Origin of the sequence: Microbacterium sp. KHB019, from assembly GCF_037285405.1 — a bacterium.
Lineage (GTDB): Bacteria > Actinomycetota > Actinomycetes > Actinomycetales > Microbacteriaceae > Microbacterium.
Map to the genome: position 1 here is coordinate 279,367 of NZ_JBBDHF010000004.1, position 55,857 is coordinate 335,223.

Annotated in this window: 56 protein-coding genes and 1 riboswitch (2 of these 57 cut by a window edge); of the genes, 15 read left to right on the plus strand and 41 right to left on the minus strand. The window is 68.6% G+C overall.

Annotation, left to right across the window (positions count from 1 at the left end; genetic code table 11):
- Together KHB019_RS14545 and KHB019_RS14550 are read left to right on the plus strand one after the other, a co-directional pair.
- Positions 1-260, plus strand: partial view of a bifunctional 4-hydroxy-2-oxoglutarate aldolase/2-dehydro-3-deoxy-phosphogluconate aldolase gene (locus KHB019_RS14545; RefSeq protein WP_337459295.1) — the 3' portion only. The gene continues 379 nt to the left of window position 1, outside the view; the window shows 260 of its 639 coding nt (coding positions 380-639); its start codon lies beyond the left edge, outside the window; its stop codon occupies positions 258-260.
- A 2-nt stretch (positions 261-262) separates the two neighbouring features.
- A complete protein-coding gene (locus tag KHB019_RS14550) occupies positions 263-1,009 on the plus strand; it encodes a sulfite exporter TauE/SafE family protein (protein WP_337459296.1) in 747 nt (248 codons plus the stop codon).
- Positions 1,010-1,146: 137 nt separating this feature from the next.
- Here KHB019_RS14550 and KHB019_RS14555 read toward each other — a convergent pair whose 3' ends face one another.
- Together KHB019_RS14555 and KHB019_RS14560 are read right to left on the minus strand one after the other, a co-directional pair.
- Positions 1,147-1,980: an SDR family oxidoreductase gene (locus KHB019_RS14555; protein WP_337459297.1), complete on the minus strand. Its 834-nt coding sequence runs from the start codon at positions 1,978-1,980 to the stop codon at positions 1,147-1,149.
- Between the two features lie 25 nt (positions 1,981-2,005).
- Positions 2,006-2,767: an SDR family NAD(P)-dependent oxidoreductase gene (locus KHB019_RS14560; RefSeq protein ID WP_337459298.1), complete on the minus strand. Its 762-nt coding sequence runs from the start codon at positions 2,765-2,767 to the stop codon at positions 2,006-2,008.
- A 96-nt stretch (positions 2,768-2,863) separates the two neighbouring features.
- On the opposite strand from KHB019_RS14560, the gene KHB019_RS14565 reads away from it, so the two are divergent.
- From KHB019_RS14565 to KHB019_RS14575, 3 genes are all read left to right on the plus strand, one after another.
- Positions 2,864-3,223, plus strand: coding sequence for a DUF488 domain-containing protein (locus KHB019_RS14565; protein WP_230102665.1), 360 nt, complete (start codon positions 2,864-2,866; stop codon positions 3,221-3,223).
- A 115-nt stretch (positions 3,224-3,338) separates the two neighbouring features.
- On the plus strand, positions 3,339-4,091 hold the full coding sequence (locus KHB019_RS14570; RefSeq protein ID WP_230102664.1) for an aminoglycoside 3'-phosphotransferase: 753 nt from the start codon (positions 3,339-3,341) through the stop codon (positions 4,089-4,091).
- Position 4,092: 1 nt separating this feature from the next.
- Positions 4,093-4,485: an MmcQ/YjbR family DNA-binding protein gene (locus tag KHB019_RS14575; RefSeq protein ID WP_230102663.1), complete on the plus strand. Its 393-nt coding sequence runs from the start codon at positions 4,093-4,095 to the stop codon at positions 4,483-4,485.
- 80 nt (positions 4,486-4,565) lie between these two features.
- Here the strand turns inward: KHB019_RS14575 and KHB019_RS14580 are convergent, their stop codons facing one another.
- The 3 genes from KHB019_RS14580 to KHB019_RS14590 all read right to left on the minus strand — a co-directional run bounded on the left by KHB019_RS14580 (position 4,566) and on the right by KHB019_RS14590 (position 7,482).
- Positions 4,566-5,348, minus strand: a complete 783-nt coding sequence (locus KHB019_RS14580) for an energy-coupling factor transporter transmembrane component T family protein (protein ID WP_337459299.1) — start codon at positions 5,346-5,348, stop codon at positions 4,566-4,568.
- Positions 5,345-6,835 carry an ABC transporter ATP-binding protein gene (locus tag KHB019_RS14585; protein ID WP_337459300.1) on the minus strand — a complete coding sequence of 497 codons (1,491 nt, stop codon included), beginning with the start codon at positions 6,833-6,835 and terminating at the stop codon, positions 5,345-5,347. Before KHB019_RS14585 ends, KHB019_RS14580 begins: the two co-directional genes overlap by 4 nt.
- Positions 6,836-6,843: 8 nt before the next feature.
- Positions 6,844-7,482 carry an ECF transporter S component gene (locus KHB019_RS14590; RefSeq protein ID WP_337459301.1) on the minus strand — a complete coding sequence of 213 codons (639 nt, stop codon included), beginning with the start codon at positions 7,480-7,482 and terminating at the stop codon, positions 6,844-6,846.
- Positions 7,475-7,585: riboswitch (TPP riboswitch) on the minus strand. It overlaps the preceding gene by 8 nt.
- Positions 7,586-7,652: 67 nt before the next feature.
- Between KHB019_RS14590 and KHB019_RS14595 the strand changes: the two genes are divergently transcribed.
- On the plus strand, positions 7,653-9,203 hold the full coding sequence (locus KHB019_RS14595) for a D-alanyl-D-alanine carboxypeptidase family protein (RefSeq protein ID WP_337459302.1): 1,551 nt from the start codon (positions 7,653-7,655) through the stop codon (positions 9,201-9,203).
- 66 nt (positions 9,204-9,269) lie between these two features.
- Here the strand turns inward: KHB019_RS14595 and KHB019_RS14600 are convergent, their stop codons facing one another.
- The 3 genes from KHB019_RS14600 to KHB019_RS14610 form a co-directional block, all read right to left on the minus strand.
- Positions 9,270-11,426: an ABC transporter ATP-binding protein gene (locus KHB019_RS14600; protein WP_337459303.1), complete on the minus strand. Its 2,157-nt coding sequence runs from the start codon at positions 11,424-11,426 to the stop codon at positions 9,270-9,272.
- The gene (locus KHB019_RS14605) at positions 11,423-13,150 is read right to left on the minus strand and encodes an ABC transporter ATP-binding protein (protein ID WP_337459304.1); all 1,728 of its coding nucleotides are present in this window, start codon (positions 13,148-13,150) and stop codon (positions 11,423-11,425) included. The genes KHB019_RS14600 and KHB019_RS14605 overlap by 4 nt, the downstream gene beginning before the upstream one ends.
- Before the next feature lie 162 nt (positions 13,151-13,312).
- Positions 13,313-14,374 carry an enoyl-CoA hydratase/isomerase family protein gene (locus KHB019_RS14610; protein ID WP_337459305.1) on the minus strand — a complete coding sequence of 354 codons (1,062 nt, stop codon included), beginning with the start codon at positions 14,372-14,374 and terminating at the stop codon, positions 13,313-13,315.
- Between the two features lie 121 nt (positions 14,375-14,495).
- Between KHB019_RS14610 and KHB019_RS14615 the strand changes: the two genes are divergently transcribed.
- Positions 14,496-15,998: an ABC transporter ATP-binding protein gene (locus tag KHB019_RS14615; protein ID WP_337459306.1), complete on the plus strand. Its 1,503-nt coding sequence runs from the start codon at positions 14,496-14,498 to the stop codon at positions 15,996-15,998.
- Positions 15,999-16,000: 2 nt separating this feature from the next.
- Here the strand turns inward: KHB019_RS14615 and KHB019_RS14620 are convergent, their stop codons facing one another.
- From KHB019_RS14620 to hemE, 11 genes are all read right to left on the minus strand, one after another.
- Positions 16,001-16,450: a hypothetical protein gene (locus KHB019_RS14620; protein ID WP_230102654.1), complete on the minus strand. Its 450-nt coding sequence runs from the start codon at positions 16,448-16,450 to the stop codon at positions 16,001-16,003.
- 82 nt (positions 16,451-16,532) lie between these two features.
- The gene (locus KHB019_RS14625) at positions 16,533-17,855 is read right to left on the minus strand and encodes a glutamate-1-semialdehyde 2,1-aminomutase (protein ID WP_230102653.1); all 1,323 of its coding nucleotides are present in this window, start codon (positions 17,853-17,855) and stop codon (positions 16,533-16,535) included.
- Between the two features lie 96 nt (positions 17,856-17,951).
- A complete protein-coding gene (hemB, locus tag KHB019_RS14630; protein ID WP_337459307.1) occupies positions 17,952-18,947 on the minus strand; it encodes a porphobilinogen synthase in 996 nt (331 codons plus the stop codon).
- Positions 18,944-19,744 (minus strand): uroporphyrinogen-III synthase, encoded by an 801-nt coding sequence (locus tag KHB019_RS14635; protein WP_230102651.1) that lies wholly within the window; start codon positions 19,742-19,744, stop codon positions 18,944-18,946. The genes hemB and KHB019_RS14635 overlap by 4 nt, the downstream gene beginning before the upstream one ends.
- A complete protein-coding gene (hemC, locus tag KHB019_RS14640; RefSeq protein WP_325472097.1) occupies positions 19,744-20,751 on the minus strand; it encodes a hydroxymethylbilane synthase in 1,008 nt (335 codons plus the stop codon). Before hemC ends, KHB019_RS14635 begins: the two co-directional genes overlap by 1 nt.
- Positions 20,752-20,754: 3 nt before the next feature.
- Entirely contained in the window at positions 20,755-21,432 is a 678-nt protein-coding gene (gene hemQ / locus KHB019_RS14645; protein ID WP_230102649.1) for a hydrogen peroxide-dependent heme synthase, read from the minus strand.
- Positions 21,433-21,480: 48 nt separating this feature from the next.
- Positions 21,481-21,756 carry a hypothetical protein gene (locus KHB019_RS14650; RefSeq protein WP_337459308.1) on the minus strand — a complete coding sequence of 92 codons (276 nt, stop codon included), beginning with the start codon at positions 21,754-21,756 and terminating at the stop codon, positions 21,481-21,483.
- Positions 21,743-22,150, minus strand: coding sequence for a phage holin family protein (locus KHB019_RS14655; RefSeq protein ID WP_230102647.1), 408 nt, complete (start codon positions 22,148-22,150; stop codon positions 21,743-21,745). The genes KHB019_RS14650 and KHB019_RS14655 overlap by 14 nt, the downstream gene beginning before the upstream one ends.
- A 1-nt stretch (position 22,151) precedes the next feature.
- Positions 22,152-22,577 carry a hypothetical protein gene (locus KHB019_RS14660; protein ID WP_337459309.1) on the minus strand — a complete coding sequence of 142 codons (426 nt, stop codon included), beginning with the start codon at positions 22,575-22,577 and terminating at the stop codon, positions 22,152-22,154.
- A gap of 96 nt (positions 22,578-22,673) precedes the next feature.
- Positions 22,674-24,173 (minus strand): protoporphyrinogen/coproporphyrinogen oxidase, encoded by a 1,500-nt coding sequence (locus KHB019_RS14665; protein ID WP_337459310.1) that lies wholly within the window; start codon positions 24,171-24,173, stop codon positions 22,674-22,676.
- Positions 24,170-25,189, minus strand: a complete 1,020-nt coding sequence (gene hemE / locus KHB019_RS14670; RefSeq protein ID WP_337459311.1) for a uroporphyrinogen decarboxylase — start codon at positions 25,187-25,189, stop codon at positions 24,170-24,172. Before hemE ends, KHB019_RS14665 begins: the two co-directional genes overlap by 4 nt.
- Before the next feature lie 75 nt (positions 25,190-25,264).
- Between hemE and KHB019_RS14675 the strand changes: the two genes are divergently transcribed.
- Positions 25,265-26,590, plus strand: a complete 1,326-nt coding sequence (locus KHB019_RS14675) for a glutamyl-tRNA reductase (protein ID WP_337459312.1) — start codon at positions 25,265-25,267, stop codon at positions 26,588-26,590.
- Between the two features lie 25 nt (positions 26,591-26,615).
- Here KHB019_RS14675 and KHB019_RS14680 read toward each other — a convergent pair whose 3' ends face one another.
- The 3 genes from KHB019_RS14680 to KHB019_RS14690 all read right to left on the minus strand — a co-directional run bounded on the left by KHB019_RS14680 (position 26,616) and on the right by KHB019_RS14690 (position 30,151).
- Positions 26,616-27,119: a S26 family signal peptidase gene (locus KHB019_RS14680; RefSeq protein ID WP_337459313.1), complete on the minus strand. Its 504-nt coding sequence runs from the start codon at positions 27,117-27,119 to the stop codon at positions 26,616-26,618.
- 183 nt (positions 27,120-27,302) lie between these two features.
- Positions 27,303-29,507, minus strand: a complete 2,205-nt coding sequence (locus KHB019_RS14685; RefSeq protein ID WP_337459314.1) for a sensor histidine kinase — start codon at positions 29,505-29,507, stop codon at positions 27,303-27,305.
- The gene (locus KHB019_RS14690) at positions 29,504-30,151 is read right to left on the minus strand and encodes a response regulator transcription factor (RefSeq protein ID WP_337459315.1); all 648 of its coding nucleotides are present in this window, start codon (positions 30,149-30,151) and stop codon (positions 29,504-29,506) included. Before KHB019_RS14690 ends, KHB019_RS14685 begins: the two co-directional genes overlap by 4 nt.
- A gap of 66 nt (positions 30,152-30,217) precedes the next feature.
- On the opposite strand from KHB019_RS14690, the gene KHB019_RS14695 reads away from it, so the two are divergent.
- Together KHB019_RS14695 and KHB019_RS14700 are read left to right on the plus strand one after the other, a co-directional pair.
- Positions 30,218-30,793: an HhH-GPD-type base excision DNA repair protein gene (locus tag KHB019_RS14695; RefSeq protein ID WP_337459316.1), complete on the plus strand. Its 576-nt coding sequence runs from the start codon at positions 30,218-30,220 to the stop codon at positions 30,791-30,793.
- Complete coding sequence (locus KHB019_RS14700; protein WP_337459317.1) at positions 30,790-31,212, plus strand: DUF1801 domain-containing protein; 423 nt, start codon at positions 30,790-30,792, stop codon at positions 31,210-31,212. The genes KHB019_RS14695 and KHB019_RS14700 overlap by 4 nt, the downstream gene beginning before the upstream one ends.
- Positions 31,213-31,419: 207 nt before the next feature.
- On the opposite strand, the gene KHB019_RS14705 is transcribed toward KHB019_RS14700, so the two are convergent.
- The 6 genes from KHB019_RS14705 to KHB019_RS14730 all read right to left on the minus strand — a co-directional run bounded on the left by KHB019_RS14705 (position 31,420) and on the right by KHB019_RS14730 (position 35,935).
- Positions 31,420-32,238 (minus strand): serine hydrolase domain-containing protein, encoded by an 819-nt coding sequence (locus KHB019_RS14705; protein ID WP_337459318.1) that lies wholly within the window; start codon positions 32,236-32,238, stop codon positions 31,420-31,422.
- 150 nt (positions 32,239-32,388) lie between these two features.
- Complete coding sequence (locus tag KHB019_RS14710; RefSeq protein WP_230102636.1) at positions 32,389-33,774, minus strand: glycine--tRNA ligase; 1,386 nt, start codon at positions 33,772-33,774, stop codon at positions 32,389-32,391.
- A gap of 101 nt (positions 33,775-33,875) precedes the next feature.
- Positions 33,876-34,286, minus strand: coding sequence for a type II toxin-antitoxin system VapC family toxin (locus tag KHB019_RS14715; RefSeq protein ID WP_230102635.1), 411 nt, complete (start codon positions 34,284-34,286; stop codon positions 33,876-33,878).
- A 1-nt stretch (position 34,287) separates the two neighbouring features.
- Positions 34,288-34,545, minus strand: coding sequence for a ribbon-helix-helix protein, CopG family (locus KHB019_RS14720; protein ID WP_230102634.1), 258 nt, complete (start codon positions 34,543-34,545; stop codon positions 34,288-34,290).
- 89 nt (positions 34,546-34,634) lie between these two features.
- On the minus strand, positions 34,635-35,240 hold the full coding sequence (locus tag KHB019_RS14725; protein ID WP_230102633.1) for a hypothetical protein: 606 nt from the start codon (positions 35,238-35,240) through the stop codon (positions 34,635-34,637).
- 5 nt (positions 35,241-35,245) lie between these two features.
- Positions 35,246-35,935: a GNAT family N-acetyltransferase gene (locus KHB019_RS14730; RefSeq protein WP_230102632.1), complete on the minus strand. Its 690-nt coding sequence runs from the start codon at positions 35,933-35,935 to the stop codon at positions 35,246-35,248.
- Positions 35,936-35,991: 56 nt separating this feature from the next.
- On the opposite strand from KHB019_RS14730, the gene KHB019_RS14735 reads away from it, so the two are divergent.
- Positions 35,992-37,434: an MFS transporter gene (locus tag KHB019_RS14735; protein WP_443193218.1), complete on the plus strand. Its 1,443-nt coding sequence runs from the start codon at positions 35,992-35,994 to the stop codon at positions 37,432-37,434.
- Between the two features lie 10 nt (positions 37,435-37,444).
- On the opposite strand, the gene KHB019_RS14740 is transcribed toward KHB019_RS14735, so the two are convergent.
- Together KHB019_RS14740 and KHB019_RS14745 are read right to left on the minus strand one after the other, a co-directional pair.
- Positions 37,445-37,834, minus strand: a complete 390-nt coding sequence (locus KHB019_RS14740) for a hypothetical protein (protein WP_337459319.1) — start codon at positions 37,832-37,834, stop codon at positions 37,445-37,447.
- A gap of 27 nt (positions 37,835-37,861) precedes the next feature.
- On the minus strand, positions 37,862-38,485 hold the full coding sequence (locus KHB019_RS14745; RefSeq protein ID WP_230102629.1) for an NADPH-dependent F420 reductase: 624 nt from the start codon (positions 38,483-38,485) through the stop codon (positions 37,862-37,864).
- 109 nt (positions 38,486-38,594) lie between these two features.
- Here KHB019_RS14745 and KHB019_RS14750 point away from each other — a divergent pair, with 109 nt between their 5' ends.
- Positions 38,595-39,074 carry a MarR family winged helix-turn-helix transcriptional regulator gene (locus KHB019_RS14750; RefSeq protein WP_337459320.1) on the plus strand — a complete coding sequence of 160 codons (480 nt, stop codon included), beginning with the start codon at positions 38,595-38,597 and terminating at the stop codon, positions 39,072-39,074.
- Between the two features lie 13 nt (positions 39,075-39,087).
- Here KHB019_RS14750 and KHB019_RS14755 read toward each other — a convergent pair whose 3' ends face one another.
- Entirely contained in the window at positions 39,088-40,167 is a 1,080-nt protein-coding gene (locus KHB019_RS14755) for a PucR family transcriptional regulator ligand-binding domain-containing protein (protein ID WP_337459321.1), read from the minus strand.
- Positions 40,168-40,339: 172 nt separating this feature from the next.
- On the opposite strand from KHB019_RS14755, the gene KHB019_RS14760 reads away from it, so the two are divergent.
- Both KHB019_RS14760 and KHB019_RS14765 read left to right on the plus strand, forming a co-directional pair.
- On the plus strand, positions 40,340-41,716 hold the full coding sequence (locus KHB019_RS14760) for a cytosine permease (protein WP_230102626.1): 1,377 nt from the start codon (positions 40,340-40,342) through the stop codon (positions 41,714-41,716).
- On the plus strand, positions 41,713-43,254 hold the full coding sequence (locus KHB019_RS14765; protein WP_230102625.1) for an amidohydrolase family protein: 1,542 nt from the start codon (positions 41,713-41,715) through the stop codon (positions 43,252-43,254). Before KHB019_RS14760 ends, KHB019_RS14765 begins: the two co-directional genes overlap by 4 nt.
- 39 nt (positions 43,255-43,293) lie before the next feature.
- Here KHB019_RS14765 and KHB019_RS14770 read toward each other — a convergent pair whose 3' ends face one another.
- Entirely contained in the window at positions 43,294-44,202 is a 909-nt protein-coding gene (locus KHB019_RS14770; RefSeq protein ID WP_443193219.1) for a serine hydrolase, read from the minus strand.
- Positions 44,203-44,318: 116 nt separating this feature from the next.
- A complete protein-coding gene (locus KHB019_RS14775) occupies positions 44,319-46,283 on the minus strand; it encodes a M13 family metallopeptidase (RefSeq protein ID WP_337459322.1) in 1,965 nt (654 codons plus the stop codon).
- Positions 46,284-46,415: 132 nt separating this feature from the next.
- Here KHB019_RS14775 and KHB019_RS14780 point away from each other — a divergent pair, with 132 nt between their 5' ends.
- The gene (locus tag KHB019_RS14780) at positions 46,416-48,083 is read left to right on the plus strand and encodes a GspE/PulE family protein (protein WP_443193220.1); all 1,668 of its coding nucleotides are present in this window, start codon (positions 46,416-46,418) and stop codon (positions 48,081-48,083) included.
- Between the two features lie 12 nt (positions 48,084-48,095).
- On the opposite strand, the gene KHB019_RS14785 is transcribed toward KHB019_RS14780, so the two are convergent.
- The 8 genes in view from KHB019_RS14785 to KHB019_RS14820 are tightly spaced (at most 39 nt apart) and all read right to left on the minus strand, a layout consistent with a single transcriptional unit that may run on beyond the window.
- Positions 48,096-49,346 carry a type II secretion system F family protein gene (locus KHB019_RS14785; protein ID WP_337459324.1) on the minus strand — a complete coding sequence of 417 codons (1,251 nt, stop codon included), beginning with the start codon at positions 49,344-49,346 and terminating at the stop codon, positions 48,096-48,098.
- Complete coding sequence (locus tag KHB019_RS14790; RefSeq protein WP_290368251.1) at positions 49,334-50,470, minus strand: type IV pilus twitching motility protein PilT; 1,137 nt, start codon at positions 50,468-50,470, stop codon at positions 49,334-49,336. Before KHB019_RS14790 ends, KHB019_RS14785 begins: the two co-directional genes overlap by 13 nt.
- 1 nt (position 50,471) lies before the next feature.
- On the minus strand, positions 50,472-51,188 hold the full coding sequence (locus KHB019_RS14795; protein ID WP_230102621.1) for a hypothetical protein: 717 nt from the start codon (positions 51,186-51,188) through the stop codon (positions 50,472-50,474).
- The gene (locus tag KHB019_RS14800; RefSeq protein WP_337459325.1) at positions 51,188-51,853 is read right to left on the minus strand and encodes a PilN domain-containing protein; all 666 of its coding nucleotides are present in this window, start codon (positions 51,851-51,853) and stop codon (positions 51,188-51,190) included. The genes KHB019_RS14795 and KHB019_RS14800 overlap by 1 nt, the downstream gene beginning before the upstream one ends.
- Positions 51,853-52,917: a type IV pilus biogenesis protein PilM gene (gene pilM, locus KHB019_RS14805; RefSeq protein WP_337459326.1), complete on the minus strand. Its 1,065-nt coding sequence runs from the start codon at positions 52,915-52,917 to the stop codon at positions 51,853-51,855. The genes KHB019_RS14800 and pilM overlap by 1 nt, the downstream gene beginning before the upstream one ends.
- A gap of 39 nt (positions 52,918-52,956) precedes the next feature.
- Entirely contained in the window at positions 52,957-53,808 is an 852-nt protein-coding gene (locus tag KHB019_RS14810; protein ID WP_337459351.1) for a prepilin peptidase, read from the minus strand.
- A gap of 2 nt (positions 53,809-53,810) precedes the next feature.
- The gene (locus KHB019_RS14815) at positions 53,811-55,457 is read right to left on the minus strand and encodes a hypothetical protein (RefSeq protein WP_337459327.1); all 1,647 of its coding nucleotides are present in this window, start codon (positions 55,455-55,457) and stop codon (positions 53,811-53,813) included.
- On the minus strand, positions 55,448-55,857 hold the 3' portion of the coding sequence (locus KHB019_RS14820) for a PilW family protein (protein ID WP_337459328.1). 88 nt of this gene lie beyond the right edge of the window; 410 of the gene's 498 nt are visible here — the last part of the coding sequence; the start codon falls outside the window, past its right edge; the stop codon is at positions 55,448-55,450. Before KHB019_RS14820 ends, KHB019_RS14815 begins: the two co-directional genes overlap by 10 nt.

Genomic DNA, 55,857 nt, shown 5'->3' on the forward strand with positions numbered 1-55,857 from the left:
ACGTGGTGAAGATCTTCCCGGCATCCCTGGGCGGCCCCTCGTACCTGGGCGCGCTGCGCGGACCGTTCCCCGATGCCCCGCTCATGCCGACCGGTGGTGTGAAGCCGGACAACCTCGCGGACTGGTTCGCGGCGGGCTCCGTGGCCGTCGGCGCCGGGGGCGACCTCGCGAACTCCGCCTCGATCGCGGCTCACGACTGGGACGACATCACTCAGCGCGCGGCACGCTTCGCCGCAGCGCTCTCCGCCGTTCGCGGTTGAGCGTGCTCGGCCTTCCCTTCTGGGCATGGGCGCTCCTCGGCGTCGCTGCGGTCGCCGTCGGGCTGGCGAAGACGGCGATCCCCGGTGGCGGCATCCTGCCCGTCGCGCTGTTCGCAACCGCACTGCCGGCGCGCACGTCCACGGCGGCACTGCTGCTCCTGCTGATCGTCGGCGACGCGTTCGCGCTGATCGCCTATCGGCGGCACGCGAACTGGCCGACGCTGCTGCGGCTCGCGCCTGCGGTCGTGATCGGGCTGCTGGCGGGCTTCGCATTCCTCGCGATCGGGAACGACGACATCGTGCGGCGCGCGATCGGCGTCATCCTGCTCGCGATGATCGCGGTGACGCTCTGGCGTCGATCACGGCAGGGCAGAGCGGATGCCGCGCCGCCGGCGCGCGGCGTCGTCGCGGCATCCTCGTATGGAGCACTCGCCGGCTTCACGACCATGGTCGCGAATGCGGCAGGGCCGGTGATGTCGATGTACTTCCTCGCGATGCGGACGCCCGTGCAGGTGTTCCTCGGGACCTCGGCGTGGTTCTTCGCGATCGTGAACCTGTTCAAGCTGCCGTTCCTCGCCCGGATCGGCCTGTTCGACACACAGGTGCTGCTGACGGATGCCGCCCTCGTGCCGCTCGTGATCCTCGGCGCCTTCGTCGGGCTGTGGCTGGCACGGCGGATGAAGCAGCAGGTCTTCGACCGCATCGTCATCGGCCTCACGGTCATCGGCGCCGTGTACCTGCTGTTCTGAGGCGCCCGCAGTCCGCACGGGGAAAACCCAGACGAACCGTCCCAGACCCCAGACGATCAGCCGCGCGAGCGGCGTGTCGGCCGTGCGGCGCGCCGTGCGGCCGCCGAATCGTCTGGGATCCGGCCCGGGAACCCTGCTCAGTCGAGGAAGATGTCGGGGAACAGAGCGGCGTCGGGGGTGCCGGACACGGCGGCATAGCCGGAGAAGTCCGTGACACCGTCGGCCTCGAGCACGTCCTCGACGATCAGACTCTGGCCGGTGTACGACGCAGCGGGCTTCGTGAGCACAGAGTACGCGGCATCCGCGTAGATGTCGGCGGTGCGGCTGGCGGCCATGACCTGATCCCCGCCGAGCAGGTTCTGCACTGCGGCCGTCGCGATGGTGGTGCGCGGCCACAGGGTGTTCGCCGCGATGCCGTCGCTCGCGAACTCGGCGGCGAGGCCGAGCGTGACCATGGTCATGCCGAACTTCGCGAGCGAGTAGCCGGTGTGCGCGCCGAGCCACTTCGGGGTCGGGTTCAACGGCGGCGAGAGCGACAGGATGTGCGGGTTGGCCGAACCGCGCAGCACCGGTACGGCGGCGCGGGAAAGCATGAACGTGCCGCGGACGTTGACGTCCTGCATCAGGTCGTACTTCTTCGCGTTGAGGTCGAGTGAGCGCGAGAGATCGATGACGCTGGCGTTGTTGATGACGATGTCGATGCCGCCGAACTCGCCCTGCGTCTTCATGACCGCTTCGGTGATGTCGTCGTCGTCGCGCACGTCGCCCACGATCGGCAGCGCCTTGCCGCCGGCATCCCGGATCTGCTCCGCAGCCGTGTGAACCGTTCCCTCGAGCTTGGGATGCGGGGTGTCGGTCTTCGCGAGCATCGCGATGTTCGCGCCGTCGCGCGCGGCTCGCAGCGCGATGGCGAGGCCGATGCCGCGGCTGCCGCCCGACATCAGGATGGTCTTTCCGGCGAGAGTGGTCATTGGCTGCTCCTCGGTTGGGGTCGGGTCACTCGGGCGCCATGCGGATGGCGCCGTCGAGGCGGATCGTCTCGCCGTTCAGGTAGCCGTTGGTGACGATGTGCAGGGCGAGCGCGGCGTACTCGGCGGGCGTGCCGAGGCGGGCGGGGTACGGCACCTGCTGCCCGAGCGACGCTTGCGCCGCCTCCGGGAGCCCCGCGAGCATCGGCGTCTCCATGATTCCGGGGGCGATCGTGCAGACGCGGATGCCGTAGCGGGCGAGTTCGCGCGCGATCGGCAGCGTCATGGCGTGCACGCCGCCCTTCGACGCGGAGTAGGCCGGCTGCCCGATCTGGCCGTCGAACGCCGCGACGGATGCCGTGTTCACGATGACCCCGCGGTCGCCGCTGTCCGTGGCGTCGTTCTTCGCGATGACGGCAGAGGCCTGGGAGGTCACGTTGAAGGTGCCGACGAGATTGATGCGGACGACGCGCTCGAAGTCGGCGAGAACGGCCGGGTTGCCTTCCCGGTCGAGGACCTTCGCCGGCGGGGCGATGCCGGCGCAGTTGACGACGATGCGCAGCGGCGCGTTCTCGTTGGCCGCCGCGACCGCGGATGCGGCATCCTCGGGACTCGTGACGTCGCCGGCGGCGAACGTGCCACCGAGTTCTGCGGCCATTTCGGCTCCCGCGGAGGACGGCAGGTCGAGAAGCGTGACATGTGCGCCGGCAGCGGCGAGCACGCGAGCGGTCGCGAGGCCGAGGCCGGAGGCGCCTCCGGTGATCAGTGCGCCGGATCCCTGGATCTGCATGGTTCTCCTTCGAACGAATCTGCAACTCAGTCTCAGCATACGCGGTTCTCAGTACCAACTCTGGCGTGCGGTGGCGGAGAGGTGTTGGCTGGAGCCATGGAACTGCGTCGCAAGCGAGCCTACGACACCGCCGAATCCTCGGACGGGTTCCGCGTGCTGGTCGATCGGCTGTGGCCGCGCGGGGTCTCGAAGGCGCGTGCCGCGATCGATCTGTGGGCGAAGGATGCCGCTCCCACCCCGGGACTCCGGAAGGAGTGGCACGCGGCATCCGATGGGGATTGGGGCGCGTATGCCGACCGCTATCGTGCCGAACTGGACGGCGAGTCGGCGTCCGCGCTGGAGGAGCTGGCCGACGAACTGCGGGGGCACGAAGTCGTCACCCTCGTGTACGCCGCACACGATGAGGAGCACAACCACGCCGTCGTGCTCGTCGAGGCGCTGCGCGAGCTGCTGTGAGCATCACCGCGCCCGCACAACTCCGGATCTTTTCGGCAGATCCGCGTGGTTACGGCATCGTCGACGAGGTTTTGAGCAGTTTCTCCGGAGTCATGCGGTCGACGAGGTCGGAACTGTGACGATTCCGGCGGACGAGATGGCCGTCCCGGACCAGGTGTGCGAGCTCGCGCGCGGCGCAGATCTCACGCCCGTGTGGCTCAACGACTACGGTGGCGTCACGTTCCGCGCGACCGGCGCGACCGGCTCGACGAACGCGACCGATCCCTTCTACATCAAGTGGGGCCCGCGAAACCTCGAGTTCTCGCTGCGCGATGAAGTGGAGCGGATGCGGTGGGCTGGGCGCTGGATTCGCGTGCCGCGCGTTCTCGACCACGGCGAGGATGCCACGCACGAGTGGCTGATCACGGCGGCCATCGACGGGCGAAGCGCTGTCGACCCGCGCTGGGTCGCCGAGCCCGCGGCTGCGGTGCGGGCGGTCGGCGAAGGGCTCCGCGCGATGCACGATGCGCTTCCCGTCGCGGAATGCCCGTGGGAGTGGAGCGTGCCAGGGCGCATCGCGAACGCCGAGGGTCGCGGCATCCGCGTGCCTGACGCCCTGCGCGACGCGCCGCCGATCGACCGCCTCGTCGTCAGCCACGGCGACGCCTGCTGCCCGAACACCCTGGTCGCCGAGGACGGGCGCTGGCTCGCCCATGTCGACCTCGCGCTGATGGGCACGGCCGACCGCTGGGCCGACATCGCCGTCGCATCCATGAGTACGGAGTGGAACTACGGGCCCGGCTGGGAGGACGCGCTCATCGAGGCGTACGGAGTCACCCCTGATCGCGACCGCCTCGCGTACTACCGCGACCTCTGGAACGCGAGCTGACATGGCACATCCGCTGATGTTCTCCCCCGACGACCCGCTGCTGGCCAGGGTGCGGGCGATCGCCCTGACTTTTCCCGAGGCTGCGGAGAAGGTCAGCCACGGGCGCCCGGCGTTCTTCACGCAGAAGGTCTTCTGCTACTTCGGCGGCTCGGTGCGGATCGACGGGGACTGGGTCGCGCATGACGCCGGGATCATGGTGCGCCCCGACGCCGAGGACGATCCGGCGCTGCGACAGGACCCGCGATTCTGGGTGCCCGCCTACCTCGGGCCATCCGGATGGCTCGGCATCGACCTGGACGATGACACGGACTGGCAGGAGATCGCCGAGCTCATCGACGCGTCCTACCGCGTGACAGCTCCTCGTCGCTTCGTGGCTGACCTCGACGCGCGCTGACGCGGCATCCCCACCCCGAGAAACCACTTTCCGCTCGAGACACCACCGGTGACGTGGTGTCTCGAGCGGAAAGTGGTTTCTCAGCTCCAGACGAAGCGGAACGTGCCGGCCAGCACGGCGGCGGCGAGCGACAGGGACATGATGACAGCGGCGCCCAGGAGGGCGATCCCATCCCGGCCGTGCAGCCGCGACGGCCTCGACCAGGTCCGCGGGATGCCGGAGCCGAACCCGCGGGCCTCCATCGCCAGGGCGAGCCGCGTTCCGCGACGCACGGCGAAGACGAGCAGCACGAACGCCATCGAGAAGAAGCGCCGGATCGCTCCGCTGTCGCCCACTCCACGGGCTCGCCGCGCCAGGCTCATCGTGCGCCAGTCGTCGAGGAACAGCCCGAGCATGCGGGTGCCTGCCAGGATGCCGAGCACGAACCGGCTGGGGAGCTTCGCGACCTGTGCGAGCCCGTCGGCGAGCTCGGTCGGATCCGTGTTTCCGAACAGGAGGATCGTCGGCAGTCCGAGCGCGACGACGCGCAGGCTCACCGCGACCGCGAGCGAGATCGAGTCGTCGCTGATCGTCGCGAAGCCGAAGCTCCAGTAGACGTGTCCGGCGGGTTCGGCGTACAGCAGCATGCTGAGCCCTGCGATCGGCGCGAACACGACGATGGGGAGGATGCGCCGAAGGACCGTCGACAGCCGCAGACCGGTCAGCGGCAGGCACAGCAGCTGCAGCCCGATGGCGACGAGACCGCTGACGACGTCGATCGAGGCGAACAGCGGCACCGACAGCAGCAGCGCGAGGAGGAGCTTCGTGACCGGGTTCACGCCGTCGAGCCAGGCGCGCGGTGGCGCTGCGATGACAGAGGTCATGCGCGCACCTCCTGCGGCGCGAGCGCGATCCGGTGGCCGCCCAGGTGCCGGATCACACCGTCGTCGTGCGTCACGGCGACGACCGAGGTCCCGGCGGCGATCTGCTCCTGCAGCAGAGCAACCAGCTCGATCCAGCCGCGGCGATCCTGTCCGAACGTCGGCTCGTCGAGGACGATCACCTCGGGGGATGCCGCGAGCACCGTCGCAACCGACAGCCGTCGCTTCTGTCCACCGGACAGCGTGAACGGGTTGGCCAGAGCGAGAGGGGCGAGGTGCAGCCGCTCGAGCAGGTCGTCGACGACGGCCGTGGTGCGGGATGCCGTCCAGCCGAGCGCCGCAGGTCCGACGGCGAGCTCGTCGCGCAGGGTCTGCTTCAGGAACTGATGCTCCGGCTCCTGGAACACCGTGCCGATGCGGGTGAGCAGTTCGCGGGAGGTCCACCGGAACGGCCGCCGTCCGCGCTTGCCCGCGAGCGGCTCCGCCGCTTCGACTGTGCCGGCCTGCTCGGGGATGAGACCGGCGAGGGTGAGCGCGAGCGTGGACTTTCCCACGCCGTTCGGCCCCGTGATGACGGTCGCGTGACCGCGCGGCACCTGAACCTCGAGTCCTGCCTGCACTGGGATGTTCGAGGCAGCGGTCCGCGGGTCTCGGGCGATGGCGAGCCCGGATGCCGAGAGAACCGGCGCCGCATCCGGAAGGACAGTCGCCAGCTGCGGCAGGTCGACCTCGAGCCCCGGCACCCAGACCCCGGCATCCGCCAGCGCCTGGCCGTGCGCGGCGAAGACATGCGAGGGCGCCCCGTCGGCGAGCAGCCCGCCGTTGGCGCCGAGCACGATCACCCTGGTCATCAGATCGACCCAGACCGGTGTGCGGTGCTCGACGACCACGAGCGTCGCACCGCTCGCCTCGACGACGTGTTCGACGCTCGCGCGCACCTCGGCGACACCCTCAGGGTCGAGGTTCGCGGTCGGCTCGTCGAGCAGCAGCAGCCCGGGCCGCATCGCGAGGACGCCGGCCAGCACGAGGCGCTGCTTCTGCCCACCGGACAACGCCTTGGTCGGGCGCTGCAGCGGCACCTCGAGTCCGACCGCATCCAGCGCCCCAGACACCCGCGACGGGATCTCGGATGCCGGAACGCCGAGGTTCTCACATCCGAAGGCGACATCATCGCCCACTTTGGACAGCACGATCCCGGCATCCGGATCCTGCATCACGAGCCCGGTCTGACCCCGCCGCGACTCCGGGGCTGCCCCATCGATCGTCAGCGTGCCGGTGCGCTCCCCCTCGTCGGCGTCGCCGAGGACGCCGGCGAGCCCGGCGAGCAGGGTCGACTTGCCGGCGCCTGATGCGCCGAGCAGCAGCACCCGTTCGCCGGGCTCGATCGTGAAGCTGACGTCGCTGACCGCCGGGCGCTTGCGCCCCGCGTAGCGCCAGCCCCAGCCCGCCGCCTGCACGCGAGCCGGGGGCGCCCCGTTCTCAACAGGCAATTGACGCCTCAGATCTCGCGGGCGAGCTCTCGGCCTGCGGCGAAGCGGCTCAGTGCTCCGGTGGCGGCGAGGGCTCGTACGAGCAGCCAGCCCACGATTCCGGCGAGCACGATGCCTGAGACGGCGACGCTGACGAGGTAGATCGTGTTGAACTCGAGCGACTTCAGGATGTTCGGGGAGCTGCCGTAGAACAGCTCGAAGATCCACGCGGCGACACCGGCACCGGCGCCGGCGAGGGCGGCGACCACGATGCCGAAGCGGCGGTAGAGGAACAGCGCGAAGATCAGTTCGGCGCCGAGACCCTGCACCATGCCGGAGAGCACGGTGGAGACGCCCCAGACGTTGCCGATCAGCATCGAGACGATGGCGGCGACGACCTCGACGACGAACGCGGCGCCGGGCTTGCGGATGACGAGGCCGCCGACGACGCCGCCGATCAGCCAGATGCCGACCGCGATGCCGCCGAGGCCGGGGGTGAGGGCATCCGCGGCGCCGAACCAGGCGCCGCCGACGACGTTCCACCCCCAGAACAGCAGACCGATCGCGACACCCAGGACGGCGGCGACGACGATGTCGACGACGCGCCAGCGCCAACGATTCGGGGTGACCGTCTGTGCGGTCTGGGGCGTGCGTGTAGACGTACTCATCTGAGCTCCTCCCTGCGCCGGCATGATCCGGATCAGGTTCGACGGTCGAAGCGCGGATCGCTTCCTCTCAGCCCGGCATGCCCGGACTCCCGTGGTTGTGAACTCGATCTTACCCGCCTCGAACCCGCAGGGTTACTCGATCCGTGCACGCGATTGGGTACCGTAAGCAGGTGACCATCGAAGACGCGACGCCCGTGACCACCGGGATGACCCGTCGCGCCCTGCGTGCTCGCGAGGAGATGCGCGGCTCGCAGACGCCCGCGATCCCGATGCCCGACCTGCCCGACGGCGAAGAGCCGGACGTCGACGCGCCCCTGGAAGAACTGACCGGCGAGACCCCAGAGGCGGCCGCGCCACCGGTCGCCTGGGCCGACGCCGAGCGCACGGCGACGGCGCTCGCGTGGCTCGAGACCGGTGACGTCGTCGACACCACGCTCCCCCCTGATCTGGATGCCACGGCGAGCCGCCCCGGCGGCGAGGACGTCCTGGCGGACGCGAAGCTCCGCCCCGCTCTGCTGCGTACACGGTGGCTGGTGCCGCTGGGCACCCTCGTGCTCTGCGGTGCGGCCTATGCCGCGACGACGCTCATGTGGCCCCTGCACGCTGTGCCACCCGTCGTTCAGGCACTCGAGTTCGCGACGACGCCCGCTGCCGCAGCGGAGATCACCTGGCCCACCGGTGGTAGCTCGAGCGTCGGCGTCGCCGGCGTCTCGTCCACCGCGTCGACCCCGAATGCGGCATCCATCGCGAGCGTGACGAAAGTCGTCACCGCCCTCATGGTGCTGGATCGTCACCCGTTGAAGCTGGGCGAGCAGGGGCCGGAGTACGCGTTCACCTACTCCGACAGCGTGGAGTACTGGGACTATCGACGCTCCGATCAGTCGGCGCTCGATGTGCCGGTCGACGGCGTCCTGACCGAATATCAGATGCTCCAGGGCACGCTGCTCGGATCGGCGAACAACTACGTCGACCGCCTCGCCCGTGAGATCTGGGGGTCGAACGAGCAGTTCGCTGCGGCGGCCAAGGCCTGGCTCGCCGATCGCGGACTCAGTGACATCACCGTCGTGACGCCGTCCGGATTCGACGCGCGCAACGCCGCGACGCCCGAGGCGCTGCTGCGTCTGGGCGAGCGTGCCATGCAGAACCCGGTCTTCGCCGAGATCGTCGGGACGAAGCAGGTGGACCTGCCCGGCGCCGGCGTCGTGAACAACACCAACGGTATGCTCGCCGACCCCGGCGTCGTCGGGATCAAGACCGGGACGCTGGGTGACAGCTGGAATCTGCTCACCGCCAAGGATGTGACGATCGGCGACACGACCGTTCACCTCTACGCCGCTGTCCTGAATCAGGCCGACGACGAGAGCAGACTCGCTGCCACACGCTCGCTGTTCACGCAGGTGGAGGCCGCACTCGCAGCGCAGGAGCCGTCCGTCGCGGAGGGAACGGTGGTGGGCCGCGTCGACACCGTGTGGGGCACGAGCGTAGACATCGTCACCGACTCCGATGCCACCGTCGCGCTCTGGAACGGCGCCAGCTCGACGGCGACGGTCGCCCTCGCTCTCGACGACCAGCGTGCCGACGGCGACGATGTCGGCACGCTCTCGGTGACCGGCCCCGTGGATGCCACGACGGTCGACGTCTCCCTCGCGGACGAGATCGCAGACCCGAGCCCCTGGTGGCGGCTGACTCATCCGCTGGAGCTGCTGGGCATCGTCGACTGATCTGCAGCCGTAGATGCAGAAGAGCGGGGGTGGCCGGTCGGCCACCCCCGCTCTTCTGCGATCGCGTCAGCTCTCGCTGGGCTGCTCTGCGTTCTCCAGCACCTCTGCCTCGCCGGTCGCGACGACGGGAACCGCGTCGGTCATGGCCGCTTCGGCGTCGATGTCGGTCGCGGCCTGCTCGAACTGCGACTGGTACAGACGCCAGTATGCGCCCTGAGCCGCGATGAGCTCATCGTGCGAGCCCTTCTCGACGATGTCGCCGTGCTCCATCACGAGGATGAGGTCGGCGTCGCGGATCGTCGACAGACGGTGCGCGATCACGAACGACGTACGCCCATGTCGCAACGCCGCCATGGCGTTCTGCAGCAGCAGTTCGGTGCGGGTGTCGACGGCGCTCGTCGCCTCATCGAGGATGAGGATCGACGGCTGCGACACGAACGCTCGTGCGATCGTGATCAGCTGGCGCTCACCGGCCGACACGTTCGAGGCGTCCTCGTCGAGAACCGTCTCGTACCCCTCGGGGAGGGAATGAACGAAACGGTCGACGTACGTCGCGGTCGCCGCCTCGATGACCTCGTCATCGGTGGCGGTGGAGCGGCCGTAGCGGATGTTCTCGAGGATGGACCCGGCGAACAGCCACGGGTCCTGCAGAACCATCCCCGTGCGGGAGCGGAGCTCAGAGCGGGTGACGCCGGCGATGTCCTGACCGTCGATCAGGATGCGCCCGCCGCTGAGTTCGTAGAACCGCATGATCAGGTTGACCAGGGTGGTCTTTCCCGCACCGGTCGGTCCGACGATCGCGACGGTCTGACCGGGCTCGACCCGGAACGACAGATCCTTGATCAGCGGACGATCCGGTGTGTACGAGAACGACACGTCCTGGAACTCGATGACACCGCGACCGGCGACCTCGGGGTCGGGCAGCGACGCCGCGTTCTCGGCATCCGGATCCTGCTCGTCGGCATCGAGGAAGTCGAACACCCGCTCCGCAGAAGCGGTACCGGACTGGACGACCGCCGCCATGCCACCGAGCTCCGCGAGGGGCTGGGTGAACTGCTGCGAGTACTGGATGAACGCCTGCACGTCGCCGAGGCGCAGCTGGCCACTGGCGACCATCAGGCCGCCGAGGACCGCGATGCCGACGAAGGTCAGGCTGCCGACGAAGGTCATGGCTGGCATGATGACGCCCGACAGGAACTGCGCCTTGAAGCTCGCCTGGTACAGCTCCTCGTTCTCGGCCTGGAAGCTCTCGAGGGCCTCCTGCTCGCGACCGAAGACCTTGACCAGGGCGTGACCCGAGAAGGACTCCTCGACGCGGGCGTTGAGGCGACCGACCTTGCGCCACTGCGTGCCGAAGGCCTTCTGCGAACGCGGCCCGATGACGCCGAAGATGACGCCCATGAGCGGCAGAGCCACCAGGGCGACCAGGGCGAGCTGCCACGAGATCGAGAACATCATGACCAGCACGCCGATCACGGTGAGCACTGATGTCAGCGCACCCGAGAGCGACTGCTGCATCGTCTGGGTGATGTTGTCGATGTCGTTCGTGACACGCGAGATCAGCTCACCGCGCTGCACCTTGTCGAAGTAAGCCAGCGGCAGGCGGTTGATCTTCGCCTCGACGGCCTCGCGCAGTCGCCACATGGTGCGGACCATGATCACGTTGATGACATAGCCCTGCAGCCAGCTCAGCAGAGCGGCGACCACGTAGATCGCGAGCACGCTGATGATGACCCAGCGCAGTCGGTCGAAGTCGATGCCTGCGCCGACCTGGAAGTCGTCGAACGCCGCCACCATGTTGGCGAAGTCGTCCTGATTCTGCGAGCGCAGGATCTCGACGACCTGCTCTTGCGACGTCCCGGCGGGTACGCCGTTGTCGCCGAGCACTTTGGAGATGTAGCCCTCGTAGATGAGGTTCGTGGCCTCACCGAGGACCTTGGGCGCCGCGACGGTCAGCACGACGCCGACGGCGCCGAAGAACGACACCAGCACGAACCACAGCGCGGACGGCTTGAGCAGCCCGATCATGCGTGCGAAGCTCTTGCCGAAGTTGTCGGCCTTGCCGGGCTTCACCGCATCCCAGTCACCGGAGTTTTGGCGCGCCTGCTCCGCGAGCTCGGCCTCGTACTGCTCTTCGGCGGTCAGGGTCGAGGTGGGGCCGACGTCCGACCCTTCGACAGGCTCAGGGATCGATCGCGAGGGCTCAGGAAGCGAGGTGCTCATGCGTCCACCCCCAGCTGCGACTCGACGATCTCTCGGTAGGTCTCGTTGCTCGCGACGAGTTCTTCGTGCGTGCCGACTCCGACCATCTCTCCTCCTTCAAGGACGACGATGCGATCGGCGTCAGTGATCGTGGACACGCGCTGGGCGACGACGATCTTCGTCACCTGCGGCAACTCTCGCCACAGCGCCTGACGGAGCCGGGCGTCGGTGGTGAGGTCGAGTGCCGAGAACGAGTCGTCGAAGACGAGGATCTGCGGCTGGTGCACCAGGGCACGGGCGATCGCCAGGCGCTGGCGCTGCCCGCCGGAGACGTTCGTGCCGCCCTGGGCGACGCGGGTCTCGAGCCCTTCGGGCATCTCTTCGACGAAGTCCTTGGCCTGCGCGATCTCGAGCGCAGCCCAGAGCTCTTCGTCCGTGGCATCCGAGCGTCCGTACCGGAGGTTCGACGCGATCGTGCCGGTGAACAGGAACGGACGCTGCGGCACCAGGCCGATCGTCTTCCAGAGCGCGTCCATGTCGGCTTCGCGCACGTCGACACCGCCGACCCGCACCGTGCCGCCGGTGACATCGAACAGGCGAGGGATCAGCGAGACGAGCGTGGTCTTGCCCGCACCGGTGGATCCGACGATCGCGACGGTCTCGCCGCGCTCCGCCCCGAACGAGATGTTCTTGAGCACGGACGACTCGGCGCCGGGGTATGCGAACTCGACGCCCTCGAACATGACGGTCCCAGGGACCGGGAAGTCGGTCGCGCCGTCGACAGGCCGCTCGAGGCTGGAGTCGGCGTCGAGGACCTCGCCCACGCGCTCGGCGGAGACCGCAGCACGAGGGATCATCATCGCCATGAAGCTCGACATGATGACGCCCATCATGATCTGACCGATGTACTGCATGAAGGCGAACAGCGTGCCCACCTCGACGTTGCCGTTCTGCACCTCGACGCCGCCGAACCAGATGACACCGACGACAGTGACGTTGAGGATCAGCATGAACAGCGGGAAGAGCAGGACGAACAACGAGCCGATGTTGCGGCCGAGGATCATGAGGTCGGTGTTGGTCTCGCGGAACCGCTCCTCCTCCACGCGCTCGCGCACGAAGGCGCGGACGACGCGGACGCCGGTGAGCTGCTCGCGCATGACCCGGTTGATCGCGTCGAGCTTCGATTGGTTGCGGCGGAACAACGGCACCATGCGGGCGATGATGAGCACGGCGACGATGAGCAGCACGGGCACGGAGACGGCGATCAGCCAGCTGAGGCCGACGTCCTGCTGGACGGCCATGATGATGCCGCCGATGGCGAGGAGCGGCGCGGTGACGAACATCGTCGCGCCCATCATCGCCAGCATCTGCACCTGCTGCACGTCATTGGTGTTGCGGGTGATCAGGGATCCCGCTCCGAACTGCGAGACCTCGCGCTCGGAGAAGCCGCTGACGCGCGCGAACACGTCGGAGCGGATGTCGCGTCCGACGCTCATCGCGGCCTTGGCCGCGAAGTAGGTCGCGACCACGGAGCAGACGATCTGACCGAGCGAGACGACCAGCATCCAGGCGCCGGTGCGCCAGATGTAGCCGGTATCAGCCGTGGCGACGCCTTCGTTGATGATGTCCGCGTTCAGGCGCGGAAGGTAGAGCGTGGCCAGCGCGCTGGCGAACTGGAACACCAGGACGCCGACGAGCAGCGGCCAGTATTTGGAGAGATAGCGGAGGAGGAGTTTCCCGAGCATGTGGTGGAGTCCTTTTGGGGAAAAGGCCGACGAGGCCACCAGATAGAGTGCCACGACCTTCGGACATTGCCCATAGCCGAACGGCATTATCCGCTCAGGGCGAACGACTCGCAGATGGCGCCGGATTTCTCTCCGCCGTCCAAGAACCTTCGACGGCCTCGGTCAGTCGAACAGCGGCACGTCCGGCGTGAACGCACGGGCCGCTGATCCGGCATCCGTCGTCAGCTCCGCGATGGTCGCCGGCTGCCATTTCGGCGAGCGATCCTTGTCGACCAGTTGTGCGCGAATCCCTTCCGGAAGGTCCGGATGCTGCGTCGCGAACCACATCACGCGGCGGTACTCGCCGATCAGCGCGTCCCGCAGGGTTCCCTCGCGCGCTTCGCGCACGGCATCCAGCGTCACGGCGAGGCCGGTGGGCGACAGTTCCCTCAGCGTTGCGGCGGTAGCGGATGCCGACACCTCTGCCCGTGCGGACAACCGCTCGGCGATCTCGCCGACCGTGTCGGCCGAGAAGGCCTCGTCGATCCAGGCGCGCTCGGTCACGAGCACGGACGGCTCGGGGGTCTCGTCGAACAGCAGCACGAGCTCGGACGGGCTCGTCGGGTCGGCGCGCTTGCCGAGGGCCTCACGCAGCTCGTCCAGGTGCTGCGACGGCACGTAGTGGTCCGCGAAGCCGACGTAGACGGCATCCGCCGCCGACATGGTTCCCCCGGTCAGCCCGAGGTACTCGCCGATGCGGCCCGGCGCGCGGCCGAGCAGGTACGTGCCGCCGACGTCCGGGGTGAAGCCGATCCGGGTCTCCGGCATCGCGAGGCGACTGCGCTCGGTGACGATGCGGATCGCGGCGTGGCCGGCCAGGCCGATCCCCCCGCCCATCGTGATGCCGTCCGCGATGGCGACCACCGGCTTCGGGAACTCGGAGATCATGAGGTTGAGCGCGTACTCGGCACGGAAGAACTCCGCCGTCTGCTCCGGTCGGCCGGAGACGATCTGGTCGTAGAGAGCACGCACATCACCACCGGCGCACATTCCGCGGTCGCCGGCGCCGTCGATCAGGACGATGTCGATGTCGGTGTCATCGCGCCACGCGTCCAGCGCCGCACCGAGCTGCTGGATCATGTCGTGGTCGAGTGCGTTGATCGCCCTCGGCCGATTGAGGGTGAGGCGTCCGAGGGCGCCTTCCGTGCGAACCAGAACCGTGGGCTCGGCGTCGATGTCAGTCACGGGAGCCACGTTACATGGGGCTGTACTCTGCTCTCTTCTGGGGTTTCTGCGCCCCGTCGATGCGGAATTCTGCATGTTTTCCGGCAAGATGGGGAGAACGCCCATGCAGGAAAGGCCCCGGATGCCAGACGGACAGCTGATCGAGTTCGACCGTGCGACCAAGCGCTTCGGCGCCGTCGCCGCGGTGTCGGACTTCTCCGCGCGCATCGGCCCAGGCGTCGTGACCGGATTCCTCGGGCCCAACGGCGCCGGCAAGACCACGACCCTGCGCATGCTGCTCGGCCTCGAGCGACCGACCAGCGGCACCGCCACCATCGGCGGCTCGCGCTACGCCGAGCTCCGCAGCCCGGCGCGTGTCATCGGCGCCATGCTGGACGACCCCGCATTCCGCGGACGACGCACGGTGGAGCGTCACCTCATCGCAGCCGCGAAGGCCGGCGGCGTCCCCCTCTCCCGTGTCGGGGAGCTCATCTCGTTCGTCGGTCTCGGCGACGAGGTCGAATCCCGCATCGCCGCTCTCTCGCTCGGCATGCGCCAGCGTCTGAGTGCCGCCACTGCTCTGATCGGCGACCCCGGCGTGCTCGTCCTCGACGAACCGGCCAACGGCCTGGACCCCGAGGGCATCCGCTGGATGCGCACGCTCATCCGGGGCCTCGCCGACGAGGGCCGCACGGTGCTCGTCTCTTCGCACGTGCTTTCCGAGGTCGAGCAGATCGCCGACGAGATCCTCGTGATCTCGCGCGGCGAGCTCAAGTTCGCGGGCACCATGGAGGCGCTCGCCGATCCCAGGACCGGACCCGTCGTAGTGGATGCTCTCGACCGCGACGCGCTCTCGGAATCGTTGACGGATGCCGGCTACGAGTACGAGATCCTGCGCTCGGGGCTCACCGTGCGCGGCAGCGACGCGGCGACCATCGGCCGCATCACGGCACACGCCGGCGTCGCGCTGACGACCCTGCAGCAACGAGGGCCGACGCTCGAAGACGTCTTCCTCGACCTGGTGAACGACCGCTACGTCGCTCCGCCCGCGCCGGTGCCGAACGAGACGGACACGCTCTTCACGCTCGCCACTGAGAGCGAGGATGCTTCGGATCCGGAGCGGCTTCGACTCGATTCGCTCAACGACCCGGAAGTGAATGCGGACGACTCTTCCACGCGAGACGTCGAGCGAGCGGAGCGAGTCGAAACCTCCCCCGAAGCATCCGACGCCGTCGAAGAGTCCGCGCCCGTCGACGACCGGCCGCTCCCCGGCCTCGCCGGCCTCGCGGCCGTGGCGAGCATGTTCGCGACGCCCGTCACCGATCCGAACAGCGCTGCTGCCGCGGTCGAGTCCGTCGACGCCGAGACGTCCGAAGAGGACGCGGCCGAGGATGCTGCCGACGCTTCGGACGAAGCGCATGACGAGTCCGAGCCCCTTGCGGAATCCGAGCCCGTTGCAGAATCCGAGCCCGTCGCAGAGGACGACGCCACACGCGTCATAGACGTCGTGCCGACGTTCGAGTCCGACTCGGGCTCCGAGCCGGAGGGCGACATCGATCACCCGACTGACGAAGAGTCAGCGGGCGAAGGCGAGCACGCGACGGACGGCGAGCCCGAGCAGAACGACGAGCGCGAGCAGAACTGAGCTCAGACCGGGCGCGGCCGGATCACCGGCCGCTGCCGCCCCGTCACGACGGGGATCGGAGCGGTGCCCGCGATCTCGACCACGTCGACGGCCTCGTCCGACACGTTCAACCGCAGAGCCTGCGTGAGGGCGAGTCCGTGGCGAGTGGTGAAGATGAGACGCTCGAACTGCTCGTCGCCCTCGAGGTCGATCACCACGCTGGGGCGACGCTTGCGGATGAGCACGAAGTCGGTGGTCGCCGCCGCCTTCCACGTCCCGGCGGCGAGGATGCCGGGGATGTGCGTGCCCGGCCCCGGGACACCTCGCAGCCACGTCCATGCGTCATCGGTGAGCTGCACCTTCGTGATGGTCTCGCGGGCCACTCGGAGGTTCTCACGGTGGAACGTCGCAGCACGCTCGACCGGAGAGAGCACAACCTCGAGCTGCGTCTGGTCCAGGAGCAGGGTCACCATTCGTCCAGTCTGCCAGCGTCGGACTGCAAACTGTCTGCGACTTCCTCACAGGACCACAACGATCAGGTTGTGGCTTCCCTCATCAGGGGCGGGCGGATGCCGCGGCGCGCGCCGCAGCCGGCAGCGCAGCCTCGATGCGGCCGAGCGCCTCATCGTCATGTGCTGCGGTGAGGAACCACGCCTCGAACACGCTCGGCGGCAGCGCGACGCCCTGCTCGCGCATGGAGTGGAAGAAGGGCGCGTAGCGGAACGATTCCTGGGCCTGCGCCTCGGCGTAGGTGCGCGGGGCCTCCGCCGCGAACGCGACGCCGAACAGGTTGCCGGCTCGCGCGATCGCGTGCACGACGCCGGCTTCGGTGAGAGCGGCGTCGAGCGCCTGGGCGACGCGGGCGGCGGCGGCATCCACTCTGGCGTACACGGCGGGGGTCGCCAGTCGCAGGGTCTCCAGGCCCGCGGCGACCGACAGCGGGTTCCCCGACAGCGTGCCGGCCTGGTAGACCGGGCCCGTCGGGGCGAGCATGTCCATGACGTCCGCGCGACCGCCGAGAGCGGCGAGCGGCATGCCACCGCCGATGACCTTGCCGAAGGTGATGAGGTCGGGCAGGTACTCCTCGCCGGTCGCGGCCTGCAGGGCCCAGTATCCGGCGTGGTGGACGCGGAATCCGGTGAGCACCTCGTCGAGGATCATGAGCGCGCCGTGCGCGTGCGCGGTGTCGGCGATGAAGCGGTTGAAGCCGGGCTCCGGTGCGACAACGCCCATATTCGCGGCTGCGGCCTCGACGATGACGGCGGCGATCCGGTCGCCGTGCTCGGCGAACACCGCTTCAAGGGCGGCGCGGTCGTTGTATCCGATCACGAGGGTCTGGGCTGCGATCGGGGCAGGGACGCCGGCTGAACCGGGCAGTGCCAGGGTCGCGACGCCGGAGCCGGCCTCCGCGAGCAGGCCATCGGAGTGGCCGTGGTAGTGCCCGGCGAACTTGACGAGCAGGTCGCGGCCCGTCGCGCCGCGGGCCAGACGGATCGCCGTCATGGTCGCCTCTGTACCGGTGGAGACCAGGCGGACGCGTTCGATCGGAGCGAGGTCTCCGAGGCGGACGCGCTCGGTGATCTTGCGTGCGAGCGCGACTTCGCCCTCGGTGGGCGCGCCGAAGGATAGACCGCGGGTCGCGGCCTCCTGCACGGCCGCGACGACCTCCGGATGCGCGTGCCCGAGCAGAGCGGGTCCCCATGACGCGACGAGGTCGACGTACTCGCGGCCTTCCGCGTCCGTGACGTACGCGCCACGGGCGGATGCCAGGAATCGAGGCGTCCCGCCGACCGAGCCGTAGGCGCGCACGGGCGAGTTCACGCCGCCGGGGGTCACCGCTCGCGCGGCGGAGAACAGCTCATCATTGCGGTCGGTCATGGTGGCTCCTCGGATGTTCGGTTTCGACTCGCTTTGCTCGCTCAACCCGTTTCGTCTGCGGCGCTGCGCGCCTCCGCTCAACGACCTGCAGGCGACTCAGCCTTCGCGAAGCCAGGTGGCGGCCTCGGTCGCCCAGTAGGTGAGGACGGCATCGGCACCGGCGCGGCGGATCGACAGCAGCGACTCGAGCACTGCCGCGCGGCGGTCGATCCAGCCGTTCGCCGCTGCGGCCTCGATCATCGCGTACTCGCCGGAGATCTGGTAGGCCCACACCGGCACGTGCACGGCGTCGCGAACCTCGCGCAGCACGTCGAGGAAGCTCATCGCGGGCTTCACCATCACGATGTCGGCGCCCTCGGCCTCGTCGATCAGCGCTTCGCGGATGCCCTCCCGTCGGTTGCCGGGATCGAGCTGGTACGTGCGGCGGTCGCCCTGCAGCTGGGAGTCGACGGCCTCACGGAACGGGCCGTAGAACGCGCTGGCGTATTTGGCCGCATAGCCGAGCAGCAGCGTGTCTGTGAAGCCTTCGGCATCCAGCCCGCGGCGGATGGCGGCGACCTGGCCGTCCATCATGCCCGACAGCCCCAGCAGGTGGGAGCCCGCTCGCGCCTGCGCGAGGGCCATCGACACGTAGCGCTCGAGCGTCGCGTCGTTGTCGACCGAACCGTCGGCGGCGAGCACACCGCAGTGGCCGTGGTCGGTGAACTCGTCGAGACACAGGTCGGTCTGCACGACGAGCGCGTCGCCCACCTCATCGACGAGCGCGCGGGTGGCGACGTTCAGGATGCCGTTCGGGTCGTCGGCGCCGGAGCCGGCAGCATCCCGAACCGCTGGCACGCCGAACAGCATCACACCGCCGACACCGGCCTCAGCGGCCTCCACCGCGGCACGCCGCAACGAGTCCATGCTGTGCTGGACGACGCCGGGCATCGATGAGATCGGGGCAGCTTCGTTCACGCCCTCGCGCACGAACATCGGCAGCACGAGCTGTCGCGGTTCGACGGAGGTCTCACGGGCGAGCGCCCTGACAGCCGGCGACCGGCGCAACCGCCGAGGACGCACTTCCGGGAACCCTGCAGAAGGGAAGCTCACGGCGCGAACTCGTCGGCTGCGTGCGGAAGGGTGAAGTGCGAGACGGCATCGATGAGCGCATCGACGGTCTGCTTGTCGGCGACGACCGTGATCGGCAGTCCGGCCTTGCGGGCGTCCTTCGCGGTGCGTGGTCCGATCGCGGCGAGCAGCGTGTCATCCGGGATGTCGGGGAACTGCTCGCGCACCTGCTGAGCGACCGATCCGCTGGTGATGAGGATCGCGTTGATGCGGCCGCTGTCGACGTCGCGGCGGATGCGATCCGTCACCGGGACTCCGACCGTGCGGTAGGCGACGATGCTCGCGACATCGTGGCCAGCCGCGATCAGCGAACGCGTCAGCACGGGCTTGGCGATCTCGCTGCGCAGAGTCAGGATGCGGCGCGGCTCCGGTTCGAGCGCGATGAGCTGCTCGGCCATGCCCTCGGCGGAGTTGTCCTGCTCCGGGACGAGGGCGACCTCGTAGCCGACTGCCTGGAGCGCCGCCGCTGTCGTCTCTCCGACCGCGGCGATCTTGGTCCCCTTCGGCACGACGGCGCGGTGGGCGTACAGAACGTCCACCGTCGTGGCACTGGTGATCGTGAGCCAGTCGAAGTCACCGGCGGCGAGCTTCTCCAGAGCGTCGTCGAGCGCGGCCTGGTCCGTCGTCGGCCCGAAGTTGATCAGCGGAGCGACCACGGGAATCGCCCCCTGCGAGCGCAGGCTCGCGGCGACGCCGTCGCCCCACGGGCCTCCTCGCGGGACGAGGATGCGCCAGCCGCTCAACGGCTTCTCGGGCTTGGTTTCGGGTGTGCTGGTCATCAGGGTTGCTCTCGGGGGACGAAGTCGGCCGCCCCTTGTTCGAGCAGCCGACGGGCGACAGAAAGCCCGAGCTCACGTGCTGCGCGATTCGGGTTCGCACCATCGGCAGCATCTGCATCGTTGCCACTGCCGTTCTCACGAATATACCCCCGGTTCAGGGATTCCGTGACGTCGAGCCCGATCCGCCGCTCCCCGGCGGGGTCGTAGACGATCGTCCGCAGCCGGACGGCGTCACCGGTCACGACCGCGTGCGCGGCCATCGGCGCCTGGCATCCGGCATCCAGCCCCTGGAGCACGGCGCGCTCGACGGTGATCGCGAGACGGGTGCTTTCATCGTCGAGTTCGGCGAGCGCCGCACGCAGATCGGATGCCGCATCCGCGGTGGTCTCGACGGCGAGCGAGCCCTGCCCTGGCGCTGTCGGCCATTCGGCGAGCCCGAGCTCTTCACGCTTGAGTCTCGTCTCCGAGCCGAGCCGCGAGAGTCCGGCAGCGGCGAGGATGACGGCATCCAGCTCGCCGGACTCCACCCTGGCAAGACGCGAGTCGACGTTGCCGCGGATGTCGACGACCTCCGCTCGCGGCGCACGGATCCGCACCTGAGCGATACGGCGAGGTGAACCAGTGCCGACCTTGGCGCCTGGGCGCAGCGCGTGCAGCGGAGTGCCGTCGCGGGTGATCACGACGTCGCGGGCGTCTTCGCGGACCGGCGTCGCTGCGATGACGAGGCTGTCGGGCACAGCGGTCGGGAGGTCCTTGAGCGAGTGGACGAGGATGTCGCACTCACCGGCGAGCAGCGCCTCACGCAGCCGTGTGGCGAAGACTCCGAGCCCGCCGATCTCGGAGAGCGATGCGCGGTTGGTGTCCCCCTCGGAGACGATCGGGACGAGCTCGACCCTGCGGCCGGAGATCTTCTCCAGGGCTGCGGCGACGTGACCGGACTGCGCCTGTGCCAGAGCGCTTCGACGTGTGCCCAGGCGGATCGGGCGCGATCGGTTGGGAGTGGACATGGCTTACTGGAGAACGTCCGCGATCTCGTCGAAGCGGAGGCGGCGTCCGGTGTAGAACGGCACCTCCTCCTTCACGTAGCGGCGCGCGTCGGTGTAGCGCAGATCGCGCATGAGATCGACGAGTTCAGTGGGATCGTCGGCCTCGAGCGGCAGGAGCCACTCGTAGTCGCCGAGCGCGAAGGCTGCCACGGTGTTGGCGATGACGCCGGTGAAGGCCGCGCCCTTGCGCCCGTGGTCGGCGAGCATCTTGCGGCGCTCGGCCTCGTCGATCAGGTACCACTCGGGTGTGCGGACGAAGGGGTAGAGGCACAGCCACCCCTTGGCCTCAACGCCGCGGAGGAATCCGGGCACGTGCGCACGGTTGAACTCGGCGTCGCGGTGCACGCCCATCACGTTCCACACGGGCAGCAGGGTGCGCAGCAGTTCGGTGCGGCGCAGGCGCCGCAGAGCCTTCTGCAGATCTTCGGCCGTCTCACCGTGCAACCAGACCATGAGGTCGGCGTCTGCCTTCAGCCCCGACACGTCGTAGAAGCCGCGGACGGTGACGCCGGAGTCCTCGATGTGACCGACGATCGTCTCGAGCTCGGTGGCGTCCGTCTCGGCGACCGGTGCATCGGGATTGCGCCGCCAGACGGCCCAGAGGGTGAAACCGGACGGGTTCTGCTCACTCGCTTCGGACATGCTCCCAGTCTGCCCCTTTCCGAGGCAGGGAGCGAATGCGGCGACGAGCTATCGGGCGACGGCGCGGGCGATGGCCCACACCAGGCCGCCGGCGACCGCGGCGATGCCGACGGCCGCAGCGATCGCACCCACAGGGTTGCGGTCGGCGAACACACGCGCCTTCGCGATCCCCCGCTGCGAGGCCTTCTCGAGACGACGGGGCACGTTGCCCTTGATCTCGATCGCGGCGAGCGCCGCCTTCAGCTCGGCGCGGGCTGATTCGACGGGATCCGTGATCCCGGCGCGCACGGCGGTGCGGGGCAGAGTGGAGTCAGAGCTGGTCATCACCGGCATCCTTCACGATTCGAATATCCGTTGCCACGGCCTGGCCCGGGTTCTCGCGGCGCAGGACCTTGCGGAACTTCAGCGCTCCGAGCAGCACGCTCACCAGCACGCACAGCAGCAGCAGCACGAGCACGGCGAGCGCCGAGAGCCACACCGGCCACCAGGACGAGAGCCCGGCGACGGCGAACACGAGGATCATCGGCACGAGCCAGAACAGGAAGAAGAGCGCTATGACGAACCAGGCGCCGCCGATGCCGGCATCCTTCGCCGTGCGCGACACCCACGACTTGGCGGCGTCGATCTCGGCCTTGACCAGCTTGGTGACGAGCTCAGGGAGGTCGCCGAGCAGCGTCAGGAGACTGTCGTCAGCGCGGTCACGATATCCGCGGACCATGTCACTTTCCGTTCGTCGTGGTGTTCTTCGCTGCCGTCGAGTTCGACGAGCTCTTCGTCGTGGATGACGTCTTCGGCTTGGGCGCCGTCTTCGACTTCGCGGCGTCGACCGCGTCCTCGAGCGCGTCCTCGACGCGATCGACGGCCTTCTTGCCGGTGGCGATCGCAGAGTCCAGCTTCTCTCCAGGCGTATCGCCGTCGCCGACGGACTTGGCGACCTTGACGACGCCGTTCCAGATCACGCCGGGCACGGCCGACGCCTTCGCGCCGACGAAAGCCTTCGCCTTCTCGACCTGCCGCTGCACGGGCTCCTGATCCCAGACCTTCAGCCACTGCTTCTTGATCTGCTCATAGCGCTCGCGTCCGGCGCGCGTTCCGAGCACGTATCCGACGCCGAGCCCGACGACGAGTCCGATCTTCCCCTTCATGGGGTCTCCTCACGTTGTTCCGGTCGAGCCGCTGGCATGGTTGCCGTCGGCCAGGGCTCAAGCGTAACGCCATATGCCGAGAACGGCATCAATACCTCAGGGGGTTGACAGGTGGCCTTCCGGGCCCCACAGGAGCGCGCGGCGGACACGGTCGGCCTCGGCGGTCGCGTCGGGAACGACCTGCGCCAGCCCGGTGCCGGACAGCCAGGCGCCGACGGCGCCGAGGCTCCCGGTCCGCTCCACTGCTGCCCGCAGTTCACGGCGCCGGGTCGCGGCTCCGATGAGCGATGCGGGCTGCGACTGCGTGAAGCGGGCGCGGTGCGCTGCGATGAGCGCGGACTCCGGCAGCGCGACACCGAGCATCGCGGATGCTTCGCTCAACGCCAGGCGTGCCGCAGCGTCGTCATCGAGGGCGGCGGTGGCCGCCGGCTCTCCCTGTGCACCGAACGAGACCCGCACGACGTGGCGGCCGCCGGCCGACTCGAGCACCCAGCCCCACTTGGCGCTCGAATGCGTCAGCGCCTTGGCCGTGTGGCTGCCGGGAACCGTGAGCACGCCCGTCCCGCGGGGCGCGGCATCCAGCGCCGGCGAGTGGAGCAGCAGGCTCACGATCTCGATCTGCGGCGCCTCGCCCTGGTCGCCGAGGCCGTCGACATGGGACTCCAGCAGACGGCGGGCAGCGGGTTCTGCGGTCGCGACGATGACGGCATCCGCTTCGAGGGTCTCGTGCTGGACGGCATCCACGTCGTCATCCGATGCGACGGGAACCGTCACGATCCAGCCTTCTCCGGCGGGAGCGATGGCGTCCACTGCCGCGCCTGTTCTGATGACAGCACCGAGCTCGCCGAGATCCGCAGCGAGCGCATCGACGAGAAGACTCATGCCGCCCGCGATCCCCTCGACCGCAGAACCCGGAGCCTTCTTGGCACGGCCGGCACGGTCTGCGAGCAGCTGCGCGACGCCGCCGGACAGGGAACCCGCACGGGTGAGCGCCTCGTTCAGACCGGGGGCCGCGACCTCCGTGTCGACGTCGTCCGGGTCAGCCGAATAGACGCCGGCCGTGACCGGGGCGACCAGCAGGTCGCGCACCTTGGCGCCCATGCGCTTCGCGACGAGAGCTCCGAGGCTGCGCTCCTGCCCGATCGTCAGCGGCGGCCGAAGGCGATCGACATAGGCGCGCCAGGCGCCTCCCCAGCCGATGATCCGGCGCACGTCGTCGGCGAACGGGTTCGCCGGGATACCGAGGATGCCGCCCTTGGGCAGCGGCGCAGCATCCGCACCGGGTGCTCCGACGAGCCAGGCTCCTGCAGGGTTCGGCGTGACGATGCGGTCGGAGAGTCCGAGTTCCTCCAGGAGCCCACGGACGTGACCGCCGCGGGTGGCGTAACTCTCGGCGCCGGCATCCACTCGCACGCCGTCGAGGTCCGCCCGTCGGATCGCACCGCCGAGCTCGTCCGCCGCCTCGAGCAGCGTGACCCGCATGCCTACCTTCGCGCACTCCCGCGCGGCGACCAGTCCGCCGATGCCGCCGCCGATGACGACGACGTGACGATGCGCCGCCCGCGCGGCGAGGTCTGCCGTGCGGTCGCCGCTCATGAGTGTGCCAGCTCCACGATGCGGGTGAGCTGGTCGGGGTCGGTCTCGGGAGGGACGCCGTGACCGAGGTTCAGGATGTGCGCGCGTGCAGCCTTGCCTCGTTCGATGACGTCGCGGACGTGAGCCTCGAGAACCTCCCACGGCGCCTGCAGCATGGCCGGGTCGATGTTCCCCTGAACGGTGACGTCCTGGCCGAGGATTCCGGCGGCCTCGTCCAGCGGCTGTCGCCAGTCGACGCCGACGGCGGATGCCGCACCGTCCAGGCGCATGTCGGCAAGGAAGGGCCCGGTGCCGACACCGAAGTGGATCACGGGCAGGCCGAGGCCCTCGACCGCTGCCTTCGAGTGCGGGGCGACGTGCGCACGGTAGTCGGCCGGGCTCAGCGAGCCCGCCCACGAATCGAACAGCTGCACCGTCGCAGCCCCTGCATCGCGCTGCGCTTCGAGGAACCGGCGTGAGACGCGCGAGAGCCAGCCGGCCAGCCGGTCCCATGCCTCGGGGTCGGTGTGCATCATGGCGCGCGCGCGGAGGTGCTCCTTCGACGGGCCGCCCTCGACGAGGTACGCGGCGAGAGTGAACGGCGCACCGGCGAATCCGATCAGCGGGGTGTCGCCGAGTTCGTCGGTGACGATGCGCACGGCCTCGGCTATCGCGGTCGTGTCCAAACCGTTCGGATCGATCGCGGTGATGCGATCGACATCGGCGCGGGTGCGCACCGGTTCGGCGAACACGGGGCCGCGGCCCGGCTCGATCACGACGTCGACGCCGGCCAGTCGCAGCGGGATCACGATGTCGCTGAAGAACACAGCGGCATCCACCTTGTGCCGACGAACCGGCTGCAGGGTGATCTCGGCCGCGAGATCAGGGGTGAGGCAGGCATCCAGCATCCGCGTGCCGACGCGCAGCTCGCGATACTCCGGCAGCGAGCGTCCGGCCTGGCGCATGAACCAGACAGGGGTCTGCTCTGGGCGATCTCCGGCGAGTGCGCGCAGGAGCGGAGAGTTCGTGGAGGACATGTCTCCATCCTCCCATCCGGCGCTCATGAACCGCCTGTCAGCCTCCTCTACGGACGACGGCGTAAGATAGCCGACGTGCTGCTGTGCGTGACGGCGAGTCACAAGACCGCCTCCTTCGACATGCTCGAACGATTGAGCCGCACCCCTGACGACGTCGCCCCGAACTTGCTTCGGCTCGCTTCGTGCGTGCAGGGGGCCGTTGTGCTCTCCACCTGCAACCGGTTCGAGGCGTACGTCGAGGTCGACGAGCCGGTGACCGCGGCCGGCGCTGTCGGCGTCGAAGCAGTGCTCGAGGCGATCGAGCTGTCCACCGGCATCCCCACCGCAGAGCTCGATGGCGCGTACGCCGTGCACTCCGGCCGCCGGGTCGCCGAGCACCTGTTCGCGGTGGCCTCAGGGCTGGAGTCGGTCGTCCCCGGCGAGGGCGAGATCGCCGGTCAGGTGCGACGCGCGTTGACCGAAGCACGCAAGGATGGCACAACGTCACCCGAGCTCGAGCGCCTGTTCCAGCGCGCCAGCCAGGCGCAGCGCAAGGTCAAGAACGTCACGGCCCTCGGCCGCGCCGGCCGCTCGCTCGTGCGCCTCTCGCTCGAGCTCGCAGACAGCCGTATCGCCGACTGGGCCGCCGAGCGGGTGCTGCTGGTCGGCACCGGGGCCTACGCTGCCGTCACGCTGGCGACTCTGCGCGAGCGCGGCGCCATCGACATCTCGGTCTACTCGCCGTCCGGCCGCGCTGAACTCTTCGCGAAGAAGCACGGCATCGCCGCCGTCTCCGATGCGGACTACGCACGCGTCGCATCCGGGTCGTCGCTGCTGATCACCTGCACGAACGCCGCGGAAGAGCCGGTCCTCGGGCCGGAGCACCTCGAGGCGCCGGCAGCACTGACCGCCGTCGGCTGCCCGATGGGCCCTTCGACAGGCTCAGGAACCGCGGGTGGATCGCAGCTCGTGATCGACCTCGGGATGCCGCGCAACGTCGACCCGGCAGTCGCACAGCTCGAAGGCGTCGCCCTGCTGGATCTCGAGACCATCCGGTTGCACGCACCGCTCGACGAACTGCAGGCGACCGATGCCGCCCGTTCCGTCGTGCGCGACGCCGCCGACACCTTCAACGTCGTCGGGGATCGTCAGAGTGTGACCCCAGCGGTGGTCGCGTTCCGCTCGCACATCTTCGCGCTCATGGAGGCGGAGATCGATCGTGCTCGTGCCCGCGGCGACGAGGACGGCAAGGTCGAACAGGCCATGCGCCACCTGGCCGGTGTCCTCACGCACACGCCGACGACCCGCGCCCACGAGCTCGCCGCCGACGGCCGCGGTGCGGAGTTCGTCGCGGCGCTCGAGACGATCTACGGCATCGCCCCTGCCGAGTCGGCCGCGGACGAAGCGGCCGCATCGGCCTGAGCCGCAGACCGGGTCCGAGTGCGTCTCACCGTACTCTGCGACGCCGACGTGCCCGCGCGATGACGGTCCACGCGATGTAGGCGCAGATGGCCGCGGCGACAGCGGGGACGAGGGCTGCACGGAGCGGCCCTGTCACCGCGATGTTCACCCAGCCGAGCAGCGGAACGCTGTACCAGAGCCGGCCGAGGATCTGCTCCGGCGCGACGATCACCGAGGTCACGGTGGCGTCCCCACGGGTGAGCACGGATCCGCCGACCGTGCGGTCGAGGTCGACGACGCGTCGCGTCATCACTGTCGGCTCGGATGAGTCGATCGTGAAGGCGATGACGTCTCCGACGTCGAGGCGAGGTGCGTCCACAGGCCGCGTCACGATGAGCGTCCCCGGCGGCAGCGCGGGTTCCATGGATCGATCCATGATCGTGAACGCGCTCGCGCCGGTGGCGAGCGGAACGCCGGCCACAAGCACGGCTATGAGTGCGAGCATCCCCAGTACACCCGCACCCACGCCATGCCCGAGCGCCACCCCCATCGACCGCGGCTTCGTTTCGGTCGTTGACGGCTGATCCGGCGTCCTGTGTTTCTTGGTCACCGGCTCGGCCCCGCCCCCAGCAATCGATGCTGACCTGCGTTTCGGGTGTCCCCTACGGGAACAACGCCAGCCCTCATCGCTGACTACGACGATATAGACCTTTGTCTAGGAGCAGTAGGTCTTTCAGCCACCAAAACGGGTGGACGAAGCATCGGACGATGCCGTGGCAAGCGCATCGCGGCCGGCCGGAAGGATGCGTGCGATGAAGCTTCCGACGGCTCGATCGAGCTCGACCACGAGCCAGCTCCGCAGCCGTTCGAGGCGCTCACCATCGATCTCGCGGTCGACCACATCGTCGATCAGCACGACGTCGACGCCGCGCGCGCGCGCCCGTGCTGCGGCGTCCGCGACCTCAGGGCAGTCGAGGCGTCCTGCCCGATAGCCGTCCCTCAATCGCCCCTCGTGGACGAGGCACTGGCGGACCTCCGCCTCGGTGAGCGGAGTGCCCTCGGCTATGCGGGTCAGCAACGGACCGACCGTCTCATCCAGCCGTGCGACCTTCTCGCGCGCACGCGCCGTCACTTCAGCGAGCCAGGCTCGATCGCTGCTCGCACGCAGCGCCGAGGCCCTGTCGCGCTCGAGGTGACGACCGAGCACGTGCACCGAGACCGCGAGCGCGGCCGCGACCGCCACGATCACCACGGCCCGCACGGCCGCCGCGCGAACCTCCGGATAAGGGCCGGGGACAGCAGAGAGGACCATGAGCACCGTGATCGGAACGAGCAGTACGAGCGCCGTGACGGGGCGCCCGCGAAAGCACAGCATCCCGAGAACCAGCGAAGCGCCGACGAACGGCCACATACCGGCGAAGGTGGGGATCGTCGCGGCATCCGGAACGGCGACCCCGGCGAACATCGTGCAGACGGCGGCGACGGCGAGTGCAGAGGTGATGATGACGATCGCGTTTCCTGCGCGTCCCGTGCGCCACGACAGGATCATGAACGCCACGGCGAGAGCCACGCCTGCAGCGGCCGCGGGGATCGGCTGACGAAGCCAGGTGAAGGAATACGCGGCGAGCAGGATCGGACCGGCGGCCAGAAGCGCACCGGCCAGACGCATGTCTCTGACGCCCATCAGTCCCATCGGCGCCGCCGCGACAGGTCGCGTGCTCGGCGTCGGCCGCCACCGGGCGTCGACCACGACCCCCGTTCCCGGCGAGGAACGCACGTCGGCCCTGCCGCCGACGGCGCGCAGCCGTGCCAGGATGCTCACTGCGATTCCGAGCCGGCCAGGGGCGACCGCATCGCGATCGAAGCCCGGCCCGTCGTCGCTGACTTCGACCCGGATGCCGTCTCCGATCCGCGTCAGCGTCACGTTGCTCGCGCTGTCGGGGGCATGCGCCCTGGTGTTGATCAGCGCCTGTCTCGCTGCACCCGTCATGGCGGCGGCGACATCGGCTGGAATGTCGGTGGCCGCTCGTCCGTCCTGGGCCGAGGCGTCGGTGAAGTGCGCACCGTGCGCTCGAGCGAGTTCCTGCAGCCCGCCGCGGAACGCGTCCGCGCCGACAGCCTCGGTCGGGGGGCTCGCCAAAGCGTTCAGCGCCTCTCGAGCGCGGCGGGCCTGAGAGGCGAGCACCGGCAGCATCTCGGGCGTCGCGCGAGCAGCGAATCCGAGCGTCGCCAGCACCTCATCGTGAACGAGCGCCTGAGCTCGCACGTCCACCGTTCGGCGCGCTGCGAGCTCAGCCTCGCGGGCAGCCGCGTCGCGAGCGATGGCAGCCGTGGCATCCGCTCGCTGGGCCCGGGCGAGCGTCCCGCCGGCGAGCGCGGCCAGCAGCACGGCCGTGGCGAACGCCTGCACGTTGTTGGCGGTCGCGTTCGCCGAGAAGTCCGCCATCGCGAAGCGCAGCAACGGGATGAACACTCCGAGGGCACCAAGGACGATCCATCCGCCCGCCTGTCCCCAGGCGATGACACCGGCGAGGACCGGGATCGAGATCACGGTGAGCGGCCAGAGGAGCTGCCCGCTGGGGGCCGCGCCGCTCAGGGCGAGGACCGGCCAGGCGAGCGCGACGAGAGCGAGGTATGCAGAGGAGACGACACCGTTGAGCACAGCGATCGTGCGGCGACTGCTCACCTGGGCCAGCAGTGCGACGACGACGACGAGAGCGTAGACCACGGCGATGATCGCCCGGAAGAACGGCGGGTACGACGCCGGGTTCTGCTGGACGACCACGGTGAGCACGCCGAGCGCCGCTGCCGCGGCGAGCGCACCGTTGACCGCTGTCAGCAGGCGCGCCGCGAGCAGTTCGTGACGATCCGCCGGCGCGGAATCCGTCGATTCGGGGTCGTTCTCGGACTCCTCGGAAACGACGTCCGCCCCGATCATGGCCGCCCAGGCATGGGCAGGTATCCGTCCTCGACGCCCCGGCGGTACAACTCGACCTTCGTGGGCGCCGCGCGACCGAGGCGCTGGTACACGACCTTGATGCGCTTGAGGTGGTCGTTGACGGTGTTCTCGCTGATCCCGAGCTGCGCTGCGACCTGCTTCGCCCCGATGCCGGAGGCGTACAGGGCGAGGACATCGCGTTCGCGGTCGGTCAGAGGAGCGCTCTCGAGTTCGGGGTCGGCGTCGACGGTCACGGCCCACTCCGCGTCGACGAGCAGCTCACCCCTGGCCGCACGCTCGATCGCCGAGAGGATCGCGGCCGGTGGGGCGGACTTTCGGACGACGCCGAGCGCTGCCGTGCGCAGAGCGGCTCTGACGAGGAACCGATCCTCCCCCGAGGTGAGCACGAGCACTTGAGAGCCGCGCTCCTGCAGCCATTGCACGTTCTCGGCAGGCGTGGTCCCGTCGCGCAGCATGAGGTCGAGCACGACGAGATCGGGATGCAGATCCGCCTGCCTGAGGGCGGCGACCGAAGGCACTGTGCCCAGGAACACCAGGTCCCTCGAGCTCTCGATGAGCGGACCGATGGCGAGACCGACGAGCGCATGGTCGTCGACGATCGCAACGCTGAAGGTGGCCCTCATGGTTCAAACATAGGACAGCGGCGAACCATGGGCATGCTCTGGTGCCCGCAGTGCCAGACTGGAGACATGGCCCTGCACATCACCGGCGACCCGGCAGCCGACGAACTCTTGACCGACAACCCGCTCGCGCTCCTGGTCGGGATGCTGCTGGACCAACAGGTTCCGATGGAGACGGCGTTCGCCGGTCCGCTCAAGATCGAGCAGCGCACCGGGGCAGCGGATGCCGCGGCGATCGCCGGCATGGATCCGGAGAAGTTCCTCGAGGCGTTCAAGCAGACCCCCTCGGTGCATCGATTCCCCGGTTCGATGGCCGCCCGCGTTCAGACGCTGTGCCAGGAGCTCGTCGATTCGTGGGGCGGCGATGCCGCAGCGCTCTGGACGACGGGCGATCCCGATGGGCTGGAGGTGCTCCGCCGGCTCAAGGCTCTCCCCGGCTTCGGCGAGCAGAAGGCGAAGATCTTCCTGGCGCTGCTGGGCAAGCAGTACGGCTTCACGGGTGACGGCTGGCGTGAGGCATCCGCCCCCTACGGCGACGATGGCGCCTATCGCAGCGTCGCCGACATCGTCTCGCCGGAGTCGCTGACCAAGGTGCGCGAGCACAAGAGGGCGATGAAGGCCTCAGCGAAGACCGCGAAGCCATGAAGAAGACCGGAGGCAGCGTCGGAGCCTTCATCGCCGACGTGACGCCGGCCGCGAGGCGACGGGATGCCGAGACGCTCACAGCTCTGCTGCAGGAGATCTCCGGCCGCGAACCGGAACTGTGGGGCACCATCATCGGCTTCGGCAGCTGCCACTACCGCTACCCCACTGGCAACGAGGGCGACATGCCCGTGCTCGCCTTCGCCCCGCGCAAGGGCGCGTCGACGCTGTACCTCGACAGCACCGACCGGCACAGTGACGCTCTCGCGAAGCTCGGTCCGCACACCGTCGGCGCCGGGTGCCTCTACATCAAGGATCTCGAGAAGGTCGACCTCGACGTTCTGCGTCCTGTCCTCGAGGATGTGCTGGCGTGGACAGAGGGCGGCGGGGACGACTACGCCCGCATCACCGTCCAGGACTGAGCGCGGCATCGGCTCGTCGAGCCCCCGTCTTGGCGCCGAGCCCCCGTGTCTTGCCGTCGAGGCCCCGTGTCTTGCCGTCGAGGCCCCGTGTCTTGGCGCCGAGCCCCGTGTCTTGGCGCCGAGCCCCCGTCTTGCAATCGAGCCCCCGTCTTACGTTCGTGCGCACGACGGGGGCTCGATACGAAGACGGGGTCTCGATGCCGGGTATCAGCGGCTGCCGTACCGTGTGACGATCTCTTCGGTCAGCGACGGCCAGATCCGCTTGTGATCCTCGCCGAAGGCGACCCCCGACAGGAAAGCCGCGGCGAGATCGCGAGTGCGGTCGATGAAGAGGAAGCTCCCCTGCCCACCGAAGTGCCCGGCCGTCTCGGGCGGGAAGGAGTCGGCGAGCCAGTGCGGGCTCTTCGTGCCCTTGAGCTCGAACCCCAGCCCCCACTGGTTGTCGTCGAACGAGCCGTAGCCGGGGACGACACCGCGAAGACCCGGCTGCGAGACCATGAGCGCGAGGTCGCGAAGCTCAGCCGGGATGAGCGTCGGTCGGAGCACCTCGCGTCCGAAGATCAGCAGGTCGTCGATCGAGGCCCGGTACCCGGCGGAGGGACGCCCGGTCAGCTCGATGTCCCGCATGCCCAGAGGACCGGCGACTTCGCGCGCCATCCACTGGTCGAAGGGCATGCCCGCAGCGGCGGCGACATGCGCCCCGAGCGCATCGAAGCCGGCGTTCGAGTAGATGCGGCGCGTGCCGGGCGCCGCCTGCGTCTGCTCGCCCTCGAACGGCAGCCCGCTGGTGTGGTCGAGCAGATTGAGCAGTGTCGAACCCTCGGGGCCGGCCGGCTCATCGAGGTCGATTAGCTCGCGCTCGACGGCGATCAGCACGCCCCAGGCCGACAGCGGCTTCGACACCGAAGCCAGCGGGAGCACGGCGTGCGGGTCGCCCTGCACAGCGATGGGCTGCTCGGGGCCGGTCACCCCCACCAGAGCGGTGTGCGGGAAGCCGTCGGTCGCGGTGAAAGTCGTCGTCTCCACCCTGCCATCGTCCCATGGAGCGGCGGGACGCAGCATCCTCCCCCATGTCTCCGCACGTCGAGGCCCCGTCTTGCCACCGATGCCCCGTCTTGCGTGCGCGGATAAGACGGGGTCTCGGCGCGAAGACGGGGCCTCGGCGCGAACATGGGGTCAGGCGCCCTTCAGACGCTCCGCGAGGTAGTCGTTCAGCTCAGCGACGGAGACCCGCTCCTGCGCCATGGTGTCGCGGTCGCGCACGGTCACCGCGTTGTCGTCGAGCGAGTCGAAGTCGACCGTGACGCAGAACGGGGTGCCGATCTCGTCCTGACGGCGGTAGCGGCGTCCGATCGCTCCGGCGTCGTCGAAGTCGATCGCCCAGCGTCCGCGCAGCGAGTCGGCGACCTCGCGCGCCAGCGGCGAGAGACGCTCGTTGCGCGACAGCGGAAGAACAGCGACCTTGACCGGCGCGAGACGCGGGTCGAGCTTGAGTACCGTGCGAGTGTCGGTGCCGCCCTTGGCGTTGGGCACCTCCTCCTCGACGTAGGAGTCGACGAGGAACGCCATCATCGAACGGGTCAGGCCGAACGACGGCTCGATCACGTACGGCGTGTACCGCTCACCGGATGCCTGGTCGAAGTACGTCAGGCTCTGACCGGATGCCTCGGAGTGGCTCGACAGGTCGTAGTCGGTGCGGTTGGCGACACCCATGAGCTCGCCCCACTCCTTGCCGGGGAAGCCGAACCGGTACTCGAAGTCGATGGTTCCGGCCGAGTAGTGCGCCCGCTCGTCCTCCGGCACGTCGAAGCGACGCATGTTGTCGGTGTTGATGCCGAGGTCCTCGAACCAGGCCCAGCATGCCTCGACCCAGTGCTCGAACCACTCCTGCGCCTCGGCGGGCGGAACGAAGTACTCGATCTCCATCTGCTCGAACTCGCGGGTGCGGAAGATGAAGTTACCGGGCGTGATCTCGTTGCGGAACGCCTTGCCGACCTGGCCGATGCCGAACGGCGGCTTCTTGCGGCTCGCGGTGAGCACGTTCGAGAAGTTCACGAAGATGCCCTGAGCGGTCTCGGGGCGCAGGAAGTAGAGGCCCGACTCGTCATCGACGACGCCGAGGTAGGTCTTCACGAGACCCGAGAACGCCTTCGGCTCGGTGTACTGGCCCTTGTTGCCGCAGTTCGGGCAGGGCACGTCGGCGAGGCCGTTCTCGGCCTTGCGGCCCTTGCGCGCCTCGAAGTCCTCGATGAGATTGTCGGCGCGGAAGCGCTTGTGGCAGTTCAGACACTCGACGAGCGGGTCGGTGAAGGTCGCGACGTGGCCGGAGGCCTCCCACACGCGCTTGGGGAGGATGATGCTGGAGTCGAGGCCCACCATGTCGCCGCGTCCGCGAACGAAGGTCTGCCACCACTGCCGACGGATGTTCTCCTTCAGCTCGGTGCCGAGGGGGCCGTAGTCCCACGCAGAGCGCGAACCGCCGTAGATCTCACCTGCTTGGAACACGAACCCGCGGTGGCGGGCGAGGCTGATGACCTTATCGAGGCGGGACTGTTCGGCCATGGTGGCTCCAATGGTCGGATGCGGCGGGGAATGCGCCCAGGAACATGGGCATTCCAATCCTATCCGCGCCCCTGCTGTCGATCAGCCCCACGTGAGGGAGGTCAGGACGGCATCCGCGCGACGATCCCCATCTCCTCGGATGCCGCGGCGAGACGATCGTCGTACGTCCAGACCTCGCCGGCACCGACCGCGATCGCCGTGGCGAGATGGATCGCGTCGAGCGATCGGAGAGCCGGGGGCCCGATGACTCGGGCACTCTCGACGATCGGAGACGACATGGGCGCGAACGCGATGTCTCCGGTCGCCAGCTCGAACGCCGACGTCAATCGATCGCGGGGCTCGAAGTCGAGACGCCGACGGATGCCGCGCGCCAGCTCGACCCGCGTCAAGGTCGAGGAGATCAGCCGATCGCCGTCGGCCACCGCTTGGTCTATCGCTCGCCCGAGCGCGTCGGATTCGTTCTCTTCGAACACCCGCTTGAGCACCGCGCTCGTGTCGACGTAGATCAGCACGTCAGATGCGGTCTTCCCGATCGAGGAGGTCGGCCGTCGTCATGCCCTTCGGAAGATGAAGAATCGGCTTGACCGACCGATAAGGGCGTTCCGGTGGTGTCACCCAGTCGGGGTACGGCGTCGGTCGTGCGGAACCGGCGAGCCCGAGATGCTCGTCGACGGCCAGCCTCAGGATCTCCTGCTGGCTGCGCCCCGTGCGCTCCGACTCGGCGCGCAGCGCCGCTGCCGCGTCGTCCCTCAATCGAAGGTTCATCGCCATGGTCCCGATGGTACCAGTCACCGCACTGATTGGTACCACTGTGGCGTTTCGTCTCGCCTTCTACTCCCTCGATGACCCGGAGCGGACGCTCAGCGGTGCGGAAACGCCACGCCTCCGCCTGCCGCAAGCGACTCGGCGACGATGCGAACGTGCTCCTGGGCCATCTCCTGCGGCATGGGCGGGAGCACGTCATCCCAGAAGGCGAGCGCCGCTCCGCGCCCCTGCATCATGCCGGCCGGGCGGGCAAGCGCCCACATGTGGAGATGGGCGGAGCCGTCGTTCCAGCGACCGAAGTGGCAACGCGCAACGCCGGGGATGGTCTTCACGGCCTCGGACATCCGCTGCATGAGAGGACCGAGCGCTGCGAGCACGTCGATCGGAGCGTCCTCGAGCAGCCAATGCTCTCGAGGCGAGAGCGCCGCGATGAACGGCAGCCCGCTCGGCTCCGGAGAGGCGTAGACCTGCCACAGGTCGTCGTGCCAGATCGTGTTCTCCGAGGGTGCGCACGGTCCGCACGTGGATCGATCGATCTCGCCGCCGCGTGGATTCTCGGGCACAAGCATCGGTTCGAGCGGTCGCATCCTGATCTCGTCGAACGCCCAGGGCAGACCTTCGGTCAGCGCCGAGGCATCCAGCCGCTCACCGATCGGCAGCCGGGAGTGGAACGGAGACTCTGCTGGTGTCTGCCCGCTCATCGCGCTCATTCGGTGAACAGGTAGCCGCGCTCGACGTCGAATCCGGCGATACGCAGCCCGCGACCGAGCAGCTGCTCCATCTCGCCGCGCAGACGCGTGCGCCACTCGTGCGCGGCATCCGGATCGGATGCGCGCATGGCCTCGACGTCGGACGGGATCTCGAGCGTCTCGACGACGGCGTCAGGCGCCGGAGGCTTGGCGATGTCGGCGAGGGCCCACTCGACATCCAGCCGGTCGCTCTCGTCGCCGGCATCCCCGCCGCCGAAGATGCCGTAGTTGTTCACCGAGTACCCGGTGACGCGGGCGCCCAGCACAGTGAGGAAGAAGTGGGCGTTGCGTGCCACGAGCGGGTCGAACGTCCACGTGATGCCGCCGACGTCTCGAGAGAACGCCCACTGGCGCTGGTGCTCCTTGAGCTCGCGCCCCCAGCCGCGGCCGCGATAGTCGGGCAGCAGAGCGGTGATGTGCGAGTGCATCCGGCGCCGAGCCGGCACGCCGAAGAAGGCGATGGATGCACCGACCATCCGCTCCTGGCCGCCCTCGTCGTCGAACAGGCCGACCACGTAGTTGCCAGACTGCTGCAGCGCGCGCAGCGTACCGGCGTCGATGACGCGCTCTGGTCCGCGGATCGAATCCAGCAGGCTCTGCGCGTCGATGATCAGTTCAACGGTGTCGAGGTCACGGATGGTTCGCACGCACCCAGTCTGCCCCCTCTGCGTCCTTCTGCGGAATCCACCACTAGCCTGGACAGGTGGGAGACAGCGACGATAAAGCCAGGAAACGCCTCTCGCGAACCCCCAACCGGGCTCTGACCGTCGCCGTCCTCGCTTTCGCAGGACTCGCGTCGTCGTTCATGTTCACGCTCGTCGTGCCCCTTCAGGCCGAGCTGCCCATGCTGCTCAACGCATCCCGCGAGGACACCACCTGGGTCGTCACGATCACGCTGCTCGTGGCAGCGATCGCCACCCCGATCTCCGGTCGCCTCGGCGACATGTACGGCAAGCGCCGCGTCGTCGTCGTGCTGATGATCATGCTCATCATCGGTTCCGTGATCGCGGCGCTCTCCACGTCCATCATCGGCGTGATCATCGGACGCGCGCTGCAGGGCGGCGTCACCGGCGTCATCCCGCTCGGCATCGCGATCATGCGTGACATCCTTCCCCCGAAGCACCTCGGCACCGCAGTGGCGCTCATGAGCGCGACGATGGGCGTGGGCGGCGCGCTCGGGATGCCACTGGCGGCCTATCTGGCCCTGAACGCCGACTGGCACTCGCTGTTCTGGCTCGCCGCCGGGCTCGGCGTCGCGGGCCTCGTGCTGGTCTATCTGTTCGTGCCGGAGGACGTGCTGCTCTCCCCCGGTCGCCTCGACGTGGTCGGCGCGATCGGTCTGGCGATCGGCCTGACGGGCCTGCTGCTCTACGTCTCGCGCGGGGCGCAGTGGGGCTGGACGTCACCGATCGGCCTGACCCTGGTGATCGGCGGCGTGCTGGTGCTGCTGCTGTGGGGCTGGTACCAGCTGCGGACGAAGGATCCCCTGCTCGATCTGCGCGTCGCCGCCCGCCCCGCGGTGCTCCTGACGAACATCGCAGCCATCGGCATGGGCTTCGCTCTGTTCTCGTCCAACGTCACGTTCCCCCAGATGCTCGAGTTGCCCGTCGAGACGGGATCCGGATTCGGGCTCGACATGATCACGGCGGCCTTCATCGTGATGCCCGCCGGGCTCGTCATGATGGTGATCTCGCCGCTGTCCGGCTGGCTCGAGCGCACGATCGGCCCGCGACCGCTGTTCACCGCGGGCTCGGCCGCCATCGTCCTGGCTTACGGATACGTGCTGATCTGGTCATCCGAGTGGATCCACATCCTCATCGCCAACGCGATCATCGGCGTGGGCATCGGATTCACGTTCGCTGCGATGCCGATGATCATCATGCGCTCGGTGCCCTCCAACGAGACGGGGGCGTCGAACGGTCTCAACGCCCTGTTCCGCTCGGTGGGAACCTCGAGCGCCTCTGCCGTCATGGGCGGCGTGCTCGCCGCGATGAGCGTCGATGTCGACGGTGTCGCCGTGCCCACTCACGAAGCGTTCGAGATGTGCTTCTGGCTGGCGATCATCGCCGGCATCGTCGCTCTGGTGCTGTCGCTGTTCATCCCGAAGATCCGGTCCCTCGAACGGCATCCTTCGCTTCCGAACTGAGCCGTCGGGGTCAGCCGAACGTGTACCCGTCCGGATCGCCGGGCTGCGGCGGACGCAGGCGGTCGGGAAGCGGCCAGGGCAGCACGATCGGCTCGGATGCCGGGCGCGTGACGTCGCCGTAGTCCTCGGTCTTCACGACGATGCGGCCGGGGATGCCGTCATGATCCGGTGTGACCTCGACGATGCGCACCCGTACCGGGCGGCCTTCGTCCTCGAGCATCCACGGCTCGGCGAGCCACGCGAGGCCGTGCGATTCGAGCGCCTCCTCGGCGACGAGCCAGTCGACGGCATCCGAGACCGTACGGCCGAAGACGTCCACGGCCCCCCAGGCGTCGCCCGCCGGGCGGATCCAGCCGAGCAGTTCACCGTCGTCGCGGCGGTGCGGGGTCCGGTCGTCCATGCGACGAGGGTACCCCGCACCACGTGATCAGGCGCGGACGGCGTATCCGCCGGTCCAGCCGATCTGCTCCCGCACGGCGAGCACCATCTGCAGGAAGCCGAGGGCCTCGAGCTCACGTGCGCGCTTGAGCGCACCCGCATCCGCGACCTTCAGGCCCGCTGCGGTGATGACGCCGGCGAGAAGGTTCTTCGCGGACTCGTCGTCACCGGCGATCTGCACGACGGTCGGCTCGCCGCCGAGCTCGCCGGCCGCCAGGGTCGCGGCGAAGTTGGTGTTGAAGGCCTTCACGACCTTCGCGCCGGGGATCAGCGCGGCGAGCTCGCCCGCGGCCGAGGAGTCGGCCGGCACGACGAGTCCGTCGAACGTGGCGAAGTCGACGGGGTTGGTGATGTCGACGACGACCTTGTTGGCGAGCTGGTCGCCGTAGGTCTCCGCGAGCTCGGCCAGTGCCGGGTGCGGCACGGCGAGGACGACGATCTCACCCGAGATCGCGTCGCCGACGACGCCGGCGGTCGCACCGACGGATGCTGCGGCCGTACCGGCCTTCTCGAGGTCGCGCGCGAGGATCTGCACGCTCGCTCCGCCCTTCGCGGCGATGCCGGCGATGGCCTGGCCCATGTTTCCGGTTCCGATGACGGTGATCGCAGTCATGGTGATGCCTTTCTCTGAATGAATCGTTCGGCCGTCGCACTTGGTTGCTTCGGCAACTAAAGAATCAAACGTGCTTGCCTGAACAACTATTCCCGGCACAATGGAGAACATGGCCGCATCGCTCCCCCGGATGACCCCGCAGCAGTCCCGAGCATGGCTCGCACTCATCAGCACCGCCGAACTGCTCCCCGCGGCTCTGGACGCTCAGCTGCAACGCGACGCGTCACTGACCCACTACGAGTTCATGCTGCTGAGCGTCCTGCAGCGCACCGGCGCGATGCGCCTGAGCGACCTCGCGGCGGCGACGAACGCCACGCTCCCCCGAGCCTCGAAGGTCGTCAGCAGACTCCAGCAGCGGGGACTCGTGCAGCGCGAGGAGAGCGAGCACGACCGGCGCAGCATCCTGCTCGAGCTCACCCGGCAGGGGCGCCGTCAGCTCGTGCTCGCGACCCCCGACCACTTCGACACCGTGCACCGACTGGTTCTCGACCAGCTGAGCCCGGAACAGCTCGACCACCTCGCCGATGCCCTCGAGCCCGTGCTCGAGGCACTGGACCCCCACCAGCGGTTCGGGGTGCCAGGGCGCTGACGGAGCGGCTCGTTCACGTGCCGCCGAGGATGGCGACGAGGAACGCCGCGCGATCGAGGACGTTGAGCGGGTTCAGCCCGGTGATCTCCTCGATGCGTGCGGCGCGCTTGCGGAGGGTGTTCTCGTGGATGAACAGATCGGCTGAGGCCGCCTGCACCGCGCCGCCCCTCCGGCAGAGAGCCTCGGCCGTCTGCAGCAGCTGTGTGCGGTGACGCGCGTCGTACCGGCGCAGCGGCGTGATCACGTGCTCCGTGAACGGAGCGATCTGGTCGGGCGTGAGTCGGTGCACCAGGCCCTCCCACGTGGCGAGGTCGCGCGGACCGGCCGGTCGCCGCAGCCGGGGTGCGATGGCGGCAGCGGCGAACGCCTCCCGAAGCGCGATCGCGATGCGTTCCTGCACGATCGGACCGCTCCAGCCGAACACGGCATCGATGTCGTGCGGCGCGGAGAGCAGTCCGCCGATGGTCCCCGGCACGATCGCGACCGTGTCCGCGCCGACCGTGCCGACGACGGAGCCTTCGGGGAGCGGCAGGCGGATAGCGCTGGGCGCGACGACGATATGCACAGCATCCGCGTCGTCGAGTTCAGCGCCGAGGACGACGGCGCTGGCCTGCCCGCGGCGCACCATGTCGATGATCGCCCCGACACGGGCGCGCTCGCGAGCCTCCTGCTCCTGCCGGTGCTGCTCGGCCGCCAGGCGCTGCGTGATCTCGACGAACGCGACATCGGCGGGGATCCGCAGCACCGCGACACCCAGGGCGTTCGCCGTCCGGATGATCGGCGCCGGCACCTCATCGGTCACAACGCCGAGGGCGAAGCCGATCGCTGACGCCCCGGCGCCGCAGACGGCCGCCACGAACCTGCGCTGCGCTTCGACTTCAGTCATCGAGATCCCCGAGGTCAGCACGAGCTCGCCGCCGCGCAGGTACGGGCTCGGGTCGAGCAGGTCCGACGGCAGCGACCAGCGGATCACGCGATCGAGGCCGACCGGCCGTCCGGCGAGCTCCATCGGCGGCCCGTCCCACGCGAGCAGGTCCGCGACGCGGACGTCGCCGACCAGCGCATCCGTGTCTTCCCGTCTCCGCCCGACCATCACCCGACGATAAGGCGGCCGTGTTTCGCCATCGTTTCCCCGAGATTGCCGGAGGTGTGCTCTCCCCCACCTCCGGATGCCCGGACGGGTGATCTCCTCCACACAATCCCCTCCTGCAACAGCGCCGAAACATTCGAGGACTGCAATGAGCGGTGACCGAAAGGAATGCGCCATGACCACCACATCCGCACCTCCCGCCACACCCGCAGTCCCGCCCGCCGCCGAGCGCGTCGACAAGGACTATCCGCTCTCACGCGTCCCCGCACACTCTCGACAGGGCTGGTTCGGTGTCCTCGTCGTCGTCGGCGGGTTCGTCTTCTTCACCCCGACGATGGTCACCGGCGGACAGGTCGCCGGTGCGTTCGGCTTCGCCCCGTTCCTGCTGCTGTGCGCCGTCGCGACCGCCGTCCTCGGCCTCTACATCTCCACCCTCGGCGCGGCGAGCGCCCGCACCGGCCTGTCCACGGTCCTCATCTCGCGCCTCACCCTCGGCCGGGTCGGCGGCAAGTGGGCCTCGATCGTCCTCGGCGGCACCCAGATCGGTTGGTACGGGATCACGGTCGGCATCTTCGCGAACCTCCTCGCATCCGCCCTCGGCTGGTCGGAATCGTGGCCGCTCGCGATCTTCGGCGGCCTCCTCATGGCGACCACCTCATACTGGGGGTTCAAGGGCATCGAAGTGCTCTCGTGGGTGTCGGTGCCGCTCATGTTCGCCCTGTGCATTTGGATCACCGCGCTCTCCCTCGACGAGGTCGGCGGCATCGGTGGACTATTCGCGACGAGCGGCGACAGCTCGATCACCCCCGGCATGGCGATCACCATGATGATCGGAACGTTCATCTCCGGCGGAACGCAGATCGGCAACTGGACCCGCTTCGCCCGCAGTGCGCGCACCGCTTTCCTGGTCTGCCTGGGTGCACTCCTGGTCGTCGAGACCGCGATGCTCGTGTTCGGCGGCATCGGCGCGATCGCGTTCGACGAGGCCGACTTCACCACGCTGCTGTTCACGATGGGTCTTGCCGGCCTCGGCGTCTTCATGCTCACGTTCAACCTCTGGACCACCAACGACAACGCGGCCTACGCGTTCGGCGTCGCAGGGTCCGAGCTGTTCGGCAAGGCCGACAAGCGCCCCTTCATCATCGGCGGCGTCATCATCGGCATCGCCCTCGCGGTCAGCGGCCTAGCCGACTCGATGACCATGTTCCTCGTCACCCTCGGCACGGTGATCCCGCCGCTGGGCGGGGTCATCATCGGCACGTTCCTGTTCGTCTGGCGGCGCCGCGACCCGGGGACAGACCTCGACAGCGTACCGGGGTTCGTCTGGCCCGGCGTCATCGCCTACCTGCTGGGCACGGCTGCAGCCGGGTTCGGCTCCATCACCGGACTCGGCAGCCCGGCCATCCAGGGCGTCCTCGTCGCAGTGATCGCCGCCCCGATCTGCCACTGGGTCGCCCGCAGCACTCGCCGGGCCGCGGCCGCGGCATCCCTCGCAGCACCGGCGCCGGACGCCGCGCAGCACACGGACGCACAGAACGGAGCAGGCGAATGACCGCCACCCTGATCCGCAACGCGGATGTCATCACCATGGACGCGAGCATGCACGCGACGCCGGTGCGGCGTGACCTGCGCATCGCGGACGGATGCTTCACCGAGATCGGCACGAACCTCGAAGCGCGACCGGGCGAGACCGTGATCGACGGCACGGGAATGCTCGTCACCCCGGGTTTCGTCAACGCGCACACCCACTCGTGGGAGTACCTCTACAAGGGCCGCTACGACAACATGCCGCTGGAGCTGTGGATGGCGTATGCCTACCCCATCCTCGGCGGCAGCCCCACCCCGCCGGATCTCATCCGGCTGCGCACGCTCATGTTCGCGATGGAGTCGATGAAGTCGGGCGTGACCACGCTCGTCGACGATGTGCTCGAGACGCCGGGGCAGGACCTCGACCAGCTCGCGGCCGTCGCCGGCGCGTACAGCGACATCGGGATCCGGGCCAATGTCTCTGGCCACATCATCAACCGGCCGTTCGTCGACACCTTGCCGTTCGTCGCTGATTGGCTGCCCGAGGAGGTCGTCCGCCAGGTGCGGCAGGCGCCGACGCTCACCGCGGCGGAGTACCTCGACTACTCCCGCGATGCCTTCCGCAGGCATCACGGATCGGCAGGCGGACGCATCCGATACATGCTGGCGCCGTCCGGTCCGCAGCGCTGCACCGACGACCTGCTCGCGGGAGCGGCATCCCTGTCCGCGGAGTTCGACGCCGAGGTGCACATCCACGTGCTCGAGACGAAGACGCAGGCGGTGACCGGAGATGAGCTCTACGGCGGACGCACGCTCGTGCAGCACCTCGACGAGATCGGCGCCCTGAACCCGCGCACGACGTTCGCTCACGGCATCTGGGTCACGGGCGACGACATCGAGCGGATCGCACGGTCGGGCGTCTCCGTCTCGCACAATGCGATCTCGAACCTCAAGCTCGGGTCCGGCATCCTGCCCTGGCGCGCCTACCAGGACGCCGGCGTGAACCTCGGCCTCGGCACGGACGGATGCTCCTCGAGCGACACGCCGCGCCTCATGGAGGTCATGAAGACCGCGGCTCTCCTGCACAAGGCCACCGAACCGGACTTCGAGCGCTGGCCGACCGTGCCCGAGGTGCTGGACGCCGCGACCATCGGCGGCGCCCGCAGCGGGGTGCTGGACCAGACGATCGGCTCCATCGAAGTCGGCAAGCGCGCCGACCTCGTCATGTTCGACACGACGACCCTGGCGTTCCTGCCCACCAATCGCCTCGAGAACCACCTCGTATACAGCGAGAACGGATCGTCGATCGTGCGTGTCATGGTCGACGGGGTCGTCACGGTCGAGCACGGCCGGCTCACTCTGGTCGACGAGGACGCGGTCTTGGCCGCATTCCGCGAGATCATGCCGAGGATCCGGGAAGAGCAGGATCGCCTGGATGCCGTGAACGAGGTCTTCGCACCGGCCTTCGCTCGGATGCACATGGAGTCGGCCCGGCGGCAGATGCCGGTCAACCGCTGGACCGGCGACGAGCGGACCTGGGTGGGCGCGCACGCGCACGCCTGATCGCTCGATCCGGAGCCCCGTCCGATCACGGGCGGGGCTTCAGTGCGCGTACTCCATCAGCTCGACGCCGAGCACCCGGAACGCATCGTGCGCGCGCAGCCGATGCGCGATCGACAGGTCGTCGAAGCCGACGATCATCGCGTAGGCGACGCCGGAACGGGGACCGGCAAGAACACCGGCCTCGGCACGAACGCCCCGGTCGCGCCCCGTCTTGTTGATGAACAGCAGTCCGTGCGCGTCGTGATCGTGCGCGAACGGGTCGAGACCCGTGGATGCCGCCACCAGACTCAGATCGTGATTGAGGCTCAGCCACTCCGCGACCTGCGCGCTGACCGCTGCGTCCACGGCCGTCGAGTTCACGAGTGCGGAGAAGAGGTTCGCCAGTTCCCGCGTCGTGCCGACCGCGACATGAGGGGCGTCGTCCGGCCCTCGAACGTCACGAAATCTATCGAGCACAGCCGTCCGCTCGAGTCCGAGCGACTCGATCCGGTCGCGAACCCGGTGGTGGCCGACCTGGTCGAGCAGGATGTTCACGGCCAACGGGTCGCCTGCCGTCGCCGCGAGCACGGCGAGATCGACGAGCGGCAGCGCCGGGGCGCGCAGACTGCGCCACAGCCCTGACCCCGTCACATCGTCCGTCTCCGAGCGATCCACGATCTCGAGGGGATCGAGCGTCCCCGCCTCGAACCGCGCGGCGACCTCGATCAGCAACGGCACCACGCCGAGCCCGGCGATCGGCAGGGTGACGTGGTCGTCGCCGGCGAGCACCTGCGTACCGGTGTCGAGATCCATGACGTGCACTGACACCTGGGCACCGGCATCCGCCAGCTCCTCAAGCGCGCGCGTCGTCGCCGCGAACGACCGCCGACCGATGGCCGCGCGGCGCGGCAGACGTCGGGTGCTGCGTTGTGACCGACGCAGCATCGCAGGCTCAGGGGGAGTGCCCACGCGTGTTCCTTCCCAAGAAGGTCGATGAGGGGAGGCGCCGCGCGATCCACGCCGACAGCGGCACTCGCCATCGTAGTCCCGCGCGGCGACGCCCGGTCAAAGTTTGGGGGTAACGGTCACCAGATCGTCACACGCTGGTCGCTCGGCAGGTGCAGAGCATCGCCTTCGGCCACGTCGAACGCCTCGTAGAAGGCATCGATGTTGCGCACGATCTGGTTGCACCGGAACTCGTTCGGCGAGTGCGGATCGATCGTGAGCAGGCGGATCGTCTCGGCGTCGCGGCTCTTCTGCTGCCACACCTGCGCCCAGCTCAGCAGCAGTCGCTGCACACCGGTGAGGCCGGCGATCACCGGGGCCTCCGCACCGCCCAGGGCGATCTCGTAGGCCTTCAGCGCGATGCCGAGCCCGCCCAGGTCGCCGATGTTCTCGCCGATCGTGAGCGCACCGTTGACGTTGTTCTCCTCGCCGAGACCCACCGGAACCAGCGCGTCGTACTGCGCGATCAGCGCCTTGGTGCGCTCCTCGAAGGCTGCGCGATCGGCATCCGTCCACCAGTCGTCGAGCTTGCCTGTGCCGTCGTAGCGGCTGCCCTGGTCGTCGAAGCCGTGGCCGATCTCGTGACCGATGACCGCGCCGATGCCGCCGTAGTTCGCTGCGGCGTCGCGCGAGGCGTCGAAGAACGGGTACTGCAGGATCGCTGCGGGGAACACGATCTCGTTCATGGACGGGTTGTAGTAGGCGTTGACCATCTGCGGCGGCATGTGCCACTCGTTGCGGTCGATGGGCTTGCCGATCTTGTCGACGTTGCGGTCGTGCTCGAAGATGTTCGCGCGCCGGACGTTGCCGAAGATGTCGGCGGCGTCGATCTCGAGCGTCGAGTAGTCGCGCCAGACCTCCGGGTGGCCGATCTTCGGGGTGAATGCGTCGAGCTTCGCAAGCGCGCGCTCACGCGTGTCAGGGCTCATCCACTCCAGCGTCGTGATGCTCTGCCGGTACGCCTCGATGAGGTTCGCGACGAGCTCGTCCATCGCGGCCTTCGCCGTCGGCGGGTAGTGCCGCTCCACGTAGACCTTGCCGATCGCCTCGCCGAGGGCGCCCTCGGTGACCGAGACGCCGCGCTTCCAGCGCTCGCGGATCGTCGGGACGCCGGTGAGCTCCGTGCCGTAGAACGAGAAGTTCTCCTGCACGATGTCATCGGTGAGGAAGGGTGCTGCGGCGTGCACGACGGCCGCGCGCAGCCACGCCTTCCAGTCCTCGAGCCGGTCGGCGGTCAGCAGTGCGCCGAGGCCCTCGAAAGCACTGGGCTGGCTGACGACGACCTCGGCGAAGGCATCCGGGTTCGTGGGTCCGACCGCATCCCGCCACGGCGTCAGGTCGACGCCGACAAGAGTCTGGAAGTCGTCCCACGACCTGAGGTTGTAGGTCTTCACGGCGTCGCGACTGGCGACGTTGTCCCAGTGCTTGGAGGCGATCTCGGTTTCGAGCGCGAAGGCGCGCTCGGCGTCGCCCGCGGCATCCTGCACCCCGGCGAGCGCGAGGAGGCGCTCGAGGTGCGCACGGTACGCGTCGCGGGTGCCGGCGAAGCTGTCGAGGCGGTAGTAGCTCTCGTCAGGTAGCGAGAGGCCCGACTGGACGAGGATCGGCACGTAGCGCTCGGGGTCGCCGGGGTCGCCGTCGATGTAGAGGCCGATCAGGTGGGCACGCCCATCGCGCTCGTAGGCGCCGGCGACCGAGAGCAGAGCCGGGATGCCGTCGATGCCATCGATCTCGGCGAGGGTCTCCTGCAGGGGCTCGACGCCGGCGGCGTCGATGCTCGCGGTGTCCATGAAGCTCGTGAACAGGTCGCCGATCTTGCGCTCGAGGGTGCCGGGCGCGGCGTCCTGCGACTCTTCGATGATCGTCCGGACATCCTTCTCGGCCTGCTCGGCGAGCATGTGGAAGGAGCCCCACCGCGCCTTGTCGCCGGGGATCTCGGTGCGATCGAGCCACGCGCCGTTGACGTGGCGATACAGGTCGTCCTGGGGGCGGATGTCGGAGCTGAACTCTTCGGTCGCGAGACCGGCGGGAAGCACATCAGTCATGCGTCCACCCTATGCGCGCGGGCGCTCGGCGTGCTCGGCGCGCATCGGAAATCCGCTCTGTTCGGGGCGGGCGTGGCGCAATATGATGTCGAGAAGGGGATACGGCGGCGACGCCGGAAGAGGGGAAATGCTGTGAGGGGACTGGGGCAGTATCTGGTGTCTACGGGCGCGGCTGATGCCGACGTCATCGGGACGGCCATCGCCGAGGTGGGCGATGGAGAGGAGTTGCCGCGGCTTCTGCTGCAGCAGCGCCGGATCACCGAGGCGCAGGTCGCTGAGGCGACATCGATCGCGACGGGCTGCAGCTTCGTCGATCTGACGACGTACACGTTCGATCCGCAGGTGGTCGCGCTCGTACCCGGACCGCTGTGCCGCAAGTACCGGCTGCTGCCGCTGCGCATGGTGCGCGATCAGCTGACCGTGGGGATGCTGGATCCGACCGACATCATCGCGCTGGACGACATAGCCACGCTGACCGATCTGCGGGTCGTCCCCGTGGTCGTCGCGGAGGACTCGCTGATGCAGGCGTTCGAGCGGCTGCTGCGCTCGGACGGCGAGCTCAGCGACCTGTCGGAGCAGATCGGCGAATCATCGTCCAGCGCCGACAGCATGTTCACCGAGCAGCTCGACGACCAGGACATCGATGCCCCGGTCGTCCGCTTCGTGAACCTGCTCATCACCCAGGCGATCAACGACCGGGCCAGCGACATCCACATCGAGCCGGGCGAGCACCGCCTCACGGTGCGGTTCCGCATCGACGGCGTGCTGCACGAGATGCAGCGAGCGGATCGCAGCATCCAGGACGGTGTGATCTCGCGACTGAAGATCATGTCGTCCATCGACATCGCCGAGAAGCGCGTGCCTCAGGACGGCCGCATCTCGGTGCTGCACGAGGGCCGCAGCGTCGACCTCCGCGTGGCCACGCTGCCGACGGTGTGGGGCGAGAAGATCGTCATGCGAATCCTCGACAACAGCGGCCAGTCCATGTCGATGGACGATCTGCTGTTCCTGCGACGCAACGAGCACCGGTTCCGCGAGGCGATCACCCGCCCGCACGGCATGGTGCTGGTCACAGGCCCCACCGGCTCCGGCAAGTCGACCACGCTGTACACCGCGCTGCGGACCGTCTCGAATCCACGCGTGAACGTCATCACGGTCGAGGATCCGGTGGAGTACCGCATCCCGGACATCAACCAGGTGCAGGTGAATCCACGCGCAGGCCTCACGTTCGCCTCCGCGCTGCGCGCGATCCTGCGCTCGGACCCCGACGTCGTGCTGGTCGGTGAGATCCGCGACCGCGAGACGGCGACGATCTCGATCGAGGCGGCGCTCACCGGCCACCTCGTGCTCTCGACGCTGCACACGAACGATGCGCCGAGTGCGCTGACCCGCCTGGTCGAGATCGGCACCGAGCCGTTCCTGGTGGCGACCGCACTGAGCGCCGTAGTCGCCCAGCGCCTCGCCCGTCGCCTGTGCACTCGCTGCCGCCAGCCCATCGAAGACGATCGCGCGATGCTCGATGCCGTCGGGATGCCCGCTGAGCTGATCAATCACGCCACCGTGTACCGCGCCGTCGGATGCTCCGCCTGCTCCAACACGGGGTATCGGGGCCGCGTCGGACTGCACGAGGTCATGACACTCACCGATGAGATCGAGCAGGCGCTTGTCGCTCATGGAACCGGCAGCGAGCTGCGGCAGATCGCCCTGAAGCAGGGAATGGTGCCGCTGCGCGATGACGGTTGGGCGAAGGTCGCCGACGGCATCACGACGATCGAGGAGATCCTCCGCGTCACCGTGTGAGCGGGCGGGGAGTCACCCCTGGTTCGCCATGTCTCCGTAGAGCGTGAAGATCGGCATGTACAGGGAGATCACCATGCCGCCGATGACCACGCCGAGGCCGACGATGAGGATCGGCTCGATCAGCGACGACAGCTGCTCCGTCGCGGTCTCGACCTCTTCCTCGTAGAAGTCGGCGATGCTGCCCAGCATCTGCGCGAGCGTGCCTGACTCCTCACCGACGGCGACCATCTGCGCCACCATCGGCGGGAAGACGTCCTCCTTCGCCAGCGGCCCCGCGAATGACCGGCCGGCGCGGATCGACTCCTGGATCTCGCGTACGGTCTGCTCGATCTTCCAGTTGTTCGACGCCTGACCGACGATCGACAGCGCCTGGATGATCGGCACACCGGCATCCAGCATCATGGCCAGATTGCGGCTGAACCGAGCGACCGCCATCTTCGTGATCAGCTTGCCGAAGATCGGCATCTTGAGCTTGATCGGGTCGACGACCTTGCGATAGCCGTCGGTGTATCGGTTGCGCGACCACACCACGGCGAGCACGATCACGAGCACGATCAGCGCCGGCAGGATCCAGACCATGTTGTGCGAGATCGTCACGAGGATCTGGGTCGGCAGCGGCAGCCCGCTGCCGAGGCCGGCGAACATGTTCTCGAAGACCGGCACGATGAAGGTCACCATGACGAGCACGCCGATGATCGCGATCACGAGAACGACGGCCGGGTACGTGGTGGCCGAGCGGATCTTGCCGTGCAGCTCGGCCTGCTTGCGATAGTTCTCGGCGACGGAGTTGAGGGCGGCCCCGAGGAATCCGCCGGACTCGCCCACCTTGACGATCGACACCATCAAGGGCGGGAAGATGTCGGGATGCCGCCCCAAGGATGCCGACAGTGATGATCCGCCTTCGACGTCGGATGCCACGGAGCCGAGCACTCCGCGCAGCTTGCGGTCGGCCGTCTGATCCTCGAGCACGAGAAGCGTGCGCATGAGAGGCAGACCGGCGTTGATGAGCGCCGCCATCTGCCGCGAGAAGATCGCGAGCGTCTGCGCCGACACTCCTTTATTAAGGGACGGCAGTGTGATCTCGCGGCGCAGCCCCGTCTTGTCGATCGGCGCGACCTGCACGGGCATGAGTCCTTGAGCACGAAGCTTCGCCGTGACAGTCGCCTCTGTCGTGGCATCCATCGTGCCCTTGATCAGCTGCGTGGTGCCCGGATCGATGGCCTGATAGTGCCATTCCTGCATCGTCGCCATCATGAACCCCATTCCGTGAGCTGACGGTCCACCGCGTAATGCGACCAGGAGTCGGCATCGAGATCTGCCGGCTGAACGTGCACATTGTCGAGCGAGGCCGGGTCGACCGCGAACGTGCGGGCGACGTGAGCCGCGACCGTGCCCGCCCCGACGAGGCGACGCAGATCCTGATCGAGGGTGTGCATGCCCTCGGCCGCGCCCGCCTGCATCGCGCTGTACAGCTGGGCGACCTGGCCCTCGCGGATCAGGTTCGCGACGGCCGGCGTGTTGATGAGCACCTCGGTGGCGATGGTGCGTCCTGCGTGCTGCGCGCGCGGCAGCAGGCTCTGGCTGATGATGCCCTGCAGGGTGTCGCCGAGCTGCGAGCGGATCTGGTCCTGCCGGTCGGCGGGGAACGCATCGATGATGCGGTTGATCGACTTCGATGCGCCCTGCGTGTGCAGCGTGGAGAGCACGAGGTGACCGGTTTCTGCGGCCGAGAGAGCGGTCGAGATCGACTCCGGGTCGCGGAGCTCGCCGACGAGGATCACATCCGGGTCCTGTCGCAGCACGCGACGCAGCGCCTCGGCGAACGAGTTCGTGTCGCTGCCGACCTCGCGCTGATGGATCAGCGCGCGGCGGCTGTTGTGGTGGAACTCGATCGGGTCCTCGATCGTGACGATGTGCACGGGGCGGATGCTGTTGATGATGTCGACCATCGCGGTGAGCGTCGTCGACTTTCCGGATCCGGTCGGCCCGGTGACGAGGACGAGTCCGCGCGGTCGGAGCGCAAGATCCTGAGCGATCTGGGGGGCGCCCAGCTCATCGAGTGTGAACACCTTGCCCGGGATGAAGCGGAGCGCCATGGCGATCGCGCCGAGTTGGCGGAACACGTTCACGCGCAGTCGCCCGATGCCGGGCTCGTGGTGAGCGAGGTCGACTTCGTGGCGGCGGACGAACTCGTCGCGCTGTCCGTCGCTCATGAGGCTGTGGGCGGCCTCGCGCACCCAGGTGGCGTCGAGCGGGTCGGGCTGCTGGGGGATGACGATCAGATCGCCGTCGACGCGCATCAGCGGTGGGGCGTCGGCGGTGATGTGGAGGTCGGATGCTCTCCCTCGAGCAGCCAGGGAGAGCAGTTCGCTCAGAGTGACCGTCATGTCAGCTGCCTTCCTGGGCACGGGTGAAGGTCAGTGCGGTGACCTGGATGTCGAACTGTTCATTGGACTCGGTGACGACGACCTCGTCGATCGCGATGGCCCGAGGACCGCCGCGCAGACCGTCGAGGAACTTCTGGACGCTCACCATGTCGGGGGCTGTGGCCTGGATCGTGATGTCGATCTGCATCCGGTCGGGCGTCGTCGCAGTGGGCTGAGCCGTCGGGTCGGTCGTCGTCTCGGATGCTGCCGCGTCGGCGGTCGCGTCACTGGCGACGGTCGCGTCGGCGGCGACGTCGGATGCCGCGTCGACCGGCGTCTCGGTCGGCTCGGTCGTGGCGGCAGGGGCTGGAGCGTCTTCGGTTCCACCCGTGCGCGGGGCGTACGGCACTGCCTCTCCCCTGGTGACGGAGACGAGCTGCGCGCCGGAGTCGGCCTCGGCGCGCGCGATGCGCTCGAAGACCTCGTCCAGCAGCGGGAGAGCAGGGATCTGTGCGGAAAGGGCTGCGACCGACTTCTCGGTCTCCTCCAGGGTCTCCTGCTGCTTCTGCAGGGCGGCGATCTGGGTCTCGTACACCTGGTTCGTGCCTTCGACCTGACGCTGCTGCTCCTGGGCCGCGAACACGCCGCCGACGAGCGGCAGCACTCCGACCACGATGCCGAGCACGAGCACGGCGGCTGTCACGAGAGCGCCGATGAGGGTGATGAGCTGTTTGGTCATCACTGACCGCCTTCCTGCTCAGCAGCGAACCGGCCGCTGTAGATGCCCTGATCGAAGGTGATGTCGATCGTGTACGTGAATCGTCCTTCTTCGCTGCCGCTCTCGGCGATGGCATTCGAATCGCTCTGGGCCACCGCACCGACCGTGCGCAGCTGGCGCGAGATCGCGGCGATGTCGATCGTGTTCGGGCTGTCGAGAGTGATCGTTCCCGTCAGCCCTGCGGTGCCGACGACGGTCTCTTCCGTGAGCTTGTCGACGGCAGGCATGCCGGGGACGAGACTGAATCCGACCAGCGCGACATCTGCGGGCAGCGCGGACTCGATCTTGCTGCGCACGTCGCTCCACGCGAGGTCGGAACCCATCGCCTCGGCCAGGTAGCCCGTGAGCTCCTTCTCTGTGGCGATGGCACCGCTGACCTCGGAGAGCCCGGCGATCTCGCCGACGAGCTCCTGCGTGCGCAGCTGCTCGGCGGCGAGTTCCTGCTGGGCGAACGTGTTCCACACCCATGCCCCGCCGACGAGGAGCGCGGCGATGACGACGGCCCCGAGGGCGGCCCAGATCCAGACGCGGCCGAGTCGGTCGTGCTCGCGGCGAGCGCGTTCGGATGCGGGCAGCAGGTTGACTCTGGGTGCTCCGGCGAGCGACACCACGGCGACGCGAGACATCAGCTCTCCTTCCCGAGAGCCAGGCCGGCTGTGCTGACGAGGTTGAGGGCGAGCTCGCCGGCCGGCTCGCCGTTGACGACCGTTCCGACGTCGGAGAGCGAGATGATCCGCACCGGGAACTGATCGCGCTCTTCGAGCCCGCGTTGCACGCCGGTGATCGCGGCGCCCGCGCCGGTGAGCAGCACCTGGTCGATGCCGGCGATACCTGGCCGACTCATGGAGAATGCGAGCGTGCTGTGCAGTCGCCCGAGCAAATCGGCGACTGCTCGTCCACCGTTCTCGTTGCGGAGCGTCCCGCGCAGCGCCCCGGGTGCGATGGCGTCTGCAGGAAGGATGCCGGCGGTGCCGATGGCTGCAGCCCCCACTCCGGCGAGCACCGGGATCTCGGCATCCGCGGTTTCATCGTCGACGACCGTCATCCCGCGCCGGCGGACCGCCGCGGTCTCCATGTCGGCCGGAAGGATGCGGACGAACATCGGGATGCCGTCACGCAGGACCACGACCTGCGTGGTGTGGTCGCCGACATGGATGACGGCGATGGTGCCGGATCCTGCTCCGGCTCGCACTGCGCGAGCCAGGCCGAACGCCGTGAGATCGACGCGGGTCACGCGGATGCGGCTGCGCGAGAAGGCGGCGATCATGTGCTCGACGGTCTCCGCGACCGCAGCGACGAGCAGTCCGTGCACTTGATCGCCCTCCTGCGAGGTCGGATAGAAGTCGAGCACGGCCTGGTTCACCGGGACGGGCAGGAGGTCCTGCACCTGGAACGGCAGGGCCTTGCGGAGCACGGCGGGAGGCAGCGCGGTCGTGCTGTACTCGCGTACGAGGACGCGGCGGCTGGCGATGCCGAGGGTGACGCTGCGGCCCTTGATGCGCGCGGTGTTCCAGAGCTGACGGATCGCGACGGCGACAGCGCCTTCGTCGAGGATCTCGGAGTCCTTGGCGGCGTCGACGGGCAGCGGGACCTCGCCGTACGCCACGACGCGCGGTGATCGACCGGTGGTCATCTCGACCGCGCGGACGCTCTCTTCGGTGATCTCCACACCGACTCGTGTTGTTGCCATGTCCCCTCCTTCTTGCAGACCGTTCCTGACCGGGTCGGCCTACGCGTAAAGCCCCAGATACCAGCGCGCGATCGGCTCGCCGATGAGGATGCCGACCCACGCGCCGGCGAGCATCCACGGTCCGAACGGGATCGCCGTCTTGCGTCCCGCTCTCTTGATCACGATGAGCGCGAGTCCGATCGCGCCGCCGAGCACGAATGCCGCGAAGGCGCCGACCACGAGCGCGCCCCAGCCGAACCAGCCGAGCACGGTTCCGACGAGCCCGGCGAGTTTGACGTCGCCGCCGCCCATGCCGCGCGGGCTGATCAGCCGCACGATGAAATAGAAGAGGAAGAGCACCGCTCCCCCGAGCAGTGCCCGAACGAACGGTTCCCAGGCTCCCGCGTCGCCGAGGGACGAGAGCATGGTCGTGACCCCGAGGACCACGACGACCGCCGCCCATCCAGGGAGCACGATGGCGTTCGGCAGGCGTTTGACGTCGACGTCGATCGCCGTGAGCACCACGCTGAGTGCGGCGAACAGCACGAGCATGATGAGCTCGCCCCAGAACATCGGACTGGTCGCCCAGGCGCCGGTGGATGGCCCGCCGGTCGCCTGTCGAATGACTCCGACGGCGACAGCGACGAACAGCGCCCCTGTGAGCAGTTCGATCAACGGATACCGCGCTGAGATGCCGCCGCGGCAGTTGGCGCAACGGCCGCGCTGCACCAGCCACGAGACCACGGGGATGTTCTGGTGCGCGCGGATCGATGCACCGCATTGCGGGCACCGGCTCTCGCGCATGAGGGAGATGCCGGCCGGGACGCGATAGGCGACGACGTTGAGGAACGAACCGATGACCAGCCCGAACACTCCCGCCCACGCGGTGATGAAGATCGCGACAGCGGGCATGATCACGGCACGTCCCGCTGGGAGATGAGGTTGCCGAGGCTGTCCGTCCCCGCGCCGCCACTTCCCGGCCACGGGTCGACATCCTCTCCGAAGTCGTAGCCAGGGATGTTCCGTGGCGCGAAGGCGACCTTGACACCGCCGCCGAACTCGAGCTCGCCCGAGTAGACCTGCCCGCGGAACGTGGCCGGGCCACTGTTGAACTTCATCTTGCACGGCGTGTAGATGTAGATCGCGATCTTGGGGTCGACCATCGAGTCGTTGAGCTGCTCGGAGGCGCTCGCTGGCGAGTTGCACTGGGGGCCCGCAACGGCAGGCTTGCTGTCGGGAGTGATCAGATAGATCGTGTGGGGCTGTCCGTCGGCGCTCGAGAACTTCGTCCCCGACAGGTACCAGCGATTCGCGATGATCGCGATGTCCCTGTTGATCTTGACCTGCTTGTTCGCGCCGCCGGCGTTGGTGTCGAAGTTGCCCGAGCAGCCCCGAATATCGAAGATCATGCGACTGGTGAGGGTGCTGGCAACTGAGGTGACATCGGCGGAATTACCGGACCACTTGTTGCACGCTGTACCCGTGACCGTCGTGAGCTTGTAGCCCTCGTCCGCCCAGGCCTGCGGAGGAGTCGTGGCGTTCACCGGTGTGAAATCGACGTCCTGCCAGGTCGGAATCTCCGGGAGCGGCACCGTGGCGAGCGCTGTGTTCTTGGTGATGGAACCCTTCACGATCGTCGTCGCCGGAGTGCCCCAGGTTCCGTACCCGCCCTTATAGGTGAAGCCGCCGAAGATGGTGCCGCTGCCGAGAGTGCTGTTTCCCGTGCCCGCGGCCCGCACGCTGCCGTAGACGGTGCCGGCGTTCAGGGTCACCGTGCCGCCGACGAAGACGTTGCCCTCGCTGCCACCGATCTTTCCGACGGTGCCGGCGATGGTGTGTCCGACATCCTTCGGCGCGATCAGACTGCCCTCGATCTTCCCGCCGTTCACGACAGCCGTACCCCCGATGTAGGCGTTCCCCTCAACGACGCAGCCGTTGTCGAGCTGCATGTCGCCCGTCTTGGTGTAGATGTCGCCGGGGAAAACTGATCCGGTGCCGCATGCGATCTTCCCGAGCGAGGCATAAACGCCGGCGGAGCCGACGAAGTCGTCGATGCCCATCTCACTGTTGGCGCTGTCGAAGACGTAGGAATTGAGTCGGGAACCCATGCTGTACGTGTAGAAAAGGCCAGGACCGCCGGCGGTCGGCGGTGTCAGACCGTCCAGTTCGTAGACCGCGCTCAGCGTCGTGCTCGCGCCGCTGGCCGTACCGGTGACGGTGTACGTGACCTGTCCGACGCCGGGAGAATCGCACGCGACGGCGACCGTGTAGTTCGGTGCTGTGCCGGCCGGCACAGCACCGCACGGGTCCGCGTCGGCACCGCTTGCCTGCGCGATCGCGGCGGCGAGTCCGGCGTCGGCTGCAGCTCGCGACTGCGCGGTGCTGCGACTCGAGACGACGCTTGACGCGGTGTTGACGACCAGTCCGCCGACCAGAACGGCGCCGACCATCAGCACCATCATCACGATGATGACGACGACAAGCGTCGCGCCCCGGTCGTTGCGCAGATCGTGATGCTCCTGGTTCCGGCGACGGAGCGCTTCGTGAAGACTCACCAGCATGGTCCGGCTCCTTGGATGACCGCCTGGGCCTTGACGGCCCCGGTGATGGGGACGGTCGCGCTGCCCGCTGAGGCGGTGAACGAGTACTCCAGCCGAGTCGACGACGGGGCGGAGAAGATCGGGCCGTCATCGATCCCGGTGGCGAGCTTCGCCCAGCCGGTGGTGACGGAGGTGTCGATGGCACTGTTCGAGCTCTTGTAGAGCAGATCGCCGGTGGCGTCGCGCTTCCATGCGCGGCACTCCCAGCCGGACGATCCGGTGGCGACGACGGCGACGAGCGTGTCGCCGCTGCCAGTGGACGGATGGATCTCCGTCGCATTGCGGATGGACTTCTGCAATGAAGCTGTGACGAGGTTGGCCTGGCCGGTTGCCGCGTCGCGATCGGTGGTCGCCACCTGGG

Coding starts and splice junctions, on each gene's coding strand:
- KHB019_RS14615 (WP_337459306.1), top strand. CDS start 14,496: ATGCCAGACGGACAGCTGATCGAGTTCGACCGTGCGACCAAGCGCTTC.
- KHB019_RS14700 (WP_337459317.1), top strand. CDS start 30,790: ATGAAGAAGACCGGAGGCAGCGTCGGAGCCTTCATCGCCGACGTGACG.
- KHB019_RS14690 (WP_337459315.1), bottom strand. CDS start 30,151: ATGAGGGCCACCTTCAGCGTTGCGATCGTCGACGACCATGCGCTCGTC.
- KHB019_RS14560 (WP_337459298.1), bottom strand. CDS start 2,767: ATGCAGATCCAGGGATCCGGCGCACTGATCACCGGAGGCGCCTCCGGC.
- KHB019_RS14650 (WP_337459308.1), bottom strand. CDS start 21,756: ATGACCAGCTCTGACTCCACTCTGCCCCGCACCGCCGTGCGCGCCGGG.
- KHB019_RS14795 (WP_230102621.1), bottom strand. CDS start 51,188: ATGACCAAACAGCTCATCACCCTCATCGGCGCTCTCGTGACAGCCGCC.
- KHB019_RS14750 (WP_337459320.1), top strand. CDS start 38,595: ATGGCCGCATCGCTCCCCCGGATGACCCCGCAGCAGTCCCGAGCATGG.
- KHB019_RS14695 (WP_337459316.1), top strand. CDS start 30,218: ATGGCCCTGCACATCACCGGCGACCCGGCAGCCGACGAACTCTTGACC.
- KHB019_RS14605 (WP_337459304.1), bottom strand. CDS start 13,150: ATGCTCGGGAAACTCCTCCTCCGCTATCTCTCCAAATACTGGCCGCTG.
- KHB019_RS14635 (WP_230102651.1), bottom strand. CDS start 19,744: ATGACCAGCACACCCGAAACCAAGCCCGAGAAGCCGTTGAGCGGCTGG.
- KHB019_RS14815 (WP_337459327.1), bottom strand. CDS start 55,457: ATGCTGGTGAGTCTTCACGAAGCGCTCCGTCGCCGGAACCAGGAGCAT.
- KHB019_RS14660 (WP_337459309.1), bottom strand. CDS start 22,577: ATGAAGGGGAAGATCGGACTCGTCGTCGGGCTCGGCGTCGGATACGTG.
- hemE (WP_337459311.1), bottom strand. CDS start 25,189: ATGTCCTCCACGAACTCTCCGCTCCTGCGCGCACTCGCCGGAGATCGC.
- pilM (WP_337459326.1), bottom strand. CDS start 52,917: ATGGCAACAACACGAGTCGGTGTGGAGATCACCGAAGAGAGCGTCCGC.
- KHB019_RS14725 (WP_230102633.1), bottom strand. CDS start 35,240: ATGAGCGGGCAGACACCAGCAGAGTCTCCGTTCCACTCCCGGCTGCCG.
- KHB019_RS14745 (WP_230102629.1), bottom strand. CDS start 38,485: ATGACTGCGATCACCGTCATCGGAACCGGAAACATGGGCCAGGCCATC.
- KHB019_RS14710 (WP_230102636.1), bottom strand. CDS start 33,774: ATGGCCGAACAGTCCCGCCTCGATAAGGTCATCAGCCTCGCCCGCCAC.
- KHB019_RS14800 (WP_337459325.1), bottom strand. CDS start 51,853: ATGTCTCGCGTCGCCGTGGTGTCGCTCGCCGGAGCACCCAGAGTCAAC.
- KHB019_RS14760 (WP_230102626.1), top strand. CDS start 40,340: ATGACCACCACATCCGCACCTCCCGCCACACCCGCAGTCCCGCCCGCC.
- KHB019_RS14625 (WP_230102653.1), bottom strand. CDS start 17,855: ATGACCGACCGCAATGATGAGCTGTTCTCCGCCGCGCGAGCGGTGACC.
- KHB019_RS14775 (WP_337459322.1), bottom strand. CDS start 46,283: ATGACTGATGTGCTTCCCGCCGGTCTCGCGACCGAAGAGTTCAGCTCC.
- KHB019_RS14680 (WP_337459313.1), bottom strand. CDS start 27,119: ATGGGGGTGGCGCTCGGGCATGGCGTGGGTGCGGGTGTACTGGGGATG.
- KHB019_RS14720 (WP_230102634.1), bottom strand. CDS start 34,545: ATGGCGATGAACCTTCGATTGAGGGACGACGCGGCAGCGGCGCTGCGC.
- KHB019_RS14665 (WP_337459310.1), bottom strand. CDS start 24,173: ATGAGCGGCGACCGCACGGCAGACCTCGCCGCGCGGGCGGCGCATCGT.
- KHB019_RS14755 (WP_337459321.1), bottom strand. CDS start 40,167: ATGGTCGGGCGGAGACGGGAAGACACGGATGCGCTGGTCGGCGACGTC.
- KHB019_RS14765 (WP_230102625.1), top strand. CDS start 41,713: ATGACCGCCACCCTGATCCGCAACGCGGATGTCATCACCATGGACGCG.
- KHB019_RS14810 (WP_337459351.1), bottom strand. CDS start 53,808: ATGCCCGCTGTCGCGATCTTCATCACCGCGTGGGCGGGAGTGTTCGGG.
- KHB019_RS14580 (WP_337459299.1), bottom strand. CDS start 5,348: ATGACCTCTGTCATCGCAGCGCCACCGCGCGCCTGGCTCGACGGCGTG.
- KHB019_RS14575 (WP_230102663.1), top strand. CDS start 4,093: ATGGCACATCCGCTGATGTTCTCCCCCGACGACCCGCTGCTGGCCAGG.
- KHB019_RS14785 (WP_337459324.1), bottom strand. CDS start 49,346: ATGGGGTTCATGATGGCGACGATGCAGGAATGGCACTATCAGGCCATC.
- KHB019_RS14565 (WP_230102665.1), top strand. CDS start 2,864: ATGGAACTGCGTCGCAAGCGAGCCTACGACACCGCCGAATCCTCGGAC.
- hemQ (WP_230102649.1), bottom strand. CDS start 21,432: ATGTCCGAAGCGAGTGAGCAGAACCCGTCCGGTTTCACCCTCTGGGCC.
- KHB019_RS14740 (WP_337459319.1), bottom strand. CDS start 37,834: ATGGACGACCGGACCCCGCACCGCCGCGACGACGGTGAACTGCTCGGC.
- KHB019_RS14655 (WP_230102647.1), bottom strand. CDS start 22,150: ATGGTCCGCGGATATCGTGACCGCGCTGACGACAGTCTCCTGACGCTG.
- KHB019_RS14555 (WP_337459297.1), bottom strand. CDS start 1,980: ATGACCACTCTCGCCGGAAAGACCATCCTGATGTCGGGCGGCAGCCGC.
- KHB019_RS14590 (WP_337459301.1), bottom strand. CDS start 7,482: ATGAGTACGTCTACACGCACGCCCCAGACCGCACAGACGGTCACCCCG.
- hemC (WP_325472097.1), bottom strand. CDS start 20,751: ATGTCCACTCCCAACCGATCGCGCCCGATCCGCCTGGGCACACGTCGA.
- KHB019_RS14620 (WP_230102654.1), bottom strand. CDS start 16,450: ATGGTGACCCTGCTCCTGGACCAGACGCAGCTCGAGGTTGTGCTCTCT.
- KHB019_RS14790 (WP_290368251.1), bottom strand. CDS start 50,470: ATGACGGTCACTCTGAGCGAACTGCTCTCCCTGGCTGCTCGAGGGAGA.
- KHB019_RS14600 (WP_337459303.1), bottom strand. CDS start 11,426: ATGAGCACCTCGCTTCCTGAGCCCTCGCGATCGATCCCTGAGCCTGTC.
- KHB019_RS14685 (WP_337459314.1), bottom strand. CDS start 29,507: ATGATCGGGGCGGACGTCGTTTCCGAGGAGTCCGAGAACGACCCCGAA.